The sequence below is a fragment of the Xanthomonas sp. 3058 genome, from assembly GCF_014199765.1.
In the GTDB taxonomy this organism is placed as follows: Bacteria; Pseudomonadota; Gammaproteobacteria; order Xanthomonadales; family Xanthomonadaceae; genus Xanthomonas; species Xanthomonas campestris_B.
In genome coordinates, this window is the sequence record NZ_JACHOF010000001.1 from 682,588 (window position 1) to 739,957 (window position 57,370).

A 57,370-nucleotide genomic window follows, 5' to 3' on the forward strand; every position below is an offset into this window, starting at 1 on the left:
CATGCGGCCGTCGCCGATCAGGGTGGCGCCGGCGTAGCCGGGCAGGCCGCGCAGGGCGCGGGGTAGCGGCTTGATGACCACTTCCTCGCGGCCGCGGACCTGGTCCACCACCAGGCCGAAGCGTGTTTCGCCGGCCTGCAGCACCACGGTCAGCAGCGGCGGTTGTTCTGCCGGTACGCCGAGCCAGCGGCGCAGGTCGATCAGCGGCAGCGTATGCGAGCGGCGGTCGAGCACGGCGCGGCCGTCGAACCAGCCCAGCGAGGTCTGCGGTGCATGCAGCACTTCGACCACGCGGGCCAGTGGTAGCGCATAGACCGCTTCGCCGGCCTGCACCAGCAGGGTCGGCAGGATCAAATAACGGTTCCAGGTTCAGTTCCACGGCACCCTGACCGTCGCCAAGCCATCGCGCCCATGCTTGCGCGCGTGGCGGCGTAAATCGGCAGCGATGCTGGTAGTGAAACGACAACAGCCGCAGTACGCGGCCGTTGCCGTCAGATCAGGCAACCAGGATCATCTTGGCGATTTCCGATTTCCGATTTCCGATTTCCGAAAATCAATGATCGCTGGAGCGCAATCCGTCCACATCCACAATCAGCGCCATCCGGCCGTCGCCGATCAGGGAGGCACCGACGTAGCCGGGTAGGCCGCGCAGGGCGTGGGGTAGGCGTTTGATCACGAAGAAGTGAATCTGGAACTGTTATTTGCACCTACAAGCAGGTCGCTGAGCAGGCGTCAGGCGCGCTCCAGAAGCGCATTGCGGGACTTGTTGTTGCGCCCCGTACATGGGAAAAGAAGAGCACAAAGATTTGCTCTGAGCTGGGCCATGCTTTGAGGCACGCAGTGGAGATGCGGATAAGTGAAGGCGTACTAGTCATGGCCGCAATTTCGATGGATGGCGATAAGCCGGCTGATCAGACACGGCACTATCGCTATGCCGCGGCCCAGATTTTTCATGGTGCCATTAGTGACGCAAAGGACGCCACTGAGGCACTAGATAAATGCCTAGCCGATTATAATTAAGGGTCTTGCCGGGGTATGTGTCGGTGGAAGAGGTGTACCTGGAACCGTTCTTTGCAACGTGCCGTCGCTATTGGTGGCGGCGCTTGGCCAGCGCGGGGCAGTTGTCGATGCAGGCGTTGCCGCCGGTGGAGGTGCCGCTCGCATCGCGCTGTAAGCGCAGTTAGCTGTGTGAACAGATAAGCGATACGATGCAGCAGGTAGGCCGCAGAAGAGGCAGCTAAGATAGCCTCATGTTCTAAACGCGGATTTGCCTTGAGCTTCAGGTTCGGCATCACACTCACAGGAGAGATAAGGTGCTCATTGCAAAGGATCTAATGCGCGTTGCAGTGACGGCATTGATCATTGGTCTGATCGTAAGCTGCAGCATTCAATCGCCACCTGCAAATACCCCCATCGCAAAGGAGCAATCAGATATGCGAACCGCAGTACCGCTGACGCGAAGCTTGCCCCCTAATGACGGCGAAGAAATGGTGCTTGAGTTCGACGTGCCCGCCCAGCCGGACGACGCAAACCCGCCAATTTTTATCGGCATTCAATTGATCGGAAGTGACACAGGCGCCGTCGCGGATGCCGCGGACAGTCTGGTACGTGCCGAAATCGTTGCAGTCGTGCATCTAGAGCGTATCCAGCAGGCTGGGTCGGCCACTGTGGAGCTGCAGCGCAGTCAACGTGTTGGAAGAGAACAAGAGGTGCCCGTTACCATCGCTGCAGACGGTATTGCAAAGGGGTTGTTCGCGCTAAATGCGGATGTCGCGACAATGGCAAGTGCTGGGCTGGCTCCGACGGGCAGGGCTTCCGAGGAACTCGCGTTTGCCTACAGCGCTTCGCTCCAGGCTGGTCGTTATCGTCTCAGATTGCGTATTGATCAGAACCGGCAAGCGTTGTTAGATGCGAATGCACAGCTATTGATTGCTTACACTCACAAAGCAAAATAAGGCGGGCGAGACATGGATGATCACGGCAAGCGCTACACCGTGACTGTCTACGTCGCTGCGGCCGGCACTCCGCTTTTGATCACCGGCGGCAACTCCATGGCCGGACACATGTACTACGCAGTAAGTGATGGCAAAAAAATTAACAGCTACGGGTTTGCCCCCTCAGAGCATGGCGAGTCTAGTGGGCCGGGAAAGGTATTTAAGGATGACGTCAGAAACTATAAAGATCCTTATTACTCGCGCACGATGGAGATTGATCAGTCGCAGTATGAGAAGCTAAAAGAGTTCGGCCAGTCGCCTGCAAAACATGGTTTCGATATGGAGTACGGTGGTGCTTCCAATAGCTGCATCGACTTCACGTGGGGCGCGCTGAACTATGCCGGGCTGCATCGTACGACAAAACAGGGGGTCGACAAGGACTTTGAGGGTGCGCTCAAGCCGGTAGGGAATATTGACGAGATCAAGAGCATTCATGCCCCCATGCCTAACAGCGGGTTGAATAAGGAGCACAGCAACCCTAAGCCCGATCAGCTGTGGTGGCAAAAAGCGATAGGAGAGGTGCAGCTACCTGGGAATCAGGTATCCCCGGGTGGAGCCAATGCAATGGCTGTGCATCCACAGCCGCACGATCCATTGCACCAGCAGGCAGAAGAGGCCGTTCGCCGCCTTGAGCAAGGTCTCGGCCGCGAGTACGACGACAACAGCGCACGGCTGGCAGCAAGCAGCGCGTATTTAGCCAAAGAGAACGGGCTGTCGCGAATCGATCATGTCGTGCTGAGCGAGAACACCAAGTCCGTGCGGCAGGGCGAGAACGTCTTCGTTGTGGAAGGTGCGTTGAACGATCCCGCTCACAAGATGGCGCATATGAAGACGAGTGATGCGATTGCGCAGCCCGTCGAGCAATCCTTGGCGCAATTACAGGCCTTGGGCGAAACTCAGCGCCAACAGCAATCCCAGCAGCAGGAGCAACAGCGAGAGCAGTCGATTGCGCCTCAACACCGGATGGTGTGAGGGCTAGTGAAGTAACGGTTCTGAAATAACGGTTCCAGATTCAGTTCCACGGCAGCCTGGCCGTCGCCAAACCATCGCGCCCATGCCGGCGCGCGTAGCGGCATAGATCGGCAGCGATGCTTGTAGTGAAACGACAACGGCCGCAGTACGCGGGCGTTGTCGTCAAATCAGGCAGACAAGATCGTCTTGCCGATTCCCGATTCCCGAAAATCAATGATCGCTGGAGCGCAGTCCATCCACGTCCAGGATCAGCGCCATGCGGCCGTCGCCGATCAGGGTGGCGCCGGCGTAGCCGGGCAGGCCGCGTAGGGCGCGGGGCAGGGGCTTGATCACCACTTCCTCGCGGCCGCGGACCTGGTCCACCACCAGGCCGAAGCGGGTTTCGCCTGCCTGCAGCAGCACCACGGTCAGCAGCGGCGGTTGTTCTGCCGGTACGCCGAGCCAGCGGCGCAGGTCGATCAGCGGCAGGGTGTGCGAGCGGCGGTCGAGCACGGCGCGGCCGTCGAACCAGCCCAGCGAGGTCTGCGGTGCGTGCAGCACTTCGACCACGCGGGCCAGCGGCAGGGCGTAGACCGCTTCGCCGGCCTGCACCAGCAAGGTCGGCAGGATCGCCAGCGTCAGCGGCACGCGGATCATGAAGCGGCTGCCGCGGCCCAGTTCGGACTGGATCTGGATCTGCCCGCTGAGTTCGCGGATGCGCGATTGCACCACGTCCATGCCCACGCCACGGCCGGAGATGTCGGTGACCTCGGCCTTGGTCGAGAAGCCCGGCATGAAGATCAGATGCAGGCACTCGTCGGTGCTCAGGCGGGCGGCGGCTTCGGCGTCGATCAGGCCTTTGTTGCGGGCGATTTCGCGCAGGCGTTCGGGGTCGATGCCGGCGCCGTCGTCCTGGATTTCGATGCTGACGTAGTCGCCTTCCTGCTGCGCGGACAGGCGCACATGACCGCTGCGCGGTTTGCCGGTGGCTTCGCGCAGGGCAGGCGATTCGATGCCGTGGTCGATGGCGTTGCGCACCAGATGCACCAGCGGGTCGGCCAGCGCTTCGACCAGATTGCGGTCCAGTTCCGTCTCGGCGCCGATCAGCTCCAGCTCCACTTCCTTGGACAGCGTGCGCGCGACGTCGCGGGCCACCTTGGGGAAGCGCGAAAACACCTTGCTGACCGGCTGCATGCGGGTACGCATGACGGCGGTCTGCAGACGGGCGGTGGCGATATCCAGCGTGCTGACCGCGCGATCGAGTTCTTCGTCGCGCAGGCGGGTGCGCAGGGTCTTCAAGCGATTGCGCGACAGCACCAGCTCGCCGATCAGGTTGACGATGGCGTCCAGGCGCTTGGTGTCCACGCGCACGGTTTGTTCGGCTTCGGCGCCAGCCTTGGCAGCGGCTTTCGGCGCGGCCTTGGCGCCGGGCGCTGCCGGTGCATGGCCGTCGTCGTGCGCCGCCGCGGCGGCGACTGCCGCCTTGGGAGCGGCCTTGACCGCCGGCGGGCCGCTCTTGGCGTCGAACTGCGCAATCAGCGAGGCCGGTGCATGCGGCACGGTTTCGCCCGAGCCCATCGCATCCAGCATCGCCTGCAGATAATCCAGCGACTGCTGCGCGGCATCGAAGTGATGCGCCTGCAACACCGCCTGGCCGGAGCGCGCCATGCCGAGGGTTTCTTCGGCGGCGTGGCACAGCGCGACCATCGGCTTGATCGCCAGAAAGCCGGCGCCGCCCTTGAGCGTATGGAAACCGCGGAACACCGCGTTGAGCTGGTCGGCTTCGTCCGGTGCCTGTTCCAGCGCGACCAGCTGTTCGCCGAGGCGATCCAGGATTTCCTGGGCCTCGACGATGAAATCGGCAGCAATATCGTCTGGAACAGCACTCATGGTTACAACCCCAATCCGGACAGCAGGTCGTCGGCGTCGTCCTGCGACACCGCGTGACGGTCCAGGCCCTTGACTGCAGGACCGGCAAGACCGCCGTCGTCTTTCTTCGGCTCGGTGTTCTTCGGCGGCAGGCCGAGCGCACCGAAGCCTTCATGCACGCGCCGCACGATCCCGGCCACGCGCCGGATGATCTGCCCGCTCAGGTCCTGGTAGCTCTGCGCCAGCGACAGCTCGGTCAGGTTGTGGCGCATCTTGTCCATCAGCGCGCCCTGGTCCTGATTGAGGCCGCCGTCGCGCAGCTGGTTGGCCAGCTCGCGGCATTCCTCGACCAGATCCAGCGTGCGATGGCTGGCCTTTTCGGTCATTTCCACCACGTGGTCCAGGCGCGAACACGCATCGTCCAGTTCGCCGGCTTCGTCAGGCACGGTGGGCAATTCGCCCAGCGCCTGACCCAGTTCGCGGGCGAGCCGGCTCAGGCCCTGCATCATCGGACGGGTACGCAAGGCGGCGAGGTGATCCACCTCGCGCTTCCAGGCGGCTTCGTCACCGCTTTCCAGTGCATCGAGCGCGCCCTGCAGGCGGTCGATCAATGCGGCGCGTTCTGCGTTGGTATCCACGGTGGCGTTCATCAGGCGGTCGCCGCCAGACGTTCGAACACCTTGCCCAGCTTTTCTTCCAGCGTCTGCGCGGTGAACGGCTTGATGATGTAGCCATTCACGCCGCACTGGGCCGCTTCGATGATCTGCTCGCGCTTGGCTTCGGCGGTCACCATCATCACCGGCAGGTGCTTGAGCTTGGCGTCGGCGCGGATGTTGCGCAGCAGGTCGATGCCGGTCATGCCGGGCATGTTCCAGTCGGTGACCACGAAATCGAACGGGCCGGCACGCAACGCAGCCAATGCGCTGTTGCCGTCTTCGGCCTCTGCGGTATTGGTGAAGCCGAGATCGCCCAACAGATTCTTGACGATACGTCGCATCGTCGAGAAGTCGTCCACGATCAAAATCCGCATGTTCTTGTTCACATCAAGCTCCTAACACTAAAAAATACGCGAAAAAATTATTCGTCAATTTCGACACCGGCATCGGCCAGTTCGAAGACCTTGAGGCGGCCGCGCAGACGCACCACCGCCTGGCCGTGAATCTGGCAGACGCGCGATTCGCTGACACCGAGCACGGCGCCGATTTCCTTCAGATTCAATTCCTGCTCGTAATACAGCGACAGCACCAACTGCTCGCGCTCGGGCAACTGGCCGATGGCCTTGCCCAGCTCGCGGCCGAATTCGCCACGCTCCATCATCTGCTGCGGATTGGGACCACCCTTGGCGGTGGTGTCCAGCTCGCCGTGGTCCTCGATCCGCGACTCCAGGCTCAGCACCTGGCCGCGTGCGGCATCTTCCATCAGACGCAGGTAATCGGGTAGCGGCATTTCCATCGCGGCGGCCACTTCGGTGGCAGCGGCGGCGCGGCCGGTGTTCTGCTCGATCTTGCGCACGGCGGCGGCGGCGTCGCGGGCACGGCGGTGGACTGAACGCGGCACCCAGTCGCCACGGCGGATCTCGTCGATCATCGAGCCGCGGATGCGGATCGAGGCATAGGTTTCGAACGAGGCGCCCTGGTCGGAATCGTAACTGCGCGAGGCTTCGATCAGGCCGATCATGCCGGCCTGGATCAGATCGTCCACTTCCACGCTCGCCGGCAGGCGCGCGGCCAGATGGTGGGCAATGCGGCGGACCAGATCGGCATGCTGGGTGACGATGTCGTTGGCGTTGTTGCGCTGCACGGCACGGTACTGCGCGGTGGCGGTCGTTGCGGTGGCGGTACTCATGCGGCCACTCCCCGTTGGATGATGCGTTCGACGAAAAACTCGACGTTGCCGCGCGGCACCGTGGGGGCCTGCCAGCGCGAGGTACGGCGAGCGATTTCTGCAATGGCCTGCGCCGACGGACTGGCGGGGTAAGCCTTGATGACGGGTTGCTGGCGCTGCACCGACAGGCGCAACCAGTCGTCCTGCGGCACGTGGCCGAGGTAGTTCAGCGACACGTCGCCGAGGAACTTTTCGCAGACCCGCGACAGCTTGTCGTACAGCAGGCGGCCTTCGTTGGGGTCGCGCACCATGTTGGCGATGATCTGCAGGCGGTCCACGCCGCGTTCGCGCGAGAGCACCTTGATCAGCGCGTAGGCGTCGGTGATCGAGGCCGGTTCGTCGCAGACCACCACCACGGTGTCCTGTGCGGCCTGGCAGAAGGTCAGCACGCTGTCGGTGATGCCGGCGGCGGTGTCGATGACCATCACGTCCAGGTCGCGTTCCAGTTCGGAGAACACGTTGACCAGGCCGATGTGCTGGGCCGGGGCCAGTTCCGCCATGTGGCGGCGACCGGAGGCGGCCGGCACCACCAGCACGCCACCCGGACCTTCCATGATCACTTCATCGAGCGTGCAGCGGCCGGCGATCAGGTCGGCCAGGGTGTACTTGGGCGAGAGTCCCAGGACCACATCCAGGTTGGCCAGGCCAAGGTCGGCGTCCAGCAGCAGGGTGCGCTTGCCCATGTCGGCAAGCGCCACGGCCAGGTTGGCGGAGATGTTGGTTTTACCCACGCCGCCCTTGCCACCGGTCACGGCAATGGTGCGCACCGGGCCCAAGGGCTCGGGACGGGTCGCCGACAGGGGGAAGGCGTTGGTCAGCTTTGCGTATTCACGCGACTGCATGGTTGTGCTCCGGAGTACAGGGCTTATCGGCAGCGCGCCGTAAATCTTCAAGGCGAAGAACGAGACTGGCGGCATTGGCGCGGTGCAGGTCGTCAGGGACCCGCTGTCCGTCAGTCACCCAGGTGATGGGCATTTGGTGGTCGACCACCACCGACAAGGCGCTGCCGAAGCGGCCGGTCTCGTCGAGTTTGGTCAGCACCACGCCTTGGGGCTTGGCGTGGGCGAAGCGGCGCACGACCTCGTCGAGGTCTGAAAAATGGGAGTTGGCGGGCAGCACCAGCAGCGAGGTGACCTGCTGGGCGGCGCGCAGCCAGTTCAGCTGGGCGGCCAGGGCGCGGTCGCGCTGGCCCATGCCGGCGGTATCGATCAGCACCAGCTTGTAGTCGCGCAGGCGATCCAGCAGCGCGAGCAGGCTTTCGGCGCTGTCGGCTTCGTGCACCGCGATGCCGAGCTGGCGGCCGTAGCTGTGCAGCTGCTCGCGGCCACCGACGCGCAAGGTGTCGGTGGTGACCAGTGCCACGTCGCGCGGGGCGTGCTGGGCGGCGAAGCGCTGCGCCAGCTTGGCAATGGTGGTGGTCTTGCCGGCGCCGGTCGGGCCGACCAGGGCGATCACGCCGCCGCGTTCCAGCGGGTCGATCGGGGCCACCGGCAGGCGCTTGGACAACAAGCCCAGCATCAGGCCGCGGCCGCGGTGCAATTCGGTGTCGGCGGGGATCTGCATGGCGATGTCGCGGGTCAGACCGGCGTCGAAGCCGTAGTCGTCCATCAACTCCAGCGCCTGCGCACGCACCGGCGAGCCACGCAGGCGCTCGTCGGTGAGGCGGTTCATTTCTCGCTCGATCATCTGCCGCATCAGCGCCAGTTCGCCGCGTAGCTGCTTGAGTTCTTCGTCGTTCTGCGTCGCCGGGGCGGCGGCGACCGGCACGGCGGCCAGGGCCACCGGTGCGACCACCAGCGGCGGCAAGGCGGCCGGCGGCAGGATTTGCGGCAGGGCGTCGTCCAGATCGAAATCGGCCTCGTCGGCCAGCGCGTCGTCGTCCTGGCCGTAGCCGGCAACAGCGACAGCGACGGGTGCGGTCATGGCCGCAGCCATGAGCGGTGTGGGTGCCGCAGCCGCTTCCAAGGACGCGCGCTGCACCGGGGCGGTGGTCAGAAAGTCGGCGAAGACCTGTTCCGGGATTGCCGACAGCGCGTGTTGCTGGCGCGGCGCGGCGGATGCGGCCACCGCGTTGGCCAATGCCTGCGCGGTGGGCGAGGGTGCGGCGCTGCGCACCGGCGCGGCCGCTGGCGCCTGCCGCACCACGTTGACCGGCTGGCGCAGCGCCATGGCGGCGATCATGTCGTCGGCGGCACTGGCAACGCGTTGACGCATGCCGGCATCGGCAGCCGGCTTGAGCGGGGCGTGCACGGGGGCGGAGGTGGCTTGCGCTGCAGGCGCCTGGTGCGTCTGGGCCGGCGCAGTGACCGGCGGTTCGGAGCGCGCGGTTTCCAGGGCGCGCTGCACGAGTTCTTCGTCGTAATTGCTGGCAGCGACGATCTCGATGCCGTCGGCGGTGCGGCGGTTGGACAGGATCACCGCATCCGGGCCGTGTTCTTCACGCACCATGCGGAATGCGGTGCGCATGTCCGGGGCAACGAAGCGTTTGATTTTCATGCGAAGTGCCTCCAGGAACGGGACCCGCCGGACGCCGGACGGGTACGTGAAAAATGTGGGTGTGTTGCCAGCGTCATGAGTTGCCTGTCCCGTTCGGTTGTTCCAAGTCCTGCTGCGCGCCCCGCACCGATCAAGCTGTGTGCGGTCTCGCCAGAGCTAATGCACGCGGCGTGCCAAAACGCGGTGCTGGGTTTCCGGCGCAGGAAGTTGGAGGGTCGGGATGGCGCGTTGGCCGTGCTGTCGGCGTTGTTGCATGAGGCCAAGTCGATGGATTGATTGGCTTTTTCCCGAAGGGCGGTGCGGTGCGGCGCGTTGTGACGCCTGTCCGTGGCTCTTGCGGTGAGGTTCTCTGAGAGCCTGCGAGTCGCCGACGTCGTGCAATCGATTGGATGGTCGGCCCGGTGGCGGCTTTCCGGCGCTGCGGGCTGCAGCTGGTGAATGGCGGTTGCCCGCGGCCGATTTGCGGCGGTGGGGTCCGTTCGCTGCCCCCATCCGCCCTGCGGGCACCTTCCCCCGCAGGCGGGGGAAGGGCAGAACGCCGGCTGGTGTAGGGCGGAGCGCTGCCTGGTGTAGTGCGGAGTGCTTGGCTGGCGTTGTTTCGCTGGTCGCGCCGCCGTTCTGGGGCGGGTGGGTTTGTGTGCTGCCCCCATCCGCCCTGCGGGCACCTTCCCCGCAGGCGGGGGAAGGGTGGAGCGCCGGCTGGTGTAGGGCGGGGCGCTGTCTGGTGTTGTGCGGAAGGAATCGGCGTCGCGGGGTCTTTTACAGTTGCCTCCATGCAGGTAGCCGGAGCCTGGTCCATCGACGTCCAACCACTCGCGCGTCACTCAAGCACTTCATTCAAGCACTACCGCATTGCGAGCTCTCTTCCCATGCGGACAGCGCCGGCCTGGGGCAGTAGGTACCGCCACGGAATCGGCCCCCTCTCCCGCCTGCGGGAGAGGGTTGGGGTGCGGGCACGGCCGATCGCGCTGCCCCCATCTGCCTTGCGGGCACCTTCCCCCGTCGGCGGGGGAAGGGCGAAATGCCGGCGAGTGTTGCGCGGAGTGCTGGCTGGCCTCACCTGGATGACGGGCTGGCGTTGCCGTGTTGCCAGAGTGCCGCCGAGCAGCGTTGGCTTGGTGACGTTTAGCTGATCGTGCCGACCAATTTCAGGCGCTTGTCTTCCGGTACTTCGCTATAGGCAAGCACCGACAGGGTCGGCACGCTGTGGCGGACCAGACGGGCCAGCGCGGCGCGGACCTGGCCGGGTACCAGCACCACGGCCGGTTCGTTGCGGGCTTCCTGCTTGCCGACGCAGTCGGCCAGGCTCTGGTGCAGACGCTCGGCCAGCCCCGGCTCCAGCGCCACGCCGTTGCCGTGGGTGGATTCCTGCAGCACGCGCTCCAGCTGCGGGGCCAGCGTGTAGACCGGCAGTTCGGCGGACATGCCGGCGATTTCCTGCACGATGAAGCGGCCCAGCGAGGTGCGCACTGCGGCGGTGAGGGTGGCGGGGTCCTGGCTGTGCGGGGCGTGTTCGACCAGTGCTTCGACGATCTTGCGCAGCTGGCGCACCGGAATCCGCTCGATCAGCAGGTTCTGCAGCACGCGTACCACCACCGACAGCGGCAGCGCCTTGGGCGTGAGGTCTTCGACCATCTTCGGCGCGGTCTTGGCCAGGGTGGCCAGCAACTGCTGCACTTCTTCGTGGCCGAGCAGTTCTGGGGCGTGTTCGCGGATCAGGTGCGACAGATGGGTGGCGACCACGGTGGCCGGGTCGACCACGGTGTAGCCCATCGATTCGGCGTAGGAGCGCTGATGCGGCTGGATCCAGGTGGCGTCCAGGCCGAACGCCGGGTCCTTGCCGGGAATGCCGTCCAGCTGGCCGAGCGCACCGCCCGGGTCCAGCGCCAGTTCGCGGTCGGGGTAGATCTCGGCGGTGGCCACCGGCACGCCGTGCACCAGCAGGCGGTAGGCGTTGGCCGACAGCTCCAGGTTGTCGCGGATGTGCACCGGCGGGACCAGGAAGCCGATGTCCTGGGTGAGCTTGCGACGCACGCCCTTGATGCGCGCCATCAGTTCGCCGCCCTGGTTCTTGTCCACCAGCGGGATCAGCCGGTAGCCCACTTCCAGGCCCAGTGGGTCGATCGGGCGCAGCTCGTCCCAGCTCAGTTCCGAACTGGCCTGGGCGGCAGTGGCCGCGGCGGCGGCCTTCGGGTCGGTGGCCGGGTCGCCGGTCGGCGGGATGACCAGGCTGCGCTTGTACATTTTCCAGGCGATCACGCCCAGGATCAGGCCGAGCGTCAAAAACGCGACGTTCGGCATGCCCGGCACCAGGCCGACCAGGCCCAGGATGGCCGCAGCCACCGCCAACGCTCGGTGCTGGCCGAACACCTGGCTGATCATGGCGCCGCGCATGTCCTGCGCCCGCGAGGCGCGGGTGACCAGCAAGGCTACCGAGGACGACACCAGCAAGGCCGGCAGCTGCGCCACCAAACCGTCACCGATCGACAGCAGGGTGTAGGTGGAGGCGGCATCCACAAAGCTCATGTCGTGCTGGAACATGCCCACCGCCATGCCGCCGATGAGGTTGATGAACAGGATCATGATGGCGGCGATGGCGTCGCCGCGGATGAACTTGTTGGCGCCGTCCATCGCGCCGTAGAAGTCGGCTTCCTCGCGCACTTCTTCGCGGCGGGCCTTGGCTTCCTCACGCGTCAGCAAACCGGCGTTGAGGTCGGCGTCGATGGCCATCTGCTTGCCGGGCATGGCGTCCAGGATGAAGCGCGCGGTCACTTCCGACACGCGCCCGGCACCCTTGGTGATGACCACGAAGTTGATGATGGTCAGGATCGCGAACACCACGATACCCACGGCGTAGTTGCCGCCGATCACGAACTGGCCGAAGGCTTCGATGACCTTGCCGGCTGCGGCGTGGCCGTCCTGGCCGTTGATCAGGATCACGCGGCTGGAGGCGACGTTGAGCGCCAGCCGCAGCATCGTGGTCATCAACAGCACGATCGGGAAGATGGTGAATTCCAGCGGGCGCTGCACGTAGATCACCGCCAGCAGCACCATCAGCGAGATGGCGATGTTGAAGGTGAACAAGGCGTCCAGCACCGGTGCGGCCAGCGGCACCATCAGCATGGCCAGCATGGCCATCAGCGCCAGCGGGGCGCCCAGGCCGTTGCGCAGCAACTCCATCACGCGACGGGCATTCAGCGGGGCGGGTTGGGCGCTCATGCGCTGGCTCCCTTGCCGAACTCATCCACTTCCAGGGAAGGCAATTCCGGCATCGGGCCGCCGTTCCAGCCGCGCAGCTGGTAGACGTAGGACAGCACCTGGGCCACGACCGAATAGAGTCTCACGGGAATTTCCTTGCCAATTTGAGCTTCTCTATACAAGGCGCGTGCCAAAGGCGGGGCGGTGACGATCGCCACCCGGTGTTGTTCGCAGACTTCGCGGATGCGGAAGGCCATTTCGTCCACGCCCTTGGCCACCACGATCGGGGCGCGCATCTTGCCGCCCTCGTACTTGAGCGCGACCGCGTAGTGAGTCGGATTCATCAGCACCACGTCGGCCTTGGGCACCGCTTCCATCATCTGGCGCTGCGACATCTGCATCTGCATCTGGCGGATGCGGCCCTTCACTTCCGGGCTGCCCTCGCTTTCCTTCATCTCGCGCTTGATCTCTTCGCGGGTCATCTTGAGCTTCCGCATCCAGTTCCACTTCTGGTATGGCGCGTCGATGGCGGCCAGCAGCACCAAGGCGCCTGCGGTGTAGAACAGCAGGCTCTTGGTGAAGTCCAGGCCGTTGCCGACGGCCTGCTCCAGCGGCTGGTTCACCAGCGAGCGCAGCCCGTGCAGGCCCTTGGAGATGCACAGGCTGGCGGCCAGGCCGACGAACAGCAGCCGCAGCACCGACTTGACCAGCTCGGCCAGGCTGTTGCTGCCCCACATGCGCTTGAGCCCGTTGGCCGGGTTGAGCTTGTTGAGGTCGGGCATGATCGCCTTGCTGGAAAAATGCAGGCCGCTCATCAGCAGCGGACCGGCCAGCCCGGCGGCCAGGCAGATCCCGACCAGCGGCATCATCACCCACAGCAGTTGCAGCAGCAGGTCGCCGAAATGACCGAACAGCGCCATCGGGTTTTCACGCATTTTCGGGTCCGGGCTGAGCGCGGTCTTCATCCAGACACTGGCGCCATCGCCGATGCTGCGCGCCAGGGCCATCAGCGCGAACACGCCGGCACCGAAGACCGCGGCGGTGGACAACTCGCGCGATTGCGGGATGTTGCCCTGTTCGCGGGCTTCGCGCAGGCGTTTTTCGGTGGGAAGCTCTGTGCGTTCGCCGCCGTCTTCGGACTCGGACATGGAGGTGCCGGTGACTGGTCAGCCCTGTCTGATGCAAGCCACGTTCCAGTTATCGGGCGGGCGACGCCGCATTGGCTGGCCAGGGCGGCGACAGCGCGGCCTCAGGGCGTGCGTGCAGTCAGGCCACCGAGGACTGCGGTTCTTCCGGTTCGATGCGGTTGCGCCCGTAGTGCTTGGCCCGATACAAGGCCTCGTCCGCGCGCGCCAGCAAGGTAGCGTCGGTGTCGCCGAGACGGAACCAGGCCACCCCGATCGAGCAGGTCACCTGCAGCGCGCACGCGGCGCCGACCTCGTACGGGGCCAGGCTGATGGTCTGGTGGATGGCGCGCAGGCGATGCTGGCTCTGTCGGGTCATGCCCGGCAGCAACAGCAGCAGTTCTTCGCCGCCGTACCGGCCTACCTTGTCCGAATCGCGCAGGCAGGCGGTCAGGCGCGCGCCGACCATGGCCAGCACCGCGTCGCCGACCAGATGGCCGTGCTCGTCGTTGACCAGCTTGAAATGATCCAGGTCGATCAGCACCACCGCCAGCGGGTGTTGGCCGTGGGCGCAGGCCTCCAGTTCCTCTGCCATCGCTTCGAGCACGCCGGAGCGGTTGAGCAAGCCGGTGAGGGCATCGTGGCTGGCCTTCAGCGCCAGCGCTGCGCGGGCGCTTTCCAGATCGCGTTTTTCGCGTTCCAGTTGATGGGTGCGCTCGGCGACCAGCGCGGTCAACATGCGTCCGCGTGCCACCAGGTGTCGGGTGCGCCAGCGCCACAATCCGACCAGCAGGCCGCTGCCGATCAGCAAGTAGAGCGCGATGGCCGGGGGGCTGCGCCACCATAACGGTGCCACTGCGAAGGGCAACTCGGTGACCGCCGAGGCAGTGCGCCGATAGCGGTCCAGCACCTGTACCTGCAGGCGGAAGTGACCGGACGGCAGCGGCGGCTGGTCGATCGACAGGTTATCGCTCTGGATCCATTCGTCGTGCAGCCCGAGCAGGCGATACCGCACCGTGAGGCGGCTGGGATCGTCATAGACCTCCAGTGTGGACAGCTCGATATGCAGCGGTTTGTCGCTCCAGCCGATCAATTGGCCGGGTGCGACCTGCACCCCGTCGCGGCTGATGCTGTCGATACGCACGCTGGGCTGGCGCGCGTCGAACAAGCGGCCCGGGTCGCGCAGATGCGTTACCCCGCGCGCAGTGCCGATCCACACCGAGCCATCGGCATCCTCGGCAAACGCCGATTCGGACACGTCGTCCCAGATCAGCCCCTGCGATTGCGACAGGTGCGCCCAACGCTCGCCGTCGTAAACCTCCACCCCGCGCGCATGGCCGACCCAGACCCGGCCCACGCTATCGCTGCGCAGCAGGTACACGCCGACATCGCGCAGCGCTTCATCTTTGACGATCTGCAGGTCCAGGCCATCGGGCTGCAGCGTGCCGTGCCACAGGCCGGGTCGGTAGAACGCCATCCAGACTTCGCCGCTGTCGCCGATGTGGAATTTGCCGATCCACGGGTCGGCCGCAGCGCCATTGACCCGCACCGGCACCCTCGACCATTGCTCATCCTGCAGACGGAACAGCCCATTGGCGCTGGCTACCCACAGGGTGCCGTCGGCGGTCTGCTGGATATCGGTATAGGCGATCGCCGGCATGTCGGTCACTGTTCGCAGCGCGCCGCCTTCCAGTGGGCGTTCGATCACGAACAGGCCGCCGAAACTGAGCAACCACAACCGCCCCTGGCGGTCCATGAACGCGCGGCGCGCGGTGCGTGGAAGTTTGGCGATCTCGACGCTGCGGCCGTCGGGCCAGGTGCGGCGCAGGAATCCGGCCGAATTCAGCGTCCACAGGCTGCCGTCGTTGCTGCGCACCATGCCAACGACCTGGATTCCGGCAGCGGGCAAGGCAGGAACGAAGCGTCCACGCGGATCGGCCTGACGGCCTAGGCCGTGCTCGTTGCCAACCAGCAGCGCGCCTTGCGCATCGCGGGTGATCGACCAGGTCGGCGCGGCCGGCATGCCTTGGGTGGCGTCCCAGTTCTCTATCCAGTCGTAGCCGGCCCAACGCACCAGGCCTTCGCCGTCCACGGTCATCCAGACATCGCCGTCGCGGTCCACCACGATCGCGTCGCTGCTGCCGGGGGGCAGCCCGTTGTCGGCACCGAAGGTACGCCACTGGCCGTTTTCCCAGCGCACCAGGCCATCGTTGCGGCGCACCAGTACGCGGCCTTCCCGATCCAGCACCAGCGGCGCCTGTGGCCCGACCGTGCTGCCATCCAGCAACGGCAGCGGGCGCACGCTGAACTGGGTGGCGCCCGGCGCGCGATAGAGCAGGGTGCCGGTTCCGCGAACCCACAGTGCGCCGTCGTGATCGCGCAGCACGCTGTACCAGCGGTCCTCCGGCACGCCTTGTTGCGGTCCGTAGACCTGGACCTTGCGCTGGGCATCGACGGCGCACAGCTTGCGTTCGCAGCCTACCCACAGCGTCTCGCCCACCACCGACAGGCTCAGCACCCGCGACAGCTCGGGCACGCGTACACGCGTTGCAGTGTCCAGCAGCGGTTCGCTATGCCAACGGCCGTTGCTGCGCTCGCTCAGGCGTTCCAGCGTGCCGCCGTTGAGCATCACCGTTCCCCACGACGGGCTGGCCAGCAACAGGTCTGCCTGCAGATGTTCGGCTTCATCCGGCGACAGTTTGCGGAATCCCCGCTCGTCGCCCACGAATAGTGTCTGAAATCCGGCGACCCACAGCCGCCCGTCGGCGGCTTCGGTCATTGCGCTGATCGGCTCGTTGCGCAGGCCATCCAGCGACACTTGCTGAAAGACGCGCCCGTTGTAGCGATACAGCCCGCTCTCGGTGCACACCCATATCAACGTGGCGCGCGTCTGCAGCAGGCAGGTGCCGGCCAGCCCGAGCAGTCCCTGGTCGTGGGCGTAACGACGGATGCTCGCGGTCTGCGCGCCGGCCAGATCGGCCAGCGACAGCAAGGCCAGCAACAGCACCGCGACAAACGGTGTGTGCCGGCCAGACGACCTCCATTGGCGATGCTGGCACCCCACGGGCGTTGCAATCTCCCACGTTCGGCCACGTGTGTCCGCGCCCTCGCGCGGTGCCTCACGCTTGCCATGGGCGGCCCCGATACTAGGCCGCGATACACGTACTAACGGCTGCTGAGTCAGGTTTCTTTAGAAAAACCGGCTGTACATGCTGGCCGCCACTGTGCTTTGTCACTCTTGTCCCGTGGCAGCGGCGGCCGCAGTCAGCTGTCGCTGCCCTCGGATCCGGCAGATGCCAGGTGCTCGGTGTCGTAGTCGATGCGATTGCGGCCGTTGCGCTTGGCGCTGTACAACGCGGCATCGGCACGGGCGAGCAATTGCTCCAGCGTCTGGCCGGGCTGGAACCAGGCGACGCCGATCGAACAGGTCACCTGCAGCAGGCCGCCGTCGATGCGGTAGTCGCCGCAGATACCGCGATGCAACGCGTCCAACCGATGCGTGGCCTCGTAGCCCAGGCCTGGCAGCAAGGCGAGCAGTTCTTCGCCGCCGTAGCGGCCGATCCGGTCGTCGCCGCGGACCAGCGCATCCAGCCGACGACCGACTTCGGCCAGCACTGCATCGCCGGCCAGATGGCCGTGCTGGTCGTTGACCAGTTTGAAGTAATCCAGATCAATCAGCACCACGGCCAGCGGCCGTGCGACCGCATCGGCGCGTGCGAGCATGCCGCGCAGTGCGTGCAGGATGCCGGCGCGGTTGAGCAAGCCGGTGAGTTCGTCGTGGCTGGCCTTGAGCGCGAGTTCGGACCGTGCCGCTTCCAGATCGCGCTTGTCCTGCTCCAGTTCGGCGGTGCGTTCGGCGATCAACTGTTCCAGTTCGCGCTTGCGCCGCAGCAATTTGTGCGTGCGCCAGCGCAGCAGCAAGACCACGGCCGCGACGGCCAACAGCAGGTAGCCGGCGAGGGCAGCGATGCTGCGCCACCACGGTGGACGGATGACGAACTGAAAGCGCGCGATCGGGCTGGCACTGCGTTGATAGGCATCCAGTGCCTGCACTTCCAGCGTGTAGTCGCCTGGTGGCAGCAGCGGATAGGTCAGGTGGCTGAGCGAGGACGTGGTCCAGCGTGCCTGATGGGCCTTGACCCGGTAACGGAAGCTGATGCGGTCGGCGCCGCCTTCCACGCCCGGCGTGCTCAGCTCGATATCCAGCGGCGTTTCCGACCAGGCGAGCGACGCGCCGGCATGCACGATCCGGGCACCACGCCGGACCTCGGCGATGTCGACCCGCAGCGGTTGCGCGGCGAACAGCCGTTGCGGGTCGCGCAGATGGCTGAGCCCCCGGCTGCTGCCGATCCAGATGCTGCCGTCGTCGTCTTCCAGAAAGGCGTTGGACGACATGTCGTCCCATAGCAGCCCCTCGGCGCGGGTGATCCGCGACCAATGGCCGTTCTGGTACAGATCCAGCCCCTGGCTGCTGCCCACCCACAACCGCCCCTTGCGGTCGTGGCGCAGGATGAAGGGCATGATTCTGGAAATAAGCGGGTCGTCCACCACCTGCAACAGCAGGCTGCCGTCGGCTTGCAGGCGGCCGTGCCACAGGCCGGTGTCGCGCAGCGACAACCAGATTTCGCCATCGGGCGCGAAGTCGATCTGGAGCATGTCCTGGCTGGGCAAGCTGCCTCGCACGGCAATCTTCACCCAGGTAGTGCCGTCGCGGCGATACAGGCCATCGCCGGTGGCCGCCCACAGCCGGCCCTGGCGATCAAACTCGATATCGCCGATGAACTTGCCTTCCATTGCCGGTTCGGGGGCCAGTGCATAGGGCGGGGCGGCCTGGCCGCGGACCAGGCCGCGCGGTGTCGCGATCCACACCGCACCGACCTTGTCGAACAGCAATTTGTAGCCGGGTCTGGGCAAATCCATCACGTTGCGGGTCACCCCGGTGAGCGGATCGCGCCGGGCAATGGCGCCTGAGTAGTACGACACCCAGGCCGCACCATCGGGCGCCACGGTGATGTTCAGTGCCTGCGACAACACTGCACCGTCTTCCAGCAGCCATGGCCGCGCATGCGTGGCATGCCGCTCCAACAGGCTGGCGCCACCGTCGGCACCGACGGCGAGCAGGCCGTCGGGCAGGCGCTGCATGGTCCAGGTCGGCGCTGGCGGCATGCCTTGCGCTTCGGTCAGGTGCTCGATGTTGCCGTAGCCCAGCATCCGCTGCAGGCCCAGTCCGCGGGTGCCGATCCATAGCGTGCCGTTGCTTTGCAGCAGCAACGGGCCGACCAGAGCTTCCAGCTGCAGGCCCTGGTCGGCGCCGATATCGGTCCAGTGCGTGCCTTCCCAGCGCACCAGGCCGTGATCGGACCGGGTCAGCATGCGTCCGCGCGCGTCTTCCACCATCGTGGTCGAGCCGGACAGGGTGTTGAAACTGTTTTCCGGATTGGCCGGATGGTCGGTGAAATGGCTGGCGCCGGGGTCGCGCGAGACGAGCTTGCCGCCACCGCGCAGCCACAACCGTCCGCCCCGTTCGCGGAAGATCACCCGCCAGCGTCGCGCCGGCACGCCATCGGCTTCGGACAGCGCTTCGACCACCGTGCCGCGCGCATCCAGGCGACAGACCCCGGCATCGCACGGTACCCAGAGGAACTGCCCGTCGGCCAACAGCGTGGTGCCCGGCGCGCGCAGCTTGCCGTCGGCGGTGCGCACCGGCAGCGGTTGCACCTGCCAATGGCCGTCGGCCGCTGGCGTCAGTGCCAGCAGCGCGCCGTTGCTGACCACGGCAACCCCGGTGCGGTACGCCGCGATGACGTTGCCGGCGTCGGCACGGATGCGTTTGCCGTGATCCAGTACCTGCACGAACTGCTCGCCGTTGCGCACGAAGACGCCGTTGGCGGTGGCCACCCACAGGCGCCCGGCATGATCCAGCGTCAGCGCCCGCGTGTAGCGCGCATCCAGCCCCTGATCCTGGCCGACCGGAATGAAGCGATCACGCTCGAAACGGTGCAAGGCCAGTTCGGTCGCCACCCAGACCGCACCGCGGCGGTCTTCGACCAATCCGGTGATGCTCATGCCTTGCAGACCATCGCTCTGCGCGTAATCGCGGAAGCTGTAGCTCTGCGCGCGGGTACTCCCGATGCCCGCCATTGCGAACGCGACCACGAATAGCCCACGACAGACCCAGGACGCGATGCGCTGCGGCGCAGGAAGGGCGAACAGCACATGCAGCTTGAACATCGGTCCCCGTTGGATGGGTAGGTGGTTGAGACGAGTGAGCATCAATGATTCAGTGGGATTGACGGCTTGTCGATCACAAACTTGAGATGCAGACTACGCGGTCAATTCTCTGGCTGCATCGAAGGCCGTGTCGAACAGGCGCTGCACCGGCGGTGCGAATTCGCTTGCGAAGCTGGACAGGAGAAACAGACCCAGCAGCACGGTCAACGGCAGGCCCAACTGCACCGGATTCAATGCCGGCGCCGCCTTGGCCAAGGCGCCAAATGCGAGGTTGACCGCCAACATCGCCACCATCATCGGCAACGCCAGGGTCAGCCCGCCGCGCAGGATCTGCAGGAACAGCGTCGGTGCCACCTCGGCGAACGCGGAAGCATCGGGGATGGCGGTGCCGATCGGCAAGGCCTTGTAGCTGTCCACCAGCAGCGCGATCACCGCCAGGTGACCATTGGCCGCGAAGAACAGCAGCCCGAATCCGATGTAGAACCACTGTGCGATCACGCCGGAGGTCACGCCCCGCAACGGGTCGGACATCTGCGCGAACGACAGGCCGGTGGACTGCGACACCAGCTCGCCGGCCAACGCGCCGGCCTCGAAGATCAGCTTGAGCATGAAGCCCATGCTGGCGCCTACCGCCAGCTCGCGCGCCACGCTCAGCACCGCCTGCGCGGTAAAGCCGTCCCACTCCGGGACCGGCGGCAGCAGCGGCGCCAGCACCATCGACAAGGTACCGGCCAGCATGACCCGGACCCGTCCGGGCACCGCGCGGGTACCGATCAACGGCATCGCGGTCAGCAGCGCGCCGGTGCGCAGCATCGTCCACATGATCGCCCCGACCATCGCAAACGCGCGCTGGCCATCGATCACCATCTGGGTTGCAGAATCCATCCGATCGCGTCCGCTAACCGATCAGATGCGGAATGCGCTGAAACAGCGCAATGGTGAACTCCACCAGATGCCCCAGCAGCATGCTGCCGGTGGCAAACAGGGTGGCCGTCAACGCGACGGCCTTGGCGACGAAGGCGATGGTGGGTTCGTTCAATTGGGTGGCGGCCTGCACCACACCGATCACGACACCGACCACCAGCACCGCCAGCAGCATCGGTCCGGCAATCCACAGGACGGTGACCAGGCCACCACGCAATTCAGTCAGGGCGATTTCAGGGCTCATGGGTGTGGTGATGCAAGTGGGGTGCCAAAGGGTGGGATTGGGGATTTGGGATTTGGGAGTGGGGAGTGGGGAGTGGGGAGTGGGGATTCGTTGGTGGGTCGGAGTGGGGCGGTTTTCGGTGGTCGCATACGGCTATCTGTTTGCATCACGCGCCGCCTTGAAAATTCTGTCGCTGTCGCTGTCGCTGTCGCTGTCGCTGTCGCTGTCGCTGTCGCTGTCGCTGTCGCTGTCGCTGTCGCTGTGCTCTTGCTTTGCTTTTTTGCTGTTCGTTTTTCGGGCCCCCATACCGCAGCGGCAAGCCGGGTAGATACAACCCGCAGGGCGGCGCGCATGGATGCGCGCCGCCCCTGCGGGGTTTGACCCAGCCGACCTGCCGCTGCGGTATGGGGCCCCGGAAGCGAAAGCCGGAGCCAGGAGCAAAGCCAGGAGCAAAGCTTGGGGCGCGATCAAGGCGATGGGGCGGTCGCTAGGCGACGGTATGGCGCGGCAGCCAGGCCTGGCGGCTACGACGCGTTGAAGCTCGCCGCCAGCGTGCCCACCACCAACACCCATCCATCCACCAGGATGAACAGCAGGATCTTGAACGGCGCGGAGATCAACATCGGCGACAGCATCATCATGCCCATCGACATCAGCACGCTGGCGACCACCAGATCGATGATCACGAACGGAATGAAGATCAGAAAGCCGATCTCGAACGCGGTCTTCAGCTCGCTGGTCACGAACGAGGCCACCAGCACCGGGAACGGCACCGCGTCCGGGCCGGCGTATTTGCCGTCGCCAGCCATGCCGGCGAAGGTCATCAGGTCGGTCTCGCGGATCTGCGCCAGCATGAAGGCGCGCAGCGGCTGGGTGGTGAGCGTCCAGGCGGTCTGGAAGTCGATCTGGTTGTTGAGGTACGGCGACAGGCCGGTGCCCCACATCTTCTGCCACACCGGCATCATCACCAGCGCGGTCAGGAACATCGACAGGCCCAGCAGCACCTGGTTGGACGGGGTCTGGCCGGTGCCCAGCGCCTGGCGCAGCAGGCCCAGCACGATGGTGATGCGGGTGAAGGCGGTCAGCACCAGCAGCATCGACGGCAGCAGGGTGATCGCCGTCATCAGCAGCAAGGTCTGCAGCGGCAGGCTCACCGGTTGGTCGCCGATGCGGCCGACGCTGACGTTCGGCAACGACGGCAATTGATTGGAGCCGGTCGCCGCCGGTGTCGCGGCAGGCGCGGCGGCCTGGGCCATGGCCGGCAAGGCGGCAGGCGTGGCGGCCGCCAGCAGCGGGCAGCTCATCACCAGCAGGATCAACACCAGGCGCAGGCTGCGCCCCCAGCGATTCCAACGACTGAACATGTCACGGGTCCTTGCGCAGCTTCTGTGCCAGCAGCTGGGCGAAATTGGGGAGTTGCTTGAAGTTGGGCAGGGTGGGCGCAGGCGCGGTCGGCAGCGGTTCGGACAAGGTGTGCAAGGTGTTGATGCCGCCGGCGGTGACGCCAAGCAACAACTGCTGGCCGTTGACCTCCACCACCACCACGCGTTCCTTGGCACCCACCGCCAGGCTGGTCACCATGCGCAGGCCTTCGGTGTTGCGGAAACCGCTGCCGGGCATGCGCTTGAGCAACCAGCCCAGGCCGACGATCAGCGCGAGCACCAACAGCAATGCAAACACTGCGCCAAACAGGCTGGGCGAGGACGGCGCCTGCGCACCGACCTGGGTGGCCTTGGCCGCGACGGGCGCGGCAGTGGCCAGCAGGCCGATCACCGCAGCCTCCGGATCCGTTCGCTGGGGCTGACCACGTCGGTCAGGCGGATGCCGAAGCGGTCGTTGATGACCACCACTTCGCCATGCGCGATCAGGGTGCCGTTGACGTACACGTCCAGCGGTTCGCCGGCGCCGCGCTCCAGTTCCACCACCGAGCCCTGGTTGAGCTGCAGCAAATTGCGGATCGGGATGCGCGCGCGGCCCACTTCCAGCGACAGGGTCACCGGCACGTCCAGGATGACGTCCAGGTTGAGGTCGGTGGCATTCAGATCTCGGTCGGCCTGCAGGCTGTCGAAGGTGGCGGGCGAGGCGTCGAGGATGTCGGAATTGATCATTTGCTGGGGTCCTGGGATGGAACGGCACGCGGGGCTTGCACGCCGGGCGGGCGTACGGCGGTGATCTTGACGGCGTTGTTGCCGTTGGAGACGCCGAATTCGCCGGTGAACAACGGAATCTCTTCCACGCACAGCGGCACCTGGGCGGGCAGGTCGATCGGCAGGATGTCGCCGACCTTCAAACCGGTGAGCTGACGCAGACTCATGCGCTTGCTGGCCAGCACGCTGGACAGCGTCACCTCGGCAGTGTCCAGCTGCTCGCGCAGCATCACGTTCCAGGAGTCGTCGCGGTCGTTGCGATCGCTCTGGATGCCGGCATCGAGCAATTCGCGGATCGGCTCCAGCATCGAGTACGGCAGGGTGATGTGGATCTCGCCGCCGCCGCCTTCCAGTTCGACGTGGAAACGGCACACCACCACGTACTCGCGCGGGGTGACGATGTTGGCGAAGTGCGGGTTGATCTCGGAGTTGATGTACTCGAAGTCCACCTCCATCACCGGCGCCCAGGCTTCCTTCAGATCGGCGAAGGTCTGCTTGAGCATCAGCTGCACCACGCGCATCTCGGTGGCGGTGAATTCGCGGCCTTCGATACGGGTGTGATAACGGCCGTCGCCACCGAAGAAGTTGTCCACCACGGTGAACACCAGGGTGGGTTCGAACACGATCAGGCCGGTGCCGCGCAGCGGTTTGAAGCGGATCAGGTTGAGGTTGGTCGGCACATACAGCGAGTGCATGTACTCGTTGAACTTGATCAGGTCGATGCCGCGCACCGACAGGTCGGCCGAGCGCCGGATCAGGTTGAACAAGCCGATGCGCCACAACCGCGCGAAGCGCTCGTTGACCATCTCCAGAGTCGGCATGCGACCCCGGATGATGCGGTCCTGGCTGGACAGATCGTACTGGCGCGCCTCGCCGGGCAGGGCGTCCGGCTCGGTATTGACCACGCCCGAATCGACGCCGTGCAGCAGGGCATCGATCTCGTCCTGGGAAAGCAGATCACTGACGCTCATGGGGCAGGCCTTACTGGGTAACGAAACTGGTGAACAGCAATTCTTCGACGCACTTCTTGCCGGTCTCGCTGGTCATCACCTTCTGCGCTTCGGCGAGCGCGGCTTTCTGTAGCTTCTGTTTGCCGACCAGGTCGGCCACGTCGGTGGCCTTGGTCTGCGACAGCAGCATCAGCAGATGCGCACGAATGGCCGGTGCGTTCTCGGTGATGAGCTTGAGGTCTTCCGGGTCGCGGGTGACCAGCTGCACCTCGACCTGCAGGTACTGCGGGCCATCGCCGGGGTCGGCCAGGTTGACCACGATCGCCGGGTCCATCGGGAAGTACTGAGCCGGCTTGGGCACCTCGGCCACCTTGGGTGCGGCATGCTTGCCTCCTTTCTCATCGCCCTTGTGGCCGAAGAAGAACCAGGCGCCGCCACCGGCAGCGGCCAGTACGACGACGCCAACCGCGATCAGCAGAAGCTTCTTGCCGCCCTTCTTCTTTTCGCCCTTGTCGTCTTTATCTTCGGTTTTCTTGGGTTTTTCGGCGGCTGCCACAGTCTGCTCCAGGGGAATGCTCACCCTGTGGATGCAACTGGCATGCCAAACACGCGCCAGTTTCCTGGCGCACGGCCGATCGAAACGCAAAAACCCCCGCAAGCCTTGCGTTGCGGAGGTTATGACGCGTCGCCGGGGATTGCCGACGCGCGGTTGTCAGCGGCGCCGGAGCATGTCTGGCGCGCCACCTCAGGCGTAGGCGTCCAGCAATCCACGCTGGCGTAACACTACCGACGGAATTCCGACGGGCGGGCTGTCTTCCAGGCTGAGTCCAGTGCCGTCGCCGTTGCCGCCGTTGCGATTGCCCGACTGGCCTTGCTGCTGCTGGCCCACATCGGCCTGGCCGAGCTGAAAGCCGTTCTGTCCCAGCATTTCGCGCAGGCGCGGCAGGCTCTGTTCCAGCGCCTGCCGCACGTCGGCATTGGCCGAGGTGAAGCTGGCGTTGACCTTGTCGCCGTCCAGATGCAGGCGCACCTCGACCGGGCCCATCTCGTTCGGGGTCACCTTGATGTGGGCGTGGCCGATCTTCTGGTCGGCCAACCAGCTCATGCGTGCGCCGATGGCGTCGTCGAAGGTGTCGCTGCCCATCTCCGGGGTCGGGGTGGGCGAGGCGCTGAACACCGGCGCCGGGTCCTGCGCGCGACTGAGCGAAGCAACCGTGGCGGTCGGCAACACGAACGCCGGGGCATCCGGTCCCGTCGGGGCGGCGCTGTCGTCGGTGGACGGGGTCAGCGCCTTCGCGGCCATGCTCATCAACGCGGCGGTCTGGGCATCGCTGCTCAGCGCCGTGGCGGACGTGGGCTTGGCGCCGGCGGTCGCCGCCGGCGCCAGCGCACCCAGTGAGGGCAGGGCGTTGCCGCTCGCTCCCGTTGCGGTGGGTGCGGCGGCATCGGTGGGCAATGCGGTGGCGGTCGGGGTGGTGCCGGTTGCGCCGGCCATGCTCGCGGTCAAGGCCGCTGCCGCGGCCGCCAGCACATTGCCGCCCGGCAGCGCTTGCGCCAGCAGGCCCATGCCGAAGCCGCCCAGGCCCGGCGGCGGCCAGCTGGAATCGGTCGCGGTTGTCGCTTCAGCCGGCGCGTCCTCGCTCGCGGTCGTGGACTTGGCGTTCTTGCCGGTTTTGGCGGTACCGGCCGCAGCGCCGCTGTCGGCGGCAGCCGGCTCCTTGGCGGAGCTGGACTTGGCGGCTTTGGCATCACCCTCCTGCGCACGCGGGCGTGCGGTGGCATCGCCCGGCGCATCGTCGCCATGGTCGTTGTCGTCGCGCTGCTTGCCGGACTGGTTGGGCTTGGGCGCGGCCTGCTTGGCCGGCACCCGTTCGGGCGCCTGCGGCGGGGCCTGGTTCGGCGTGTTGGCCGGATTGAGCATGCGCGCGAACGGGTCCTGGCCCGCATCCGGTTCGGACGAGGGGTCGCTGTAGCTGGATTTCTTGCCGGTGCTGGTGAGTGCGCCGAGGCCGGCTGCAAAAGCGGACAAGGGGTTCATGCGGATTCTCCGTGGGTATCTTCGCTGCGTGACAGGCGCGAGCGGCGCGCGCCGAGGTCGTCCATCTCACGCTGGTCGCGGCGCTCGATCACCTTGTTCTCCTGGGCGCGGTAGCTGGCTGCCAGTTGCTCCAGCACCTGTTTTTCGCGGCTGGCCAGCAGCAGGCGGGTGCGCTCGGCTTCCACCTTGTTGCGGTTGCTTTCCACCGTCTGCGCCTGCTGCACCACGGCGCTGTCGAGCCGGTCCAGGAAGGCGCGGCGGTTGGTCAGCGCGGCGGCGCTGGTGCCGGCCATGTGGCTGTTGGCGTATTCGTCGGCATAACGGCGCAGTTCTTCCAGACGCGATTGGTGCGTCTCCAGCGCGCGTTGGCGCTCGGCCAGATCGCGGGCGACCTTGTCTTCCTGCTCCTGAGCGCGGCGCAGCAGGGGGTCGATCCGTTTGGACTGCATCATGGATTAGTTCTCTGGTTCGACCAGCCGCTGCAACGCGGACAGGCTGTCGGGCAGGTCGGCGGCCTTGTGGACGTCCTGGCCGAGGAATTCGACGATCTCCGGCCAACGCGCCAATGCTTCGTCGGTGGCCGGGTCGCTGCCGCGCTGGTAGGCGCCGATGGCGATCAGGTCGCGGTTGGCGGTGTAGGCCGACAACAGCCGCTTGAGCTTGCGGATGCGCAGGCGCCAGGTGTCGTCGGCAATGTCCTGCACCACGCGGCTGACCGAGGATTCGACGTCGATGGCCGGGTACAGGCCGCTGTCGGCAACCCGACGCGAGAGCAGGATGTGGCCGTCGAGGATGGCGCGTGCGGCGTCGGCGATCGGATCCTGCGGGTCGTCGCCTTCGGTCAGCACGGTATAGAACGCGGTGATCGAGCCCCGGCCCTTGGCGCCGTTGCCGGCACGTTCCACCAGCGCCGGCAATTTGGCGAACACCGACGGCGGGTAGCCGCGGGTGGTCGGCGGTTCGCCGACCGACAGGCCGATCTCGCGCTGCGCCTGGGCGAAACGGGTCAGCGAATCCATCAGCAGCAAGACGTTCAAGCCCTGGTCGCGGAACCATTCGGCAATGGCGGTGGCGCGGTAGGCGCCGTGCAGGCGGGCCAAGGGCGGGCGGTCGGCCGGAGCGGCCACCACCACGGCGCGGCGCAGGCCTTCCTCGCCCAGGGTGCTTTCGACGAAATCGCGCACTTCGCGGCCACGTTCGCCGATCAGCCCGACCACGATCACGTCGGCCGAGGTAAAGCGGGTCATCATGCCCAGCAGTGTCGATTTACCGACACCGGAGCCGGCGAACAGGCCCACGCGCTGGCCACGGCCGATCGGCAGCAGCGCGTTGATCGCGCGCACGCCGACATCCAGTGAGGTGGTGATGGGTTCGCGTGCGAGCGGGTTGATCGACACGCCGGCCATGCTGACGCTGCCTTCGCCGCGGATCGGGCCCTTGCCGTCGAGCGGGGTGCCGTCGCTGTCGATGACGCGGCCAAGCAGGCCTTCGCCCACTTCCACGCCGCCGCGCCGCCGCGAGGGCACCACGCGGGCATTCGGCAGCAGACCGTGCAGTTCGGCGCTGGGCATCAGGTAGGTGCGTTCGCCGGCAAAGCCGACCACTTCGGCATCGACCCAGCCGCCATCCACTTCGACCTTGCAGGTGGCACCCATCGGCGCTTCGCAGCCGGTGGCTTCCAGGGTCAGGCCGACCGCGCGACGCAGGATGCCTTCGCGGATCAGGGTGCGGCCGGCAGTCGGCTCCAGCCCCAGCCCGCTCAGGCGGGTGGCCAGGCGCAGGTTGCGCGCGTCCAGCCAATCGGCCGGGGCTGGGGTGGCTTGCAACAGGTCGCTCACAGGCCCGCTCCGGATTTGCGCATGACGGTCTCCAGCGCGGCCCGCAGGCGCGCATCCAGGGTGCCGTCCACGCGCACGCTTTCGGCGTGCACGCGCAGGTCGCCACGGCTCAGGCTCAGGTCGGGGGCCACGCGGGTGGTGCTGCTGGCCGCCAGATGCGGGAGTAGTGCGGTGATGTCGTCCGGGTGCAGGCGCACTTCGACCTCGCGCCCGGTACCGCCGACCGCATCGATGGCTTCGTGCACCAGGTCCGAGAGCAACTGCGGGTCGGCCTGATAGGCACGGCCCACTAGCGAGCCGGCGATGCGCACGGCCAGCTCGCCGAGCGCGCCGACCACTTCGTTCTCCAGCCGCGCCAGCGGGCGAGTGAAATTGTCCAGGATGCCGTCGATCTGCGCGGTCAGGCGGCGCACTTCGGACTGGCCCTGGGCAAAGCCTTCGGCATGGCCGCGCGCGAACCCTTCCTGCTGGGCGGCGTCTTCGATGGCCTGGATCTCTTCCAGGGTCGGCGGGCGCAGCACCGGCTCGTAGACGGCCGGTTCATCGAATTCGGCTTCCGGCAGTGCCGGCGCCATGTGCAGGTCGGGGGCCAGCCAGCGGGTGACGATATCGTTCATACCATCGCCTCCGCACCGGCACCGCCGAGGCTGATGGCGCCTTCGTCAGCCAGGCGGCGGACGATGGTGAGGATTTCCTTCTGCGCCGCTTCCACGTCGGCCAGGCGTACCGGGCCGCGCGCTTCCATGTCCTCCAGCAGGATCTCGGCCGCGCGCTGGGACATGTTGCGGGTGATCTTCTCGCGCACCTTGACGTCGGCACCGCGCAGGGCCAGGCCCAGGCGTTCGCCGGAGACTTCGCGCAGCAGCGTCTGCAGGCCGCGGTCGTCCAGATCCACCAGGTTGTCGAACACGAACATCAGGTCCTGGATCTTGCTGGCCAGGTCGGCGTCGATCTTGCCGATCTCGCCCAGCACGCCCTGGTCGGCGCCGGTGTCCAGGAAGTTGAGGATGTTGGCGGCGACCTTGATGCCGCCCACGTTGGACGACTTCAGGTTCTGGTTGCCGGAAAATTGGCGCTCCATGATGTCGTTGAGCTCGCTCAGCGCATTGGGCGGGATGCCGTCCAGGGTGGCGATGCGCAGCAGTACGTCGGCGCGGGTACGCTCGGGCAGCAACTTCAACGCCTCTGCGGCCTGGTCGCTGTCCAGGTGCGCCATGACGATGGCGATGATCTGCGGGTGTTCGTTGCGCACCAGGTCGGCGACCGCGCGCGGGTCCATCCACTTCAAGGTGTCCAGGCCGGTGGTGTTGCGGCCGAGCAGGATGCGGTCGATCAGGCCACCGGCCTTGTCCGCGCCCAGCGCCTGGATCAGCACGTTGCGGATGTAGTCGTCGGCGCCCACGCCCAGCGAGGTCTTGCCGGCCAGCTCGCCGTTGAAGTCGTCCATGACCCGCTCGACCTGGTCGCGCGAGATACCGGTCATGGTGGCCATGGCGATGCCGATCTTCTGCACCTCCTTGGGGTCCATGTGCTTGAGCACTTCGGCGGCGTCGCTTTCCCCAAGCGACAGCAACAGCACCGCAGCACGCTGCACTCCGGTCATCGGTGGTGTATCAGGCTTCACTGGCGACCCATCCCTTCACGACTTGTGCGACACGTTTTGAATCGGCTTTCACGGCTTCACGCGCTACGCGCATGCGTTCTTCGTAGGCGTCCGGCAGGGCGATCGCAACCTTACGGTCCTGGCCAAGCTGGGCGGTGTCTTCTTCCAGGCGGGGTAACAGATCGTCTTGGTCGACCATCCGCACGTCGGCGCTCTGTGGAGTGCCATCCTTGCCAACCTTGCCTTGCTTGTCCTTGACCGGGGTCACGCCGGTGAGCTGACGCAGGGTGGGGCGCACCACACCGAACAGCAGCGCCAGCACCACCACCGCACCGACCAGCAGGCGCAGACCGTTCTGCACGCGCGGGTCTTCCCACCACTTCGGGCCTTCCTCGCCCGCAACCGCTTCCCGCACGAACGGGGCATTCATCACCGACACCGTGTCGCCACGTGCCGCGTCGAAGCCTACCGCCTGCTTGACCAGGCCCTCGATGCGGGTGAGCTCGGCGGCGGTGAGCGGCTGCTCGACCATCTTGCCCTTGGCACCGGGGCGCGGGACGTTGTCCAGCAGCACCGCCACCGACACCCGCTTGATGCGGCCGGCCGGCTGACGGGTGTGTTGCAAGGTTCGGTCCAATTCGTAATTACGGGTGGCGCTCTTGGAACTTTCGGTCGGCGCGGCAGATGCGGCGGCCTGGCCGTTGGCGGCGGCCGGGGTACCCGGCGCGCCAGCGGTGGCATTGGCAGCCGGCGGCTGGCCGGGGCTGTTGCTGGTGGCGCCGGGCGGGCCCTGTGGGCCGGTGGCGCTGCTGCTGGAATCGCTGACCTGCTCGCTGCGCAGCTTGGCCGGCTCGCCGTTGTAGAGCTCGCGGGCTTCCTCGACCACCGAGAAATCCATGTCCACGCTGACTTCCGGGTTGACCCGGCCCGGGCCGGTCATCGGCTCGAGCAGTTCGCGGATGCGCTGGTTGTAAGAGCTTTCCTGGCGACGCACCTGTTCGAACTGGGCGGCGTGCTGGGCAGCGTCGCTGTTGGGATCGGCGATGGAGAGCATGCGGCCGCTCTGGTCGACCACGGTCACGCGCTCGGGGGTCATGTCCGGGATGCTGGACGCCACCAGATTGACGATGGCATCGACCTGATTGCGCTCCAGACCCTGGCCGCCACGCAGTTCCAGCACCACCGAGGCGCTGGCTACATCGCGCTGGCGGGTGAAGGCGCTGGGCTTGGGAATGGCCAGATGCACCCGCGCCTCGCGCACCGGGCGCAGGGTAGCGATGGTGCGCGAGAGTTCGGTTTCCAGCGCGTGCTGGTAGCGGGCGTTCTCCACGAACTGGCTGACGCCGAAGCCCGGGTCCTTTTCCATCAGCTCGAACCCGCCGCCGGTTTCCTTACCGGTCAGGCCGGAGCCGGCCAGCTTCAGGCGCGCGTCGTACAGACGGTCCTGCGGCACCGAGATGGCGCCGGTGCCCTGGTCGATCTTGAACGGGATCTGCGCGGTGCGCAGCAGGTCGGCCGCCTCGGCGTTGCCCTTTTCGTCCAGGCCGGTGTACAGCGACTGGTAGCCGGGTTTTTGCGACCAGAAGAACACCGCCAGGCCCGCACCCACCGCCAGGGCGATCATCGCCATCATGGTCAGCTTGCGGGTGATCTGCAGGCTGCGGACACGGTCGAACCACTGGCCCGCCTTTTCGGCGTTCTGGTTCATGTTTTCTTTGGTGATCGCGAGAGCCATGTGTCGTCAACCTTTACAGCGGCATGTTCATGACGTCCTGATAAGCCTGGACGAGACGGTTGCGGACTTCCACGGTGGCGCGGAAGGCCACCTGGGACTGCTGGGAGGCGACCATGACCCGCGCCAGATCGGCACTGGGGTCGCCCATTTCGAATGCTTTGGCCAGCGCGCCGGACTTCTGCTGGGCCTCGTTGACGCCGCCGATGGCGCCGCGCAAGGTCTCGCTGAAGCTGGGCGCCTGGGTGGCCGGCGTTCCCTGCGTGCCGGCCAACCCCTGGATCTGATTGCCGCGCGCCGCATCGCCCACCGCGCCCATGGGGCCTTGGCCCATCTGCGTCTGGTAGCTGCGGATCTGCGAAAGAATCGAGGTAACGGAATCGCTCATGGGTGCGGTCAGCCAGGGAGGCATCCACATCAATGCAAGCGGCGTGCCGAAATTGCGGCGGGATTCCGGCGCGGGGGTGGGGAGGATGCTGTAGCAGGGCTGCAGAGTGGTCTGCGGCCGCGATTTTCTCTGCGCTAGCTAGGCGGGCACCTACTCTTGAGTCGGGTGCTTCTTTAGCTGGGCCTTGTCGACAGGGCGCGTGTTTGTTCAGCCGGTTTGTCTAGCAAGACGCGGGCCTGTCTGGCGAAGAGCGACTCATCTGCGGCTTGGCTGAAGGGCCCTTGCCCGCCCACCGGCGCGGGACACGCTGCAAGTACGTTCTTGTAGCTCTTACGCGGCATCCATGCCGCGTAAGGTCCCGCGACGGTGAGCGGGCAAGGACCAGTCAGGATGGTCGGTGCGCGTGGTTTCAACAAAGGCAGTCAGCAAACTCTCTGGTGCGGTGTCTTTGCCGCTTGCGGGACCGTGTGGCGGCATGGATGCCGCCACTAGCCTCTCCCCCGGGAGAGGGCGCTTCACCGCAAGGGGCCCTTTGCCGCAGAGAGGCGCTTCACCGCAGAGATCGATGCCTGCCTTCCCCCGCCTGCGGGGGAAGGTGCCCGAAGGGCGGATGAGGGCAGCAACTGCCATTGGGCGATCAAGACAGTTGCTCCACGGATGGATTCACGGCGTGTCCCGCAGGCGGTGAGGGCACCGCGCGCACGACCAACCAGGCTTTTGCGCTATCCATATGACTGTAGCTAAACGACGCGACGGCTCGATATTTCTGCGGCTGTGAGCTGATTGAATCGGCCGGTTTGGCTTTGATGACAACGTGTCCTAACGGTGGTGCATGCGCCGTGCCCACTAATCCGGCAACCACGCGTCCCGCCAACGCTCCAGATTGCTGCCGCTCAACATCCAGTCGCGGCGCACCACGTCACGCAAGGCCGCACCCTTGGCGCGTGCTGCGTCCGGGTCGGCCAGATGCTCGCGGATGGCGCCAATCCAGTCGCGGTACCGGTTTTTCACCAGCGTCACCGGCAGGTTGCCCTGGTAGCAGCGCACATCGCTGGCGATCACCGGGTAGCCGCAGGCGCCGTACTCCAAGAGCCGCAGATTGCTCTTGCACGCGTTGAACAGGTTCTGTTCCACCGGTGCCAGCGCCAGATCCAGGTCCAAGGCGGCCAGCGCGGCCGGGTAATGATCGATCGGCACGCCTGGCTGGAACTGATGGATGTGCTGGCGCAGCGCGAACGGGTACATCCCCATGAACACCCATTCGACCTCGTCGGCCAGCTCGCGCACCACGTCGGCGATCAATTCAAGATCCCCGGTATGGCTGGCGCCGCCGGCCCAACCGATCCGCGGCTTGCCGCCGTGGCGGACGTTGCGCTCCGGCAAGGCTTCCCACCAGTGCGGCGGCAGGCGGTTTTCGGCCACGCGGATATCGCTGTGCAGCCCGGCAAACGCCTCGGCCAGCGCCGGGGTGGATACCACAAAGCGATCCACCAGGCCCAGCCCGCGCCGCACGGTCTTGAGAATGTCCTTGGGCATGTGCTCGCGGTGGGCATTCTTCAGCGGCAGGTTGGGCAGGTAATCGTCCAGCTCGTAGACCTTGAACGCGCGCGATAACGCCTTCATGCGGCGCATCGCCTCCAGCCGCGCTTCGCCCACCTGGCGTTGCAGGATCACCACGTCGGGATCCTGACGCGCCAGCTCGCTGATCTCCAGATAGCCGTTGAACAGCACGCCTTCCACCATGCCGCCCTCGCGTAGAGCACGCAGCGGCTGGATCACCCGATAGTGGCCGCAGCCTTCGATATCGGCCGGCAGCGCGATCACGCTCGGCAGCGGCCGCCACGACTGCAACGGCCGCCAGCTGGCGCGTGGGTCGGCCAGTTTGAAGCCGGCGCCGGGATCCAGCGAAAAGCCCGGGTTGTAGGCCGGGTCGTTGGCCATTACCGGCAACCAACGCGCGTACATCGCTTCTTCGTCGAGTGCAGTGGCGGGCGTCTGCTCCGGTGGGTCGATCAACAGCTGCGCGCGCGCGGCAAACACATTCAAGTACCCGGCCTGGTGCAGGCGCAGGCACAGGTCGACATCGCTCCACTGCGCCAGTGCCGGCTCCAGCGCAAAGCCGCCTGCGTCGATAAATAGCTGGCGCGGCAGCATCAGGCATTCGCCACTCAAGGCGGTGTAATTCTGATCCAGTTGCAGGCGCTGCAGATAGCCCGATTCGTCGAACGCACTGCCTTCGAACGCGCGCGCCACCGGTGCCCCCAGGCCCAGCAGCAGACCGGCGTGATGCACGGTGCCGTCGCTGCGTAACAGCTTGCCGGCCACCGCGCCCACTTCCGGGCGGAGCGCGTGGTTGAGCAGTTGCTCCAGCCAATCGGCCTTCATCACCGCAGCGCCGGCCGACAGCCACAGCAGCACGTCTCCACGTGCATGCTCGACCGCCGCGTTGCAGACCGCCTCGCGCGCGGGCTCCGCGGCAAAGCGCAGTACGCGGATCTGCTGCAGGCCCAGCGCATCGATGCCGGCCAGCCAATCGCGCAGCTCGGCTTGCGCGCTGTCGCCGCGATCCAGCAGCAGCAACTCGTAATGCGGATAGGCGGTGTTGGCCAGGATGCTTTCCAGGCAGCGCTGCACCTGCGGCAAACGGCCATCGACCAGCACCAGGATGCTGACCAGCGGCTGCTGCGCATGCTGGTAATCCACCGCATGCCGACCGGGGCCGGCGCTGTGCACGCGCGCGTCCGCATACCCGCGGACGGTCAAGTGGCGGGCGATGGCCTGTTGCTCGTCCGCATCGGTTTGCCGGGTCTGGGCCGCGGCCACCAACAAGGGCTCGGCAATGTGCTGCACGCAGGCCAGGCCGTAACGCTCGACCAGGCCAAGCTGATAGCCGAGTTCGAAAGCCTGCCCAAGGTCCGCAGGAAAACCGCCGTCGGCCACCAGACTGTTGCGGCGGAACAGCCAGTGCCGCGACAGCGTGGACGGCGCGCTCAGCAGCACATCCAGATACAGCGCCGGCCGCAACGCCAGCCCAAGCTGCGCGGTGTCCAGCGCAACTACTTCGTCCGCATAGACGGCCTGGCACTGCTCGGGCAGCCCGAGCATGCCTAGTGCGAGCATCGTCAGCCCGCTGACGGTCAAGAGGCTGCCGGCATCCACCAGCACCACCCACTCGATATCCTGTTGCCTGGCAATGGCCTGGTTGAGTGCGGCCACCAGGCCCGCCTCACCAATCAGCACGCCACGCTCGCCGTGGTCGGCCAGCTGGTGCGCTGCGCTGCTGAGCACCCAGGTCTGATGATTTCGATAGCAGGCCACCGCATCGATGCTGGCCTGTGTTGCGGCGACTGCGGCAGCGTCCCCATCGCGGTCGATCAGCATCACCGCAACGCGCGGCCCGCCGGCATGCGCCTGCAGGCGGTCATCGATCAATGCGCGCTGTACATCGCTGGGGTGGCGCACGCCCAGCCAGGTGGCCGGCGACACCCGCTCGGCCACGCCAGCGCCTTGCATCAGCGCATTGACCAGATCCACCGACTTGAACACCCGCGCCTTGTGCGGGCTGAGCGGGGCCACGCGCACCTGGCGGTTGTCGCCGCTGTCACGTCGCCAGCCGAGTTGGCGGATGCCTTCGCGCAGGTCTTCGTGGCCCTGATCGCCGATGCCGGGTTGATCGCGGCCGGCCTGACTGAACTGCGCGCTCGACACGCGAAAATGCGTGAGCGGGCTGGACAGCAGGGCCAGGTTGCCGTGACGCAGCAGCTTGACGTAGATCGCCAGGTCGCCAACCCAGTGAATGGCCTTGCCGTTCAACATCATCAGCTCGCCACCCAGCGCCAGCAGGTCGGCGCGCCGTGCAAGCACGCAACTCGGCTCGCCGATGAAGTTGATGGCGTGGTCGGCCAGGAACGACACCAGCTCCGGCCCGTCGATCAACACGTCCTCGCCGAACGGGAAGCTGGTGGCCAGGATGTCGGGCAACGGCGCACCGTCATCGTCGATGCGCAACCGGCGCGAGGACGCCAGCGCTGTGCCGGGGTTACGTTCCATCGCCGCCACCAACTGGGCAATGCAGTCCGGCTGTAGCACATCGTCGTCGTGCAGGAATTTGACGTACTTGCCCTGCGCCAGGCCGATCCCCTTGACCGTGCTGCCGAGCTCGCCGAGGCGGGGGGTATTGCGGTGGTAGCGGATCGGAAATAGGGCGTCAGCCAGCCTCGACGCCAGCACCGCCTCGATGGCGCCATCGGCGTTGTCGTCGCAGATCACCAGCTCCAGCGCCGTGTAAGTCTGCGCCAGCACGCTGTCCAGCGCCTGCGCAAAGTAGCGTGGCTTGTAGGTCGGCATGACGATGCTGACCAAGGTGGCGGAAGTCATGCAGGGCGGACCGTGTTCAAGGCGTGTTCGAGGGCTGGAAAACTGTGATTCATCGTATTGTCGGGGATTCGGCAACCATACGTATACAGGCATCGGCGCGAGCGTGATCCGCTACTTGAAACATGCGTGCTTTAGATTGTCCGGCGTGAGGTGCTGAGTTCAGCCAAGCCTGAAATACGCGGAGGCGCGGGTGCTGCGCCGATGCCAACCCTCAAATGAGGGCTGGTTCTCAGCAATCGATCAATGCCAATGGTAATTTGGTCAGGCTGCAGACCTCTAATGGAGGATAATTGAATCCTGATATTTCCAATCTTCCCAAGATGCAAGATAACGACCCCATTGCATGGATTATTAAATTAAATAATTATTTTTCAAATAAGTATAAAAGTGGCTGGTAATTTCAATGTAATGCACTTTACATTAAATTCTTAAGGAGTTTCATGTTATGTCGGATGCAATCTCAGGTGCCAATATTTATGTGAAAAGCGGCACGCGTGCGCAATTTGATGCTGCTGCAATAGCTGGTGAACTCGCTGCCAGTGAGCCGTATTTCATCAGTGATGAAGGTCGGTTCGCGATGGGTACTAGTGCAAATAGCTACACCACTTACGCCATTGCCTTGACTCGGGATTTGTCTTTTTATGTCTCCAGCACGGGCAGTGATTCAAACGATGGGTTAAGTGCTGCGACGGCATTTCAGACCATCCAGCGTGCTGTGAATGTGGTTCAAACGCGCTACGCATTGTGTGGATATACAGCCATTATCAATGTTGCAGACGGAACTTACGTGGAGAATGTTGTGGTGGGTAGCGTCGCAGGTGGCGTCGTAAGATTTGTAGGTAGCACATCTGCTATTTGGCGTAACACCACTGGATGGCTTCTTACTGTGGATGGCGCTAGCACAGTTCAGGTTTCTGGTTTCACTATAGGTGGTGGGAGTACAGCAAACGGTGTTATTGCAATTAGTAGGGGGTCCTGTAACTTCCAGGGTGGCCATGTGTTTGCAGCGATGACAGGCTTTCATATGAACGTCGTTCGCAATGGCGTTGGCATCGTCTCAGGTAACTACAGTATCGTTGGAGGAGGCTACGCCCATTATGCGGCATTTGATGGCGGTCAACTTACTATTTCTACCATTACCGTTACCCTTACAGGTACGCCGGCTTTCGCTGCTTCATTCGCCAACGTGGGTCGTGCGGGTAGCATAAATGGCGGTGACTATGTTTTTACGTTCTCCGGAGCGGCCACGGGCCCCCGTTATGGAATAAATGCAAACGGGGTGATTTGGGTCAATGGTAAAGGAGCAAATGTCTTCCCAGGAAACGTGGCCGGATACATTCTTACCGGCGGGAGCTATTCTTGATATTAGACTTTATGAAGGCAATTCGTTTGTGAGGATCGGAACTTCTCATTCAGAGGGGCGATTTTCCAAGCTGATGCGCTGCTAGCCCAGCTTGTCTGCGCGCTGCCGGAAATTGGTATGGCCTTACTCTTCAATGCTTATCTGGTTGCTGGTAGCGAACGGGGGAGGGCGCTACCAGCAACTTGGACGCCACCACCGCCTCAATGGCGCCAGGGGCATCGGCGTCACAGATCACTAGCTGCAACGCTGCTTAGGTTTGCGCCAGAACGCTATCCAGCGCCTGCGCGAAATAGCGCGGTTTGTAGACCGGCATGACGATACTGACCAGATTCGATTTCACTTAACTTTACCCGTAGATCGGCTGAGATAATCCAAATACTCCTTGCGCGTCAGCCCTGGATAGCGCCGTCTGAGGAGTTGGAATTTATCTACCAAGCGCCGAGATGTCTCTCCGCCATGCTCTCTCCGAACAACGACTTCGCGGTCCAGATTCTCTACGAGTTCGGTGTAGGCTTCATGTAGTTCAGCTGCAACCGAGGGGCTAGTGCTTTTCTTTAGATCCGGAAATTCAAAGCAGGGTCTGTCATGAGATACAGTGCAAGGAACAAGGCCGACTGTGTCGAGAAAATCAAGAAATTCCTTGTACAAAACCGGGTAAGCGTTGTTCATTTCAGAAAGGTCGAGGTTCTCGAAAACTTCACGGATGTTGCTTCGGCTGTGAATGGTAGGGTCATAAGGGATGCGGAGGTATTCGCAAGTTTCTCTGGCCCTGGAGTCCGGATTGGTCACGATAGCGGGGACGCCGCTATTAATCGAGAGGATTCCGGAGTGAAGCCGGGTTCCAATCGTGAGGCAATGGTCGTTGCTTTTGAAGAACGTGGCCCACTGGTTGTAATCAGAGAAAAATTCCAGTCGTCCAGCCATGGCTTTGGCCAGTAGTTGGAAGGACGTAGGTATTTCGTCGAGATTGAAAGGTTGCGCTGTGATGTTGCGGGTCGATGGCAGTGCTTTTTCAAGGTAGAGTAAGTTGATGAAATACAATTCATCCTGCAGCAGATGGGATGTCCGCGGCAGCCCAGAATTGAAAAATGTGGCAGTAGTGATGACCTTGTCCGCATCCCATGGCTTTTTTTGCAGAGCCCGGGTGGGTCCGTTCTCAAAGTAGCTCGGGCAGCCAATCACTCTGACGTTCTTTATGCCGAGGCTATTCAGGATCTCGGCGGAATAATTTCCGCGAACACCAATCAGCTTGGACTTTTCAGAGAGAAGGGAGAAATTTCGCTTTTGATTGGGGCTGAGGCGCTCCGCCAAGCTCGGATCGTAGCCGTTGAATGAGTTCGCGCAAAGGCTCACCGGCACGATCGGAATTGTGATCTTTTCAAGAAAGTGCGTTATTCGCTCAACAGGAAGTCCGGAGAAGTCCTCCCGGATGTCATCCTTCATCGTCCAGACAAGATGCGAGTACTTTCCATTGATCTCTTCTGCAAGTTGCTCGGAGAGCTTTGCCTCCAGTGCGTTAGAAATGTGGTCAAGCTTCACTGGGCGTCCGAACAACGCCTTCAATAAACCATAGGCAATGTAGCCGTTTCCGATGTTCTGCCCTCTGATATTGTCTTGGGAAGGTCCCATGCCTTTCAGGAAATCGGACATCGCCAGGGATTCAGGAAGGGCCGAGTTGAAAAGGAAAATCTTACTGGCGTCGGTCATCGCTCTATCTCTTCCAAGTCATTAATGCTCTCGGGCTTAAGCTGCCCAAGGCGGCGGCTCGGCTCCGGCGACGGGGGATGCATACAAAACGAGGTCGTAGTAGTGACCGGGAGAGTGATGGCGTAGACGGAAGTGATAGCCATCCACCAAGTTGTCCAGTTGTTCCACGATATCCAGTAGATCCTGGGCGTAGTGGTAGACACAGATAGCCATACGCGGTCGCTGGGTACGGATGAGGTGAGACGCGCCTTCCAGTGCCCTGGCTTCAAACCCTTCGATATCCAACTTCAGTAACGTCAGTTTTTCCAATTCGTCGTCCAGGCGTGTAGTCGCCACAGAGATTCCGCCGTCCGGCGATACATGGCTGGAAACGGTGCCGGTCTCCTCGAAGCGCAGCGTCGTATGTTCGTTGGAGATGGCTTTTTTTATGGCTTTGAAGTTGTGCGGGAGAAGGGGGAGGGCGCTCGCAATGCCCTCCAGTTTCTGGAAGTTGATGCTATCGGGTTCAAAAGCGGTGATGCTTTCGTAGCGATGGCGGGATGCTTCTAGAAACTTGTGGACGATGGGGCCCTGGAAGGCGCCGCCATCGCAGAAATGTTCACGCTGGCCCAGCTGGAATGTGCTGCTATCGGCGTATGTTGAAAAGTACTCGTTGATGGGCGTAGCCCAGCAGTCCAACAGGAGGCTGGAATCGTAGGTCAGGCGGAACAATAGATTGCTGTAGAGCGTAAAAACGCTTAGGTCGTCGTCCAGTCGATCCGCAAAACTCAGAAATTCGTCCAGGCGCAGAAGCGTCCGCTGACGGTATACCTGGGCAGGCTCGTATACAGCCGCCAGCCCGCAGTGAGCAACGGCCAGGCAAGCATCTACTCTTTCAATGCCTGCTTGTTCGCAGAGCTTGTGGGCCAAGCCCGATTCTCCGGGGCCATAAGAAAAATCGATGGCCAATGCCTGGGGATGCTGGGCCGCGTGTTCGATAAACTGGCGCGAACTCCAACGCGGCACCCCATGAACGGTGTTGCTGTCGCCTGGCTGGTCATCAACGGCGGCAATGACATGGCTGGGGTGCTGGACGATCTTTGGGGCATAAATGTTGCCAATGCCCGAACGCGGTTGGAGCAGAAAGAGGGGGCGATGCTCAAAACGTGGGATTAGCGGATCCAGGGAAGGCGCAACGCTCAGTTGCTCAATTCCCGCGCGGGTGCAGAGGTCATTTGCAAACGCCCGTCCGCGCGGGCTGCAAGAGAAATCGATGGCGATCGCATCGGCATACTGCCCCGCCTTGGCAAGAAACTCCTGACTGCTCCAGCGCGGCGCGCCGTGAATGCGGTCCAGGTGGATGCTCTGGTCATCAATTGCAGCAACTACATGGCGCAGGTCGGCAACGACTCTGGGGCCATGCACCATGCCTGCATAAGACTCGGGAGCGACGAGGAATACAGGGCGGTTGGCAATCGCGGGTAGGCGGGCAATGACATCATCGAGTGCGGGGCGCTCCTGCTCCGCAATACGTAGAAGCCGTTGGCGAAGCAGCTCATTTCTTGAGTTCATGAACGTCATCTCTCGTAGGTATGAATAGGGGCGTCGTAGCGGGCATCGAAATAGGTCTTGGCCGGCACGTCCTCGCAGTAGACACGTGGCCAGCCAAGTTCGCAGCTTCGCCCCACCTTGACGCCCCCACGCACGATGGCGCCGGTTCGCAGGATGCTATTGCTGCCGATCTCGACGCCCGCGCCGATTTGCACACCATTCTCTATCCAGCATGACGATTTAACGCGGCATGCGGGTCCCAGGTGCGTGCCGGCATGGATGACGGTGTTGTAGTCGATCCTGCACCCGTGCCCAACGACAGCATTGGCACCCACGAATGCGTTGAGACCGATGGCCGTGTCAGAGCCGATGGCTGCGCTCGGGTGGATGAAGGGTTCGAGCTTGAAGCCACGCTCCATCGCTGCCTGCATCAGTTCCATGCGCTTGAAGTTGCCGAAGCGTTCGTCGAAAGCCACGAACATGGCCCCGTCGGTCGGATTCAGTCTATCCAGCACGTCCAGATCGAATTCGTGTTCCGAGTCCTGTGGTACATCGATCCTGATGACCGTCTCGTCCTGACGCGCGTGCTTCCAGGCATGAAAGGCCAGATCGAGGTATTCGCTGCCGCCGATGATCCACCTAGATCTCATGTTCGGTCTCCATCAGCACCGTGTACCAGCGCTCAACCAGGCGATTCATGGATTCATAGGCTCCCTGGGTGGGTAGCGGGGCGTCTATATGCAGTGCCGCCTGCACCCGCTCCATGATGTCCACGTCTTCTCCCACGACCACTTTGCTGCCGTGCATCTGCGCAAGCAACACTTGGCTGGAAGAACCGTAAGGCTGTTTCTTGCGCGCGCTGAACCAATAGATTTCCAGGTCGGTCCGGTCCGGTGCGACGGGGATGTGGTGTTCCAGAGTGAAGGAATAGCCCCCGTTGGCGCTCGCGATATGCAAATTCGGGAAGGCAAGCCAGTTAAAGTAGGCGTCCTGCTTGCCCCAGCGTTCCACTTTAGCGTGCCAGCCAAAATGCTTAAGGTTGGGGATGGTGGCTTCCGGGCCGCCGAAACTGAAGCGGCGCATCTCGCGCCTCAGCGCTGCGGGCGATGTGTCCTGCAAGGCCTCCATGGACTCCTTGGCTTGTTCCTCGTTTACCTGGGGAGTGAAGTTGACGCTTTTGGCCAGGGTCTTGGGGTGGACAAAGCGCGGGTGGTTGGCGTCCCGCAGATTCTCGTAGGCCAGCTTCCAGTTGTACCGGCCATGCCATGTGGTCACCATGACCTCAGTGTCATAGGCGTTGGAACTACTTTCCAGCAAGGCGATGAAGTCTGCCGAAAACTGCTCCTCGATTGGCATGGGGTCTGGATCGAGGTTGACGAACAACAGGTTGCCGATGGCGCGCAGTGAGAATTCGCGCAGCTTCAAGTTGGCCTTTTCAGTATTGTCCAGGTGGTAGATCGCATCGCAGTCCGGGATGTTCTTTACCCGGCCTTGTTCGTCGTAACTCCAGGCGTGATAGGGGCACACCAAAGGCCGGCAACCGAGAGCACCGGTTTGAATCAGTGCGCTGCGGTGGAGGCAGACGTTCTCGAACGCACGGATTTGCCCATGGAAGTTCTGGATCACCAGAGGAACACCCGCGATCTTGCGTGTGATAAAGCAATTGTGATCCTTCAGCAGCGTCTTGAGTCCTGCGAACAACCAGACCCTGCGGAAGATCCTGCGCTGCTCGCGATCAAAGATTTCCTGCGACAAGTAATACTTGGGTTGCATCCTGGAGCGCATGGATCAGTCCATCTTGATGTTCTTGTGGAATACGATCTTGGCCGGATTGCCAAACACCGTGGCGCCCGCTGGCACATCCTTCAGCACGACCGCACCGGTGCCGACAACAGCGTGCTCACCTACCTTGACGCCAGGCACCAGGGTGGCACGCGGGTGCACGATTGCGAAGTCGCCTATCTGCACGCCGCCGCCCATGAAAACCTGTGCGCCCACATGAGCATAATTACCAATGCGAACGTCGTGTCCAATTACTGACCAAGTGAGCAGATTGGCAAAATCCCCGATCCACACATCGGGGCCAACGTGGACCTGGTTGCCGAGAAAGCAACCCGTGCCTAGACGCACGCGGCGACTGAGATGCGCCTCTGTGCAGATCGGGATGAACGCGGCCCCCTTTGCAAGCAGCGGTTGAATGTATTTATGCCGTTCCAATGGGTCGCCTTGCGCGCAGACAAAAGCTTCATTACCACGCGGCACGTACGTCAAAGGGTCGCCGACGATGGGTACCCCAACATCGAAGCCATCGAGAATATGCTCGCGGCTGTCCAGGAATCCGGTAACTTCCCATTCCTTGCGATGCGCCACATCACCTTGCATTTGCTCAAGGACCTCCCGGCCCCAGCCGCCCGCGCCTACGATGAGCACGGAATAGGTCACAGGACAGCCCCACCGTCCATCACCAAACTGGTCCCGGTTACCCAGCGGCTGGCATCGGACAAGAGATAGATCGCAGCGTTCGCTACGTCCTCTGGGGTGCCCAATCCAAGCGGATGGCGTTTTTGCTGTGCTTCCAGATGGGTTGCGTCCCAGATGGGCGTCACGACTGCAGAGGGGGACATGCCATTGACCCGGATCTTGCGTTTAGCCTGCTCCATGGACAGGCAGCGGATGATGCCGAGCAGAGCTGACTTCATGGCCGAATATGGTCCTACCCCGGGTGTGCCGATATGGGCCGCAGTGGAAAGCATGAAGACGATGGAGCTTTGAGGCGCGAGAGCGTTGGCCTGCAGCAGCCGCTGGGTGAGCATGACAGGTGCCAGGAAATTGACCGCATAGACATCGGTCATGAGCTTCTCGGTCAACTGCCTGATAGGGCTCAAGCGCTGCCTGCCAGCGCAGTGGACCAAGCCGTCTATGCTGGAAATGCCATGTACCAGTCGTTCACGGCCTTCGGCTTCGGTCAGATCGGCCAGCACTTGGAGGTGTCCTTGGCCTTTTAATAAGTTGTAGGTTTCTTGAAGGCGGTCTGCATCCCGCCCGGTGATGACCAGGCGCGCCCCACGCTGCGCGCAGGAAACGGCGATTTGCCTACCGATGCCCGATGAAGCACCTGTGACCAAAATGGTCTTGCCATTCAGTGAAAAAGCGCGTTGCGCAGCGTTACTCATGCGTAGATGTCCATCGGTACAGAAAAACCGCCATCAAGAATGAAGTGATTGCGCGTAATCCAGCGGCTGGCATCGGAAAGATAGAACACTGCTGCATAAGCCACGTCTTCTGGCTCACCCATGCCAAGTGGCGTCAATTCAAACAGGCTGTCCATATTGCCGCCGCTTCCCTGCAAGCCATCCAGCAAGGGAGTGCGTACATAACCCGGCGCGATGCAGTTGGCGCGCATGCCTTGCTTGGCTACTTCCATACCGAGCGAGCGCATCATGCCCAGCAGGGCGCTTTTGCTGGCAGCGTAGGCGCTGCTAGCCAGCGGTCCGATATGCGAGGCAATTGAGGCAATGAATAGCAGTGAGCCGCCCTGCGCGATCTGTTTTTTCGCCAATAGGCCTCGCGTCAGTAGCATGGGAGCGTAGGTGTTGCTTGCAAATGTCTCGTCCAGGTGCGCATGACCAATCATTCGAAAGGGGGTCAGCTTGGACATGCCGGCTGCGTGCGCCAAGCCGTTGATGACACCGCTTGCACCCACTACGCGGTCAATACCTTCCTGTACCGCCAAGTCCGCCACCACTTGCGTGTGGCCGTGGCCTTCCAATTGGTTGAATGTGGCTTGCAAGCGCTCGGTGTTGCGCCCGGTGATGACGACGCGCGCTCCCATTTGTGAGCAAGTGATTGCAATTTGACGGCCAATACCCGATGAAGCACCAGTCACCAGGACGCGCTTGCCTTCCAGGGAAAACGGATCGCGCTCGGCGTTCATGCTTCGATCAATGCTGGAAAGGCTGCGTTCTCGACGTCCACGATGGCCGTGCCCCAGGACAGGCCAATACCGAAGCCGGCAAGCAACAGGCGGTGCCTGGCCTTGATCAGCGTATCGTTCAGGCGGACGGTCATGGTAATGGGCAGGGAAGCGCCACTGGTATTGCCGAAGTCTCGCAGGGTTGACGGCACTTTCTCTGTCGGCAGCGCCAACTTCTTGCGGATGGTTTCGTTGATCATTTTGTTGGCCTGATGGAAAACGAAGAAATCAACGCTGTCCTTAGCAACACCAGAATACTCAAGCAATCTTTCCACCGCTGGAGGCACTCGCTGGGTCGAGAAACTCAATACGGCCGGGCCATCCAGAATGAGTTCACCTGGCCAGTGCAGCACACCGTTTTCGTCACGTGTAGGAGAGATATGCTGGGGTCCGTAAGGCTCACGATGTCCACCTACGGGCAACATGATGGCCCGGTAGCCGCTACCGTCGCTGTTCAAATCGAAATGCATGGGTGGCGCATTTTTGTCGAACTCCAGCGCCGTGGCGGTGCCCGCGTCGGAGAACAATGGGTCCAGAAGCGTGGCCGAGCGGTCGCCGACCAGCAGAAGTGCCTTTTTGATGGTGCCCGCCGCAATCATGCTGCCCACCAGGTGTAGGCCAAAGGGATAGCCGGAACAGCCGAGATTGACATCAAAGGCGATAGCGGTCTGCGGCAATTGCAGCCGGTGCTGCATGATGATGGCCGTGGCCGGGATGGGGTAGTCGGGTGATTGCGTCACGACAATCAGTGCATCTATTTCTTCCTTGTCCCATTGCAGCTCTGCAAGCAGCTTTTCCGCGGAGATGAGCGCCAGATCGGAAAATGTCTGCCAGCTTGGGCAAATGCGGCGAAACTCGATGCCGATGTTACGCACCAGACGCTCGCGTTCCGAGCGCATCTTCGGCGGGCAATCGGTCAGGTTGGAAATGATCCGCTTGGGCACGCAACTTGCCATGCCCGCAAAACGGACATTGCTAAGAGTGGACAGTCCCATGGCTTTACCCCAACAGTTTGTGAAGATCGTTTAAGGTGGCGCAGTTCTTGAGATCTTCGCCGGTAATGACCTTTCCGTAATCCACGTCGAACATGACGATTACCCCTAACGCTGAGAGCGAATCCCACTCAGGCAAGTCGGCCAGGACGGTGTCCATGGTGACCTCGACCGGCTCCTGAAAGTCAGTGGCGGAGAGGAAGTTCTCGATAAATGTTGCCTGGGTCATGCGATCTCGCCTGGTTGCCTGTTGAAGAAATGGGAATCTGAAATGCAGGTGCAGCGTGTTGCGATCATGTTGCCTGTTGGCCGGCGATCAGATCGGCAATGGTATCGACCTGGTCGCGAGTCAAGCCGGGAAAGATCGGCAGGCACAACACCTGCGCCGCAACCGAACGCGCCACCGGCAGCCATGCCGGTGCCGACGAGGGCAGGGCGCGATACATCGGGAAATCGCTGATCAACGGATAGAAGTAGCGTCGCACCAGTATCCCGTTCTCACGCATCAATTGGTACAGCGCATCGCGCGACAACGGGTAGTCGTCCTGCACGAGGATCGGAAAATACGCGTAATTGGCGCTGGAATGCGCGGGCCGCGCAACGCAGGTGATGCCGCGAATGTCGCCCAGGCGCTGGCGGTACTGCGCATCGATGGCGCTCCGCTGGGCGATGGCGTGATCGATGTGCTTGAGCTGCAGCAGGCCGAAGGCGGCGCTGATCTCGTTCATCTTGCCGTTGATGCCCGGCGCCACCACCGTGGTCTCGTCGACGAAGCCGAAGTTCTTCAGATGCCCGATGCGCTGATAGGTTCTTTCGTCGGGACAGACGATCGCGCCGCCTTCGAACGTGTTGAACACCTTGGTGGCGTGAAAGCTCAGCACGCTCAGGTCGCCATGGCGCAGGATCGAGCCGCCATCGTCGCGCACGCCGAAGGCATGCGCGGCGTCGTAGATCACCTTGAGGTTGTAGATGTCGGCGATGCGCGTGATGGCGGCGGTGTCGCAGCTGGTGCCGTAGCAGTGCACCGGCATGATCGCGGTGGTCTGCGGGGTGATGGCCGCTTCGATCTTGGACGGGTCCATGTTGAGCGTCACCGGGTCGATGTCCACAAATACCGGGGTGATGCTTTTCCATAGCAACGAATGCGCCGTGGCCACGAACGAGTACGGCGTGGTGATGACCTCGCCGGTGATGCGCAGCGCTTGCAAGGCGGTGACCAACGCAGTGGTGCCGTTGGTCAACAACGCAAGATGCGGGACGCCCAGGTAGTCGCACAAGGCGCGTTCGAGCGCGCGGTGCATCTCGCCACCGTTGCTGACGATGCGGCTGGTCCAGATCTGCTCCAGATAGGGCAGGAATTCTTCCAGCGGCGGCAGCAGCGGACTGGTGACGGGGATGGGCATCAATGCCTCGGCAGGTGCTGATGAAGGTCGGGATTCCGGCGCAGCCGATGACTGCGCACGGAGCAATCCAGTTGAAGCAAACGCCATGCCAGTGAGCGGATCAGTGTGCGTATCCGCTCAGTTCGCCAGCTCGGTCTGCTCGCGATCGATGCCGTACTTGCGCAGCTTTTCCACCAGCGTGGTGCGGCGCAGGCCGAGTAGCTGGGCCGCATGGGCCACCACGCCCTGGGTGCGTTCAAGCGCCTCGTTGATCAGCGCCAATTCGATGTTGGCCATGTGGCCGCGCAGATCGATGCCGTCGTCGGGAAGGTTGGACGCGGTAGCCGCGTCCGCATCCGCAGTCTTGGATTGCAGCGTCACCACGTTGCCCGGCAGGCTGGCGTCCTCGACCGGCGCGGCAACCAGCGTCGGCTCCGCAAGCTCGACCGGAATCGCTGCGGCAAAATCGCCGCGATAACGCGCCGGCAGATCCTGCACACGTACCAAACCACCCGGATGCAACACCGCCAGGCGCTCCACCAGGTTGGTCAGCTCGCGCACGTTGCCCGGCCAGTCGTAGCTGCGCAGCGCCTGCAAGGCTTCGTCGGCAAAGCGCACTTCGCCGCGCCCGGTGCGCGCCAGCTGGCCGGCAATCGTCTGCACCAGGATGGCCAGATCGTCCACACGCTCGCGCAGCGCCGGCATTTCGATCGGAAACACGTTGAGGCGATAGAACAGATCCTCGCGGAACTGGCCATCGCTGATGCGGGTCTCCAGGTTGCGGTGGGTGGCGGCGATCACGCGCACATTGCAGCGGATGGTCTGGCCTCCGCCGACGCGCTCGAAGCTACGCTCTTGCAGCACGCGCAGCAGCTTGACCTGCATCGGCAGGCTCATGTCGCCGATTTCGTCCAGCAGCAACGTGCCGCCTTCGGCCATTTCGAAGCGGCCCTTGCGGGTGCTCAGTGCGCCGGTGAAGGCGCCTTTTTCGTGGCCGAACAGTTCGCTTTCCAGCAGATCCGGCGGGATTGCGCCGCAGTTGATCGCCACGAACGGCCCATCGCGGCGCGGCGAGTGCTGATGGATGGAACGGGCGACCACCTCCTTGCCGGTGCCCGATTCGCCCAGCACCAGCACGGTGGTGTCGAAGGCGGCGACCTGATCGATCAGACGGCGCAGGCGGGTGACCGCCTCGCTGTTGCCGGTCGGGCCGCTGTCCTGCTGCACGCCAGCCTGATGCTCGGCATCCAGACGCTTGAGGCTGGCACGGCGCAGCAATGCTTCCAGCTGGGTATGACGCAGCGGCGTGTCCAGCGTCCACACATTGGCTTCGTGCAGGCCGTGGGTCTGCGCAAACGTGCTCGGGCTGCCTTCCATCAGCAACACCGGTGGCGGCAGCTTGGCGTCGGCCAGCCAGTCGAAGAACTTGTCGGCCTGCGCGGCGTCCTGCGCCGAGCCCACCATCACTGCCATCCACTCGTCGTGGCGATGACGGCCAGGATTGATGTCGGCGCCGTCGGTGACCCAACGGGGGTTGAAGTCCATGAACTCGAGCAGCGACACGGTGCGCTCGGCGCGCACGGCATCGCTATCGATCAGCAGAATGCGGGACTCACTCATTGCCTGGCTCCTTCCGTCAGGCCCTCCAGGATTGGCATGACTTCCTGGATATAGGACAGCTTGCTGACAAAATTGTCAGCACCCGCGCGAAGAGCATGTTCACGATGCTCTGCATCGTCGAAGTGACTCGCGATGACAATATACGGCGGATCGTCCTGTGTCTTGATCAGCCGGGTCGCCTGCAACCCTCCCATCTCCGGCATCGCCAGGTCCATCAGCACCACCTTGGGACGCAGCGACTCGGAGCGCTCGATCGCTTCCAGTCCATTGGCGGCACTGCCGACGATATCCAGCCATTCGACCTTGCGAAAATGTCGCATCGCAGCGTTGATGAAGCCCTCGTGGTCATCGACCAGCAGCACGGTGAGTTTGCTCATAGTAATCCTTATCCTGCCCGGGCAAGCAGCGGTTTGGTGTTGCGGCGGCGCTCGCGTGCCGGGGCGATGTCGAGTTGTTCGCGGTACTTGGCGACCGTGCGACGGGCGATATTAACGCCCTGACGCGACAGCAGCCCGGCAATGGCTTCGTCTGCCAGCGGCCGGCCGGCCGGCTCGCTTTCGATCAGCCTGCGCACCATTGCCTTGACCGCTTGACCGGAGACGCTTGCGCCTTCCAGTCGTACGGCAAAAAAGTGTTTGAGTTCGAATGTCCCGCGCGGGGTTTGCAGGTATTTGCCTGTGGTGATGCGCGAAATCGTCGATTCGTGCATGCCGATCTCATCGGCAATTTCTTTCAGCGTCAGCGGTGCCATCGCTTCCTCGCCACGCGCCAGGAATGCGGCCTGACGCTCGACGATGGCGCGTGTGGCACGCAGCAGGGTTTCGTAGCGCATCGACAGGCCACGGGTCAGCCAGCGCGCTTCCTGCAGCATCTCACGCAGCGGCTGGGCGACGTCGCCGGCCTCGGCCAGTGCGCGCTCGTGCACCGGGTTGATGCTGACGCGGTGGGTGGTGGCCGGATTCAACGCCACCCGCCAGCTGCCATCGGCATGCCATGCGAGCACATCCGGGATGACGCTGGCATTGCTTTCCTGCAGCAGATCGTCGCCCGGGCGCGGTTGCAGCGACAGGATCAGCCGTACGGCCTCGCGTGCGTCGTCCAGCTCGGCATCGTGCGCACGCGCCAGCACCGCGTAATCGTGGCTGGCCAGCAATTCGAGATCACCGGCGAGGATGCGTGCGGCAAGATGACGGGCCGGCACGCGGCCGGGCAGGGCGCTCAGCTGGGCCTGCAGGCACTCGCGTAGATCGCAGGCGGCCAGGCCCGCGGGGTCGCCGTGCAGCAGGCGCTGGCGGATCGCTTCCACTGCCTCCACGGTCATACCCAGGCGGGTGGCGCCGAGCTGCTGCAGCGTCGACAACGCCTCGGTCAGGTAGCCGGCGTCGTCGGTCTGCTCCAGCCAGAACGCGGCGGCCCCCAATGCGGCCTCGTCCAGGTCCAGTGCCAACTCGCGCAGGATGCGCACATGCGGATCGGTGGATTCGCCGGCGGCCACGCGCTGCATGCGGTCGTCGTCGCCGTCATTCCAACTGCTGCTCTGCACGTCCCACATCGTGCTTTCCGGCAACTCGTCGAACGCGGCGATGTCGTCGGCGCCATCGCCAGCTGCGGTGTCGTCGCTGCTGTCGGCAAGCTCTTCCAGTTCCAGCAGCGGGTTGGTTTCCAGCGCGCGACGAATTTCCAGTTCCAGCTGCATGCCGTCCAGTTGCAACAGACGGATCGACTGCAGCAACTGCGGGGTCAGGTGCAGTTGCTGGCCAAGCTGGGCGGAAATGGTCGTCTTCATTGAAGCGCTCCCGGAAGGCGCCGCGCGTGGCAGCGATGGAACGCATCTTGCAGGACAAGGCGACGGGTTTCTAATCAGGGAGTCGTGTGAGGTGACTCGTGATATTCCTGACAGTGCGTCAGGAATTCCCCGACACAGTGGCGGACTCAAGCATGTCCGCCGGGATCTCGTCACGGTTTTGATCGGCGCTCGTTTCAGCTGCGATCGCCTACGGAAAACGCTGGCTCAGACCAGCTCGTTGTGGTGCTTGGCAGCCAGCAGCACCAGATCGTTGGCGCGTCGGCAACCGAGTGATTCCATCATGCGTGCGCGATGCGTTTCCACCGTCTTGACGCTGATGCCCAGGTCCGCCGCAATTTCCTTGTTGCTCTGACCGCGCCCGATTTCGCGCAGGATCTCGCGTTGACGCGGCGACAGTGCGGCGATGCCGACCGGTTTTTCGCGGCCCAGCATCGGTGCAATCATCTTGGACGAAATCTGCGGGCTCAGGAACACCTGGCCGGCCGCTGCGGCGCGCAATGCCAGTTCCAGCTCCAGGGGCGCGGCGTCCTTGACCACGAAACCGACCGCGCCGCGATCGAGTGCATCGCGCACATGGACCGGGTCGTCGTGCATCGACATCATCACCACATGCGTACGCGGCGCAGCGCGCAAGACATCGGTCATGGCATCCAGGCCGCTGCGACCGGGCAGGGACAGATCCATCAACACCAGATCCGGCCGGTGCAGGGATGTCATATCCAGGGCTTGTTGCGCGTTACTGGCCTCCGCGACGACATCGATGCCGGCGAAGGTTTGCAGCAGCCTGGAGAGGCCTGCACGCACAAGGGTGTGATCGTCGACGATGATAACTCGCACGGCGGAGAAGAGACCTATTTTCGGTATAGGGCACCTTAGCCGACCCGACGCCTGCCGCCAACTAGCTGTATCAGCGCTGACGACGGGCGTCGGCGATCTGGCGGCGATGCAGGCGGAACAGATGACGTTCCAGGGCATCTTGCAGGCCTGGTGCAAGCGGGGCAAACCGCAGCCACAGCCACTGATCGTGCCCATCGCTGGCGCTTGCCAGCACCTCGGCGGGAAGCTGTACAAGTTCAGGGAGCCAGTCGGACGGTTGCAGGCAAACACTGCCGCTGGTGCCCGGCGGGTGGCCGGTTGCGCAATTCAGGCGGATGCCACGCACCGACCAGCGCACGAGCGCCTGGTTGAGTCCGCGATCGCCCTGCTGCACCAGGCGGCCGATCAAGGCCAGCATCAGATCGAGTTTGGCATCCATGCGTTGCACCAGCAGCGGCAGTTCGCCGCGATCTTCGCTGGCTTCTTCGCTGCGCAGGTCTTCGACCTGGCCAAGGCTGCGCAGCAGGGTCTCTGCGGCGCTATGCGATCCGGCATCGCGACCCGCGTGGAAGCCGGCTGGCAGACGCAGTTCGCAAGTGAGCGTGTCGGCGAACAGTTCGGCATCGGCGGAGGGCGCGAGCGTGCCGAGCGCAGTCATCAGATCCGTCCGACCCGGGCGTAGGCGCGGCTGGCCGACGACGAGGTGCGCTGGGCGCGAATCAGGTCCAGCAGCTTGCGGCGACGGTCGAGCATCATCCGCATCAAATCCTGCTGCATCGTGTGCAAGGTCTGCAGCGCGTCGCGGTCCTGGCTTAGATCCACGTGCTGCGCATACTCGCGCAGGTGCAGGTCGTGGCTGTCGAGCAGGAACGGCATCGCCTCGAAATCCTCTTGCGCCATGGCAAGGCGGAGGTCGGCGATTTCGGCTTGAAGGCTTTGCGCGCTGTGCATGGCTGGACTCAGGAAACCGCAGCGAGGCCGCGTTGTTCGAGGGGGATGGAGTTCCACGCCGAATCGATTTCGCTGAGCAACTCCAGCGCTTCGGTCAACGCAGACTCGTCGTTGTGCAGGTTGGCTGCGGTCAGGCGCTGCATGACGTAGTCGTACAGGGCCGACAGGTTACCAGCGATCTCGCCGCCGGCTTCGTGATCGAGCGAGCCGTTCAAATGACCGACGATCGCGCAGGCTTCGCCAATGGCTTTGCCCTTGCGCGCCTGGTCGCCCTGCGCCAGGCAGGCCTGGGCCAGACGGATGCGCTGGCAGGCACCGGCAAACAGCAGCGACACCAGCTTGTGCGGGTCGGCTTCGGTCACGCTGGTGGACACGCCGACCTTGCGGTATTGCTCGGCATATTGGCGATTGGAACCGTACATGGATGACTCCTCAATGGGCTGACCTTCGCTGCTTCCGGAGCGCTGCGCTCGGGCGATGACGCTCCTGCCAGAAGGCAAGGCCGAAATCACGATAGGCCCTTCTTGTATCGGCAAGACCCTTGCATGACTTGAGGATCGTCATCACCCAATTACCGTGTCAGCAGGCTGCTGAGCGACCCGGCGCTGCTTTGCAGCTTGCTGATCATGGTTTCCATCGCGGTGAATTGCGCGGTGTAGCGATCGGTGAGTTTCGCCATGCGCGCATCGAGGTCGTCCAGATCGGACTCGTAGCCCTTGATCTGCTTGTTCAAGCTGTCCGAGCGCAGTGTCAGGGTGCCGTTGTTGACGTTGACGTTGCTGTCCAGCAGCTTGGTCATGCCGGAGCCGAACTTGCTGTCCTTGCCGAACACCTCGGTGGCAGCGCCGCCGTCGGATGCGATGGCGGTGTCGAACTTGGCACCGTCGAAACTCATCACCCCATCCTTGTCGATGGTCAGGCCCAGCGCCTTGAGCTCGTTGACGTTGCCGCTGACCTGGCCGCGCAACTGCTGCTGCAGGCCGCGCACCAGCGAGTCGCCGGTCAGTGCCGAGGCGGTCTTGGTGGTGGCGTCGTAGGCGCTGCTCTTGGCCAGCAAGGTATTGGCGGTGTTGTACGCGGCGGCGTACGCGGTCAGATTGGCCTTGAGGCCGCTGGTGTCGGCAGCGACGCCCAGGTTGAACTTGGTGCCTTCGGCGGCCTTGGTCAGGTTGAGTACCACGCCCGGCACGATGTCGCTGACGGTGTTGGAGCTGGAGGTGCGCTCGAAGCCATCCACGCGCACCAGCGCATCGGCAGCGGCCACCTGCTGTGTCAGGCCGCCGGTGACGCCGGCGCCGAAGGTGAGGCTGCTCAGGCTCGGGTCGCTGGCACTGACAGTCAGCGCGCCCTTGGTGCCGGAGTCGACCGCATTGAAGACCAGATGCTGGCCGTCGTTGGCGGTGACCACGCTGGCGGTGACGCCCTTGCCACCGGCGGCCTTGTTGATGGCTGCAGCGATGTCGGTGAGCTTGTCGGTGCCGCTGATGTCGACGGTGATGCTCTGATCGCCGTAGCCGATCGTCAGCGTGCCGCTGCCGACCGTGGCATCGGCGGTGAATGCGCCGGAGGCCAGTTTCTGCGATGCGGCCAACGACACCACTTCCACCGAATAGTTGCCAGGCGCTGCCGAGCTGGTGGTGGTGGCGGTGAAGCCGGCATCGGTCGGGACCGTCGCCTTGTAGGCGTTGGTATCGGCACTGCTGACAACCTTGTCCAGCGCAGACTTGAGCGTGGTCATGCTGCTCTTGATCTGGCTGATGGCCGACAGCTGCGTGGTCGCTGCGGTGCCGGCCTTGTTGATGCGCGCCTGCTCCGGATCCTTCTGACGGGATACCAGGGTGGACACCACGGTGGGGATATCCAGCCCGGAGCCGGACGTACTGATCACCGATGCCATGTTGCATTCCTCGTCTGGGCATCCGGACAGCGGATGCATGGGATTACGAGACGGGTATCGGCCGCATCCGGGAGGACTTTAGCGGGGCCGACGCGTCTTGCTGACCCGCAGCCCGATGCAACTTCCGTGCCGGCCACGCCAATCTACTGGCGTCAAAAAAACCGCACCCACAAAAAAGCCCCTCCGAAGAGGGGCTTTTGACTTGCTGAAAAGCGCTGCTGCTTTACTGCAACAGTTACTGCAGCAGGCTCAGCACGTTCTGCGGAACCGACTTGGCCTGGGCCAGCATCGCGGTACCGGCCTGCTGCAGGATCTGCGTGCGGGTCAGTTCGGCGGTTTCCTTGGCGTAGTCGGTGTCGCGGATACGGCTACGCGAGGCCGACAGGTTTTCCGAGGTTGCGCTCAGGTTGGCGATGGTGGAGGTGAAGCGGTTCTGCACCGCACCCATGTCGGCGCGCGAGGAGTTGACCGCGGTCAGCGCCTTGTCGACGATTTCCAGTGCCTTCTGCGAGCCGGAGAACGTGGAGATATCCAGGGTGCTCAGGGTCGAAGCGGTGGCGCCGGAAGCGGCCGAAGCGGTCTGGATGCCGGCGCCGACGGTGATGCCGGTAGCGCTGGAGGTACCCGCCGACAGCGAGGTGAAGTCCTGGCCAGCCTTCAGCGATTCGATCTGCACCGTACCGTCGGACTTGATCGAGGCGTACATGCCGGTCTGGTCGAGCTTGTCGTTGATCGCCGAGGCAACCTTCTTGTTCACATCGGCTGCGGTGTCGCCAGCGCCGACCTTGACGTCAGCGATGGTGACGCTCTTGGACGAACCGCTGGCGTCCTTGAACGACAGGCTGATGCCGGTGACCGAACCCGAGGCGGTGGCGGTGCCGGTGACGCCGGCAGCGGAGACCGCAGCGGCGAAGTTGGCCTTGCCCAGCGAATCGACATTGGCGTCGACGATGCTGTTGATGCCGATGGTCTGGCCGGCGTCGGCGCCGACCTGGAACAGCGCGCCGGAGAAGTCGCCGTTCAACAGCTTGGTGCCGTTGAAGTTGGTCTGGTTGGCAACGCGGTCGATTTCAGCGGTGAGCTGCTTGACTTCGGAGTTCAGCGCGTCACGGTCGGTGGACGAGTTGGTGGCGTTGGACGACTGCACCGACAGCTCGCGGATACGCTGCAGGTTGCTGCCGATTTCGACCATCGCGCCTTCGGCGGTCTGGGCCAGCGAGATACCGTCGTTGGCGTTGCGCGAGGCAACGTCCAGGCCGCGGATCTGCGTGGTGAAGCGCTCGGAGATCGCCAGACCTGCGGCGTCGTCCTTGGCGCTGTTGATGCGCAGACCCGAGGACAGACGCTGGATGCTCGTCGACATGCTCGCGCTGCTGGTGGTGAGGTTACGCTGAGCGTTCAGCGACATTACGTTGGTGTTGATTACCTGTGCCATTTTGATTTCTCCTAAGCGATTTTTCCGGCAAGGGGGACTTGCCCGGAGCCTCCGCAGGGGGGCCATCAAGTTGGCCGTTGCCGCTGCTGAGATGAATAACGGCGTTGCGTCGGGAACCTTTAGCGAAATCCAGTATTTTTTTCTGTTTTTCTGCTTCGGGACGAAATACGGAAACCTTGTGTATCAAGGGGTTTGGTTTATTCGGCAGCACCCCGTGGATCTTTAGCGCTTGTATAACTTTTTTACAGATAAACTCCATTCACCTGCGCAAGTCCTCACGCAGGGGTGCAGAAAAAAGCTGGTTTTCTGCTGAAAATCAGCGGAGCAGGTTGAACAACGACGACGACTGCATCTGCTGAAAAATCGTTTGAGCGGCCTGCAACGAGGCCTTCTCGAGTTGGTACTGCCCAATCGCCGAGGCGTAATCCAGATCGCGGATCGACGACAAGGTGGTCTTGAGCGTGACTTCGTTGGATTCGAGCAAGGAGTTGGCGTTGTCGATGGCCGACAACTGCGCGCCGCCCGAAGCGCGCGCGTCGATCATCTTCGACGAGGCCTGGCTGATGTCGCGCATGGAGCTCTGCAGCGTATTGATCATCGCCGCCTTCTGCGGCTGCGTCAGCGTGTCGGAGTTGAGCGCGCCGACCAGATCGTCGATGGTGGAGAACACGTCCTTGGTGGTGGAGGCGCCGATCTGGAAACTGTCGCCCACCGCCGGTGCGCCGCTGATGCGCATGCGCACGCCGGCGGCGGTGATGTCTTCGCCATCTTTATAAGTGCCGGTGCCGACCACGGCGTTGGTGCTGTCGCGCACCTCGTAGGTGTCGGCGGCGGTGAACTGCACGCTGTAGCTGCCGCCATTCCAGCTGCCGGTGCTGGCATCGCGGCTGAAATCCAGCAGCAGCCCGGTGCCGGTATTGGCGTTGGAGGGGTGCGCGTCCACGGTGCCGTCGCCGGTGCGGATACGCATGAAGATTTCGCTGCCGGGCAGGGTGTCGCTGACAAAGGTGTCCGGCGCCACTTCGACCTGCTTCTGGGTCTGGTCGCCGTTATAGACGACGCCGCCATTGCTCTTGATAAACGGCGCGCTGCCATCGGCGGTGCCGCCGAACAGATAGCGTCCGGTGCCATCGGTGCTGTTGGCCAGGCTCACCATGCTGTCGCGCAACGCGGTCAGTTCCGAGGCGATCGCCTTGCGGTCGTCGGGGCTGAGCGAGGAGTTGTTGGCCTGCACCGCCAATTCGGTGACGCGCGCCATTTTGTCGCCGGCTTGCGACAAGGCGTTTTCCTGCAGGCCCAGCCGGTTCTGCACATTGTTGGCGTTCTCGCCGAAGCGCGTGATTGCGGCCAGCGCACGGTCCAGGCCCACGGCGGTGCCTGCGGCGACCGGATCGTCCTTGGCGGTGACCAGGCGCTGCCCGCTGGAGAGCTGCGATTCGAGCTGGTTCAGCCGTGTCTGCTTGGCGCCCATCGAGGCGACCGACTGGCTGTACATCATGCTGGTGGAGATGCGGTCGGTCATCAGCGTACGGCGCCCAGGATGGCTTGGAAGATGGTGTCGGCGGTGGAGATCATTTGTGCGGCCGCCTGATAGGCCTGCTGCAGCTTGAGCATGTTGGCGGCTTCCTCGTCGAGGTTGACGCCGGAAATCGAATCGCGGCTGGCCTGCGCCTGGTCGTTGATGACCTTCTGCGCGTCGGCGGCGTAGTCGGCCGCACGCGCGGCCGAGCCCACCGAGGTGGTCAGGCCCGAGAGCGCGCCGTTGAGCGTGACGGTGCCGCCGCTGAGCGCTTTGGCATCGTCGATCTTGGCCAGCAACTTGGCATTGCCGTTGTCGCTGGAGCCGGCGCCCATCGGGCCGACGCCGAACGTATCGCCGGCCTTGGGCGCGCCATCCAGCGCGAAGCTCCAGCCATTGGCGCTGATGGTC

General features: G+C 63.9%; 52 protein-coding genes and 1 pseudogene (2 of these 53 running past the window's edge). 4 read left to right on the forward strand and 49 right to left on the reverse strand.

Going from position 1 to position 57,370, the window contains the following annotated elements; all coding sequences use genetic code 11:
- Together GGR61_RS03080 and GGR61_RS21020 are read right to left on the reverse strand one after the other, a co-directional pair.
- Positions 1–351: pseudogene (locus GGR61_RS03080) on the reverse strand (chemotaxis protein CheW); its annotated part reaches 45 nt to the left of the window's first position; the annotation flags it as partial.
- Positions 352–553: 202 nt separating this feature from the next.
- Positions 554–676: a hypothetical protein gene (locus GGR61_RS21020; protein WP_260286829.1), complete on the reverse strand. Its 123-nt coding sequence runs from the start codon at positions 674–676 to the stop codon at positions 554–556.
- A gap of 637 nt (positions 677–1,313) precedes the next feature.
- Between GGR61_RS21020 and GGR61_RS03085 the strand changes: the two genes are divergently transcribed.
- Together GGR61_RS03085 and GGR61_RS03090 are read left to right on the forward strand one after the other, a co-directional pair.
- Complete coding sequence (locus tag GGR61_RS03085) at positions 1,314–1,955, forward strand: hypothetical protein (protein WP_326520609.1); 642 nt, start codon at positions 1,314–1,316, stop codon at positions 1,953–1,955.
- A gap of 108 nt (positions 1,956–2,063) precedes the next feature.
- Positions 2,064–2,966: an XVIPCD domain-containing protein gene (locus GGR61_RS03090; RefSeq protein WP_184620549.1), complete on the forward strand. Its 903-nt coding sequence runs from the start codon at positions 2,064–2,066 to the stop codon at positions 2,964–2,966.
- Between the two features lie 210 nt (positions 2,967–3,176).
- Here the strand turns inward: GGR61_RS03090 and GGR61_RS03095 are convergent, their stop codons facing one another.
- From GGR61_RS03095 to GGR61_RS03150, 12 genes are all read right to left on the reverse strand, one after another.
- Entirely contained in the window at positions 3,177–4,835 is a 1,659-nt protein-coding gene (locus tag GGR61_RS03095; RefSeq protein WP_184620412.1) for a chemotaxis protein CheA, read from the reverse strand.
- Between the two features lie 2 nt (positions 4,836–4,837).
- Positions 4,838–5,464 carry a protein phosphatase CheZ gene (locus tag GGR61_RS03100; protein WP_184408601.1) on the reverse strand — a complete coding sequence of 209 codons (627 nt, stop codon included), beginning with the start codon at positions 5,462–5,464 and terminating at the stop codon, positions 4,838–4,840.
- Positions 5,464–5,856, reverse strand: coding sequence for a chemotaxis response regulator CheY (gene cheY, locus GGR61_RS03105; protein ID WP_002813536.1), 393 nt, complete (start codon positions 5,854–5,856; stop codon positions 5,464–5,466). Before cheY ends, GGR61_RS03100 begins: the two co-directional genes overlap by 1 nt.
- Positions 5,857–5,891: 35 nt before the next feature.
- Positions 5,892–6,659, reverse strand: a complete 768-nt coding sequence (locus GGR61_RS03110; RefSeq protein ID WP_184408600.1) for an RNA polymerase sigma factor FliA — start codon at positions 6,657–6,659, stop codon at positions 5,892–5,894.
- Positions 6,656–7,540, reverse strand: coding sequence for a MinD/ParA family protein (locus tag GGR61_RS03115; protein WP_184620413.1), 885 nt, complete (start codon positions 7,538–7,540; stop codon positions 6,656–6,658). Before GGR61_RS03115 ends, GGR61_RS03110 begins: the two co-directional genes overlap by 4 nt.
- Positions 7,527–9,194 carry a flagellar biosynthesis protein FlhF gene (gene flhF, locus GGR61_RS03120; protein WP_184620414.1) on the reverse strand — a complete coding sequence of 556 codons (1,668 nt, stop codon included), beginning with the start codon at positions 9,192–9,194 and terminating at the stop codon, positions 7,527–7,529. Before flhF ends, GGR61_RS03115 begins: the two co-directional genes overlap by 14 nt.
- 1,125 nt (positions 9,195–10,319) lie before the next feature.
- Complete coding sequence (gene flhA / locus GGR61_RS03125; protein WP_184408598.1) at positions 10,320–12,413, reverse strand: flagellar biosynthesis protein FlhA; 2,094 nt, start codon at positions 12,411–12,413, stop codon at positions 10,320–10,322.
- On the reverse strand, positions 12,410–13,540 hold the full coding sequence (gene flhB, locus GGR61_RS03130; RefSeq protein ID WP_184620415.1) for a flagellar biosynthesis protein FlhB: 1,131 nt from the start codon (positions 13,538–13,540) through the stop codon (positions 12,410–12,412). The genes flhA and flhB overlap by 4 nt, the downstream gene beginning before the upstream one ends.
- A 118-nt stretch (positions 13,541–13,658) precedes the next feature.
- Entirely contained in the window at positions 13,659–16,580 is a 2,922-nt protein-coding gene (locus tag GGR61_RS03135; protein WP_184408596.1) for a ligand-binding sensor domain-containing diguanylate cyclase, read from the reverse strand.
- 200 nt (positions 16,581–16,780) lie between these two features.
- Positions 16,781–19,747: a ligand-binding sensor domain-containing diguanylate cyclase gene (locus GGR61_RS03140; protein WP_184620416.1), complete on the reverse strand. Its 2,967-nt coding sequence runs from the start codon at positions 19,745–19,747 to the stop codon at positions 16,781–16,783.
- 93 nt (positions 19,748–19,840) lie between these two features.
- Positions 19,841–20,632, reverse strand: coding sequence for a flagellar biosynthetic protein FliR (gene fliR / locus GGR61_RS03145; RefSeq protein ID WP_184408594.1), 792 nt, complete (start codon positions 20,630–20,632; stop codon positions 19,841–19,843).
- A 13-nt stretch (positions 20,633–20,645) separates the two neighbouring features.
- A complete protein-coding gene (locus GGR61_RS03150) occupies positions 20,646–20,915 on the reverse strand; it encodes a flagellar biosynthetic protein FliQ (protein ID WP_005917968.1) in 270 nt (89 codons plus the stop codon).
- Between the two features lie 79 nt (positions 20,916–20,994).
- Here GGR61_RS03150 and GGR61_RS03155 point away from each other — a divergent pair, with 79 nt between their 5' ends.
- On the forward strand, positions 20,995–21,222 hold the full coding sequence (locus tag GGR61_RS03155) for a hypothetical protein (RefSeq protein WP_184620561.1): 228 nt from the start codon (positions 20,995–20,997) through the stop codon (positions 21,220–21,222).
- A gap of 196 nt (positions 21,223–21,418) precedes the next feature.
- On the opposite strand, the gene fliP is transcribed toward GGR61_RS03155, so the two are convergent.
- The 13 genes from fliP to GGR61_RS03220 form a co-directional block, all read right to left on the reverse strand.
- Positions 21,419–22,258 (reverse strand): flagellar type III secretion system pore protein FliP, encoded by an 840-nt coding sequence (fliP, locus tag GGR61_RS03160; RefSeq protein ID WP_184620417.1) that lies wholly within the window; start codon positions 22,256–22,258, stop codon positions 21,419–21,421.
- 1 nt (position 22,259) lies between these two features.
- Complete coding sequence (gene fliO / locus GGR61_RS03165) at positions 22,260–22,667, reverse strand: flagellar biosynthetic protein FliO (RefSeq protein WP_184408592.1); 408 nt, start codon at positions 22,665–22,667, stop codon at positions 22,260–22,262.
- Positions 22,664–23,002: a flagellar motor switch protein FliN gene (fliN, locus tag GGR61_RS03170; protein ID WP_184408591.1), complete on the reverse strand. Its 339-nt coding sequence runs from the start codon at positions 23,000–23,002 to the stop codon at positions 22,664–22,666. The genes fliO and fliN overlap by 4 nt, the downstream gene beginning before the upstream one ends.
- A complete protein-coding gene (gene fliM / locus GGR61_RS03175; RefSeq protein WP_184408590.1) occupies positions 22,999–24,012 on the reverse strand; it encodes a flagellar motor switch protein FliM in 1,014 nt (337 codons plus the stop codon). Before fliM ends, fliN begins: the two co-directional genes overlap by 4 nt.
- 10 nt (positions 24,013–24,022) lie before the next feature.
- On the reverse strand, positions 24,023–24,571 hold the full coding sequence (locus GGR61_RS03180) for a flagellar basal body-associated FliL family protein (protein WP_184408589.1): 549 nt from the start codon (positions 24,569–24,571) through the stop codon (positions 24,023–24,025).
- A 165-nt stretch (positions 24,572–24,736) separates the two neighbouring features.
- A complete protein-coding gene (locus tag GGR61_RS03185; RefSeq protein ID WP_184620418.1) occupies positions 24,737–26,029 on the reverse strand; it encodes a flagellar hook-length control protein FliK in 1,293 nt (430 codons plus the stop codon).
- Entirely contained in the window at positions 26,026–26,481 is a 456-nt protein-coding gene (fliJ, locus tag GGR61_RS03190; RefSeq protein ID WP_184408587.1) for a flagellar export protein FliJ, read from the reverse strand. The genes GGR61_RS03185 and fliJ overlap by 4 nt, the downstream gene beginning before the upstream one ends.
- Positions 26,482–26,484: 3 nt before the next feature.
- Positions 26,485–27,867: a flagellar protein export ATPase FliI gene (gene fliI, locus GGR61_RS03195; protein WP_184408586.1), complete on the reverse strand. Its 1,383-nt coding sequence runs from the start codon at positions 27,865–27,867 to the stop codon at positions 26,485–26,487.
- A complete protein-coding gene (locus tag GGR61_RS03200) occupies positions 27,864–28,484 on the reverse strand; it encodes a FliH/SctL family protein (RefSeq protein WP_184620419.1) in 621 nt (206 codons plus the stop codon). Before GGR61_RS03200 ends, fliI begins: the two co-directional genes overlap by 4 nt.
- Complete coding sequence (gene fliG / locus GGR61_RS03205) at positions 28,481–29,470, reverse strand: flagellar motor switch protein FliG (RefSeq protein ID WP_184408584.1); 990 nt, start codon at positions 29,468–29,470, stop codon at positions 28,481–28,483. The genes GGR61_RS03200 and fliG overlap by 4 nt, the downstream gene beginning before the upstream one ends.
- Positions 29,471–29,480: 10 nt before the next feature.
- On the reverse strand, positions 29,481–31,205 hold the full coding sequence (fliF, locus tag GGR61_RS03210) for a flagellar basal-body MS-ring/collar protein FliF (RefSeq protein ID WP_184620420.1): 1,725 nt from the start codon (positions 31,203–31,205) through the stop codon (positions 29,481–29,483).
- A gap of 13 nt (positions 31,206–31,218) precedes the next feature.
- The gene (gene fliE, locus GGR61_RS03215) at positions 31,219–31,590 is read right to left on the reverse strand and encodes a flagellar hook-basal body complex protein FliE (protein ID WP_006449786.1); all 372 of its coding nucleotides are present in this window, start codon (positions 31,588–31,590) and stop codon (positions 31,219–31,221) included.
- 846 nt (positions 31,591–32,436) lie between these two features.
- Positions 32,437–35,937 carry a glycosyltransferase gene (locus GGR61_RS03220; RefSeq protein WP_184620550.1) on the reverse strand — a complete coding sequence of 1,167 codons (3,501 nt, stop codon included), beginning with the start codon at positions 35,935–35,937 and terminating at the stop codon, positions 32,437–32,439.
- A 475-nt stretch (positions 35,938–36,412) separates the two neighbouring features.
- Here GGR61_RS03220 and GGR61_RS03225 point away from each other — a divergent pair, with 475 nt between their 5' ends.
- On the forward strand, positions 36,413–37,330 hold the full coding sequence (locus GGR61_RS03225) for a hypothetical protein (protein ID WP_184620421.1): 918 nt from the start codon (positions 36,413–36,415) through the stop codon (positions 37,328–37,330).
- Between the two features lie 336 nt (positions 37,331–37,666).
- On the opposite strand, the gene GGR61_RS03230 is transcribed toward GGR61_RS03225, so the two are convergent.
- The 22 genes from GGR61_RS03230 to flgK all read right to left on the reverse strand — a co-directional run.
- The gene (locus GGR61_RS03230) at positions 37,667–39,037 is read right to left on the reverse strand and encodes a polysaccharide pyruvyl transferase family protein (protein WP_184620422.1); all 1,371 of its coding nucleotides are present in this window, start codon (positions 39,035–39,037) and stop codon (positions 37,667–37,669) included.
- Positions 39,038–39,073: 36 nt separating this feature from the next.
- Positions 39,074–40,597 (reverse strand): FkbM family methyltransferase, encoded by a 1,524-nt coding sequence (locus tag GGR61_RS03235; protein ID WP_075285702.1) that lies wholly within the window; start codon positions 40,595–40,597, stop codon positions 39,074–39,076.
- Positions 40,594–41,217, reverse strand: coding sequence for a UDP-3-O-(3-hydroxymyristoyl)glucosamine N-acyltransferase (locus GGR61_RS03240; RefSeq protein ID WP_184620423.1), 624 nt, complete (start codon positions 41,215–41,217; stop codon positions 40,594–40,596). Before GGR61_RS03240 ends, GGR61_RS03235 begins: the two co-directional genes overlap by 4 nt.
- Entirely contained in the window at positions 41,207–42,352 is a 1,146-nt protein-coding gene (locus GGR61_RS03245; protein ID WP_184620424.1) for a Rieske 2Fe-2S domain-containing protein, read from the reverse strand. The genes GGR61_RS03240 and GGR61_RS03245 overlap by 11 nt, the downstream gene beginning before the upstream one ends.
- A gap of 3 nt (positions 42,353–42,355) precedes the next feature.
- The gene (locus GGR61_RS03250; protein WP_184620425.1) at positions 42,356–43,009 is read right to left on the reverse strand and encodes an acetyltransferase; all 654 of its coding nucleotides are present in this window, start codon (positions 43,007–43,009) and stop codon (positions 42,356–42,358) included.
- The gene (locus GGR61_RS03255; protein ID WP_184620426.1) at positions 43,006–43,740 is read right to left on the reverse strand and encodes an SDR family oxidoreductase; all 735 of its coding nucleotides are present in this window, start codon (positions 43,738–43,740) and stop codon (positions 43,006–43,008) included. The genes GGR61_RS03250 and GGR61_RS03255 overlap by 4 nt, the downstream gene beginning before the upstream one ends.
- Positions 43,737–44,501, reverse strand: coding sequence for an SDR family oxidoreductase (locus tag GGR61_RS03260; RefSeq protein ID WP_184620427.1), 765 nt, complete (start codon positions 44,499–44,501; stop codon positions 43,737–43,739). The genes GGR61_RS03255 and GGR61_RS03260 overlap by 4 nt, the downstream gene beginning before the upstream one ends.
- A complete protein-coding gene (locus tag GGR61_RS03265; protein WP_184620428.1) occupies positions 44,498–45,535 on the reverse strand; it encodes a ketoacyl-ACP synthase III in 1,038 nt (345 codons plus the stop codon). The genes GGR61_RS03260 and GGR61_RS03265 overlap by 4 nt, the downstream gene beginning before the upstream one ends.
- 4 nt (positions 45,536–45,539) lie before the next feature.
- Entirely contained in the window at positions 45,540–45,761 is a 222-nt protein-coding gene (locus tag GGR61_RS03270) for an acyl carrier protein (RefSeq protein WP_184620429.1), read from the reverse strand.
- Positions 45,762–45,825: 64 nt separating this feature from the next.
- Entirely contained in the window at positions 45,826–46,935 is a 1,110-nt protein-coding gene (locus GGR61_RS03275) for a DegT/DnrJ/EryC1/StrS family aminotransferase (protein ID WP_184620430.1), read from the reverse strand.
- A 117-nt stretch (positions 46,936–47,052) separates the two neighbouring features.
- Positions 47,053–48,534, reverse strand: a complete 1,482-nt coding sequence (locus tag GGR61_RS03280) for a sigma-54 dependent transcriptional regulator (RefSeq protein ID WP_184408559.1) — start codon at positions 48,532–48,534, stop codon at positions 47,053–47,055.
- A complete protein-coding gene (locus GGR61_RS03285; protein WP_184408558.1) occupies positions 48,531–48,911 on the reverse strand; it encodes a response regulator transcription factor in 381 nt (126 codons plus the stop codon). The genes GGR61_RS03280 and GGR61_RS03285 overlap by 4 nt, the downstream gene beginning before the upstream one ends.
- 8 nt (positions 48,912–48,919) lie before the next feature.
- Positions 48,920–50,320: an RNA polymerase factor sigma-54 gene (gene rpoN / locus GGR61_RS03290; protein ID WP_184408557.1), complete on the reverse strand. Its 1,401-nt coding sequence runs from the start codon at positions 50,318–50,320 to the stop codon at positions 48,920–48,922.
- A 225-nt stretch (positions 50,321–50,545) separates the two neighbouring features.
- Entirely contained in the window at positions 50,546–51,178 is a 633-nt protein-coding gene (locus GGR61_RS03295; RefSeq protein ID WP_055854470.1) for a response regulator transcription factor, read from the reverse strand.
- A gap of 70 nt (positions 51,179–51,248) precedes the next feature.
- Complete coding sequence (locus GGR61_RS03300; protein WP_184408556.1) at positions 51,249–51,815, reverse strand: PilZ domain-containing protein; 567 nt, start codon at positions 51,813–51,815, stop codon at positions 51,249–51,251.
- Entirely contained in the window at positions 51,815–52,108 is a 294-nt protein-coding gene (locus GGR61_RS03305; protein WP_184408555.1) for a hypothetical protein, read from the reverse strand. The genes GGR61_RS03300 and GGR61_RS03305 overlap by 1 nt, the downstream gene beginning before the upstream one ends.
- Before the next feature lie 8 nt (positions 52,109–52,116).
- Positions 52,117–52,530 carry a flagellar export chaperone FliS gene (gene fliS, locus GGR61_RS03310; protein WP_184408554.1) on the reverse strand — a complete coding sequence of 138 codons (414 nt, stop codon included), beginning with the start codon at positions 52,528–52,530 and terminating at the stop codon, positions 52,117–52,119.
- Between the two features lie 149 nt (positions 52,531–52,679).
- Positions 52,680–54,005, reverse strand: coding sequence for a flagellar filament capping protein FliD (fliD, locus tag GGR61_RS03315; RefSeq protein ID WP_184408553.1), 1,326 nt, complete (start codon positions 54,003–54,005; stop codon positions 52,680–52,682).
- Positions 54,006–54,240: 235 nt separating this feature from the next.
- On the reverse strand, positions 54,241–55,440 hold the full coding sequence (locus GGR61_RS03320) for a flagellin (RefSeq protein WP_184408552.1): 1,200 nt from the start codon (positions 55,438–55,440) through the stop codon (positions 54,241–54,243).
- Complete coding sequence (locus GGR61_RS03325; RefSeq protein WP_184408551.1) at positions 55,391–55,699, reverse strand: hypothetical protein; 309 nt, start codon at positions 55,697–55,699, stop codon at positions 55,391–55,393. The genes GGR61_RS03320 and GGR61_RS03325 overlap by 50 nt, the downstream gene beginning before the upstream one ends.
- A 57-nt stretch (positions 55,700–55,756) precedes the next feature.
- Positions 55,757–56,962, reverse strand: coding sequence for a flagellar hook-associated protein FlgL (flgL, locus tag GGR61_RS03330; protein ID WP_184408550.1), 1,206 nt, complete (start codon positions 56,960–56,962; stop codon positions 55,757–55,759).
- Positions 56,962–57,370, reverse strand: partial view of a flagellar hook-associated protein FlgK gene (gene flgK, locus GGR61_RS03335; protein ID WP_184408549.1) — the final stretch only. 1,466 nt of this gene lie beyond the right edge of the window; the window shows 409 of its 1,875 coding nt (coding positions 1,467–1,875); its start codon lies off the right edge, out of view — the gene reads right to left on this strand; the stop codon is at positions 56,962–56,964. Before flgK ends, flgL begins: the two co-directional genes overlap by 1 nt.

Excerpts from the sequence above, each read along its gene's own strand:
- GGR61_RS03090 (WP_184620549.1), top strand. The coding sequence starts at position 2,064 with ATGTACTACGCAGTAAGTGATGGCAAAAAAATTAACAGCTACGGGTTT.
- GGR61_RS03095 (WP_184620412.1), bottom strand. The coding sequence starts at position 4,835 with ATGAGTGCTGTTCCAGACGATATTGCTGCCGATTTCATCGTCGAGGCC.
- GGR61_RS03100 (WP_184408601.1), bottom strand. The coding sequence starts at position 5,464 with ATGAACGCCACCGTGGATACCAACGCAGAACGCGCCGCATTGATCGAC.
- GGR61_RS03110 (WP_184408600.1), bottom strand. The coding sequence starts at position 6,659 with ATGAGTACCGCCACCGCAACGACCGCCACCGCGCAGTACCGTGCCGTG.
- GGR61_RS03115 (WP_184620413.1), bottom strand. The coding sequence starts at position 7,540 with ATGCAGTCGCGTGAATACGCAAAGCTGACCAACGCCTTCCCCCTGTCG.
- flhF (WP_184620414.1), bottom strand. The coding sequence starts at position 9,194 with ATGAAAATCAAACGCTTCGTTGCCCCGGACATGCGCACCGCATTCCGC.
- flhA (WP_184408598.1), bottom strand. The coding sequence starts at position 12,413 with ATGAGCGCCCAACCCGCCCCGCTGAATGCCCGTCGCGTGATGGAGTTG.
- flhB (WP_184620415.1), bottom strand. The coding sequence starts at position 13,540 with ATGTCCGAGTCCGAAGACGGCGGCGAACGCACAGAGCTTCCCACCGAA.
- GGR61_RS03140 (WP_184620416.1), bottom strand. The coding sequence starts at position 19,747 with ATGTTCAAGCTGCATGTGCTGTTCGCCCTTCCTGCGCCGCAGCGCATC.
- fliR (WP_184408594.1), bottom strand. The coding sequence starts at position 20,632 with ATGGATTCTGCAACCCAGATGGTGATCGATGGCCAGCGCGCGTTTGCG.
- GGR61_RS03150 (WP_005917968.1), bottom strand. The coding sequence starts at position 20,915 with ATGAGCCCTGAAATCGCCCTGACTGAATTGCGTGGTGGCCTGGTCACC.
- fliP (WP_184620417.1), bottom strand. The coding sequence starts at position 22,258 with ATGTTCAGTCGTTGGAATCGCTGGGGGCGCAGCCTGCGCCTGGTGTTG.
- fliN (WP_184408591.1), bottom strand. The coding sequence starts at position 23,002 with ATGATCAATTCCGACATCCTCGACGCCTCGCCCGCCACCTTCGACAGC.
- fliM (WP_184408590.1), bottom strand. The coding sequence starts at position 24,012 with ATGAGCGTCAGTGATCTGCTTTCCCAGGACGAGATCGATGCCCTGCTG.
- GGR61_RS03185 (WP_184620418.1), bottom strand. The coding sequence starts at position 26,029 with ATGAACCCCTTGTCCGCTTTTGCAGCCGGCCTCGGCGCACTCACCAGC.
- fliJ (WP_184408587.1), bottom strand. The coding sequence starts at position 26,481 with ATGATGCAGTCCAAACGGATCGACCCCCTGCTGCGCCGCGCTCAGGAG.
- GGR61_RS03200 (WP_184620419.1), bottom strand. The coding sequence starts at position 28,484 with ATGAACGATATCGTCACCCGCTGGCTGGCCCCCGACCTGCACATGGCG.
- fliG (WP_184408584.1), bottom strand. The coding sequence starts at position 29,470 with ATGACCGGAGTGCAGCGTGCTGCGGTGCTGTTGCTGTCGCTTGGGGAA.
- fliF (WP_184620420.1), bottom strand. The coding sequence starts at position 31,205 with ATGGCTCTCGCGATCACCAAAGAAAACATGAACCAGAACGCCGAAAAG.
- fliE (WP_006449786.1), bottom strand. The coding sequence starts at position 31,590 with ATGAGCGATTCCGTTACCTCGATTCTTTCGCAGATCCGCAGCTACCAG.
- GGR61_RS03220 (WP_184620550.1), bottom strand. The coding sequence starts at position 35,937 with ATGCCGACCTACAAGCCACGCTACTTTGCGCAGGCGCTGGACAGCGTG.
- GGR61_RS03225 (WP_184620421.1), top strand. The coding sequence starts at position 36,413 with ATGTCGGATGCAATCTCAGGTGCCAATATTTATGTGAAAAGCGGCACG.
- GGR61_RS03230 (WP_184620422.1), bottom strand. The coding sequence starts at position 39,037 with ATGACCGACGCCAGTAAGATTTTCCTTTTCAACTCGGCCCTTCCTGAA.
- GGR61_RS03235 (WP_075285702.1), bottom strand. The coding sequence starts at position 40,597 with ATGACGTTCATGAACTCAAGAAATGAGCTGCTTCGCCAACGGCTTCTA.
- GGR61_RS03240 (WP_184620423.1), bottom strand. The coding sequence starts at position 41,217 with ATGAGATCTAGGTGGATCATCGGCGGCAGCGAATACCTCGATCTGGCC.
- GGR61_RS03245 (WP_184620424.1), bottom strand. The coding sequence starts at position 42,352 with ATGCGCTCCAGGATGCAACCCAAGTATTACTTGTCGCAGGAAATCTTT.
- GGR61_RS03255 (WP_184620426.1), bottom strand. The coding sequence starts at position 43,740 with ATGAGTAACGCTGCGCAACGCGCTTTTTCACTGAATGGCAAGACCATT.
- GGR61_RS03260 (WP_184620427.1), bottom strand. The coding sequence starts at position 44,501 with ATGAACGCCGAGCGCGATCCGTTTTCCCTGGAAGGCAAGCGCGTCCTG.
- GGR61_RS03265 (WP_184620428.1), bottom strand. The coding sequence starts at position 45,535 with ATGGGACTGTCCACTCTTAGCAATGTCCGTTTTGCGGGCATGGCAAGT.
- GGR61_RS03270 (WP_184620429.1), bottom strand. The coding sequence starts at position 45,761 with ATGACCCAGGCAACATTTATCGAGAACTTCCTCTCCGCCACTGACTTT.
- GGR61_RS03275 (WP_184620430.1), bottom strand. The coding sequence starts at position 46,935 with ATGCCCATCCCCGTCACCAGTCCGCTGCTGCCGCCGCTGGAAGAATTC.
- GGR61_RS03280 (WP_184408559.1), bottom strand. The coding sequence starts at position 48,534 with ATGAGTGAGTCCCGCATTCTGCTGATCGATAGCGATGCCGTGCGCGCC.
- GGR61_RS03285 (WP_184408558.1), bottom strand. The coding sequence starts at position 48,911 with ATGAGCAAACTCACCGTGCTGCTGGTCGATGACCACGAGGGCTTCATC.
- rpoN (WP_184408557.1), bottom strand. The coding sequence starts at position 50,320 with ATGAAGACGACCATTTCCGCCCAGCTTGGCCAGCAACTGCACCTGACC.
- GGR61_RS03300 (WP_184408556.1), bottom strand. The coding sequence starts at position 51,815 with ATGACTGCGCTCGGCACGCTCGCGCCCTCCGCCGATGCCGAACTGTTC.
- GGR61_RS03305 (WP_184408555.1), bottom strand. The coding sequence starts at position 52,108 with ATGCACAGCGCGCAAAGCCTTCAAGCCGAAATCGCCGACCTCCGCCTT.
- fliS (WP_184408554.1), bottom strand. The coding sequence starts at position 52,530 with ATGTACGGTTCCAATCGCCAATATGCCGAGCAATACCGCAAGGTCGGC.
- fliD (WP_184408553.1), bottom strand. The coding sequence starts at position 54,005 with ATGGCATCGGTGATCAGTACGTCCGGCTCCGGGCTGGATATCCCCACC.
- GGR61_RS03320 (WP_184408552.1), bottom strand. The coding sequence starts at position 55,440 with ATGGCACAGGTAATCAACACCAACGTAATGTCGCTGAACGCTCAGCGT.
- GGR61_RS03325 (WP_184408551.1), bottom strand. The coding sequence starts at position 55,699 with ATGGAGTTTATCTGTAAAAAAGTTATACAAGCGCTAAAGATCCACGGG.
- flgL (WP_184408550.1), bottom strand. The coding sequence starts at position 56,962 with ATGACCGACCGCATCTCCACCAGCATGATGTACAGCCAGTCGGTCGCC.